We start from the raw sequence: 57218 nt of genomic DNA, 5'->3' as shown, positions 1-57218 counted from the left end.
GCCCAGACGCCCGGCGCGAGAAACCCCTCCCGGTACGCCAGCCGGATCGGGATCTTGGCGATCAGCCGCCCGGCCAGTTCCCCGGGGACCCCGGGCTCGACCAGCGCCGGGGCGGCGACCTCGCGCTCCCTGCCCGCGGTCTGGCGGAACACCAGCTCCGCGGGCGGTCCCCCGCTCGGCGGCACGTACGGCACGGGCACGACGACGAAGACGTGCCCGCGCTGCCTGATGACCGTCGTCCCCGGCGAGACCAGGACGATCGACTCGGGGAACGAGCGCGGCTCCACGCAGATGCCCAGCTCCCCCCGGTCGGACCACCAGGGGATGATCAGCCGCCTGGAGCAGTCGGCGACCATCCCGGTGCAGTTCAGCGGCGACCCGGTCACCCGGGTGCGGGCCTGCTGCGCCCCTCCGTACATGCGCACGTGCATCTCCCAGAGTCCCGGGTGCAGCGGGCCGCCCGCGGCCGCCGAGTCGACGTCCAGCCGGGCCGCGCCGGTGACCTGGAGCCTGACCCCGTCCCGGTGGCGGCTGCGGATCATCGAGCACTCCGTGGGCAGGAAGTGGACGGCCCCGGTGTCGTCGTGCCTGACGTAGACCTCGAACCGCGCCCTGGCGGCGGCCTGGCTGACGTCGGCCATCTCGGGCGGCAGGCGCAGCCCGTCGAGGGGCACCGGGGGCTGCCAGAGCAGGCCGTCGTTCCCGTACGGGACGAAGCGCGCCGGGGTGCCGTCGGCCTGTGTGATCTCCACGGTGAGCCCGACGGTGAGCGCGCCGTCGTCCCAGGTGAGCTCGTCGAGGTCGGCCTGGAGGCGGACGCCGCGCATCGCCCCGGCCAGGACGACGAGCTGGTCGAGCCTGCCCGCGCGGAGCAGCGCGGCGCGGGCCCGCAGCGGGACGGGCAGCAGGAGGTCGAGGCGCGGGGGGAAACGCTGGACGACCAGCTCGCGCAGGGTGGTGAAGGTGGCCGCCCGGCCCGCCGAGGAGGTGGCGAACCCGGCCCCGCCGAGCCGTCGCAGCACCGCGGTGCGGAACCACTGGGCGTACATCCGGTCGCGGCGGCGGCCCTCGGGCTCCTCGTCGTCGATGATGTCGAGCAGCTCGCGCAGCTCCGCCGCCCAGACGTAGGGGTCCTGCGGCGGTTCGGGCCGCTCGGTGACGTGGCAGCAGACCGGTCCGGCCATCACGACGACGTTCCCGGCCCGCAGGTAGGCGCGGAGCACGAAGGACTGCTCGGCCAGGCACCCGCCGGGGTCGGGGAAGTTCAGCGCCTCGGCGTCGAGGAAGGCCCTGCGGAAGAGCTTGTGCGGGGTGAGCAGCGTGAGCAGCCGGTCCCTGACGACGTCGGCGTGCTCGCGGTCGGCGTCGAAGACCGTGGAGGGCGGCCTCCGGTCGCTGATCAGCCGCCCGAGGAGGACGTCGGCCCCGGTCTCCACGGCGCGCAGGTACATCCGCTCCAGGGCGTCCCGCTCCAGGCGGTCGTTCTGGTCCAGCAGGTAGACGTACTCGCCCCGGGCGACCATGAGGGCGACGTTGCGCCCGCGCATCGGCGAGCCGGTCCGCTCCAGGTGGAGCACCCGGACGTTCGGCCGTACCGTCGCCAGGGTGTCGAGGCGCTGCTGGATCCCGTCGTCGGAGCCGTCGTCGGCGAAGACGACCTCGTAGTCCTCGGAGGCCATTGACTGCTCCAGCACCGACCGGATGCAGGCGTCGGCGCCATCACCGGGGTTGTGCACCGGCACCACCACGCTGACCTTCACGTCCATGCGGCCAAGGGTGCGGCGCCTGGCGCCGGGAGAGGATCAGACTTGCCGACTCCTGGTCTCTCAGTACCAGCCCTTGGCCTGGGAATGGGCCCAGGCGCCGCAGGGCGAGCCGTAGCGGCCCTTGATGTAGGTGAGCCCCCACTCGATCTGGGTGGCCGCGTTGGTCTGCCAGTCGCTTCCGGCGCTGGCCATCTTGTGGCCGGGGAGGGACTGCGGGATGCCGTAGGCGCCACTGGAGGTGTTCATGGCGCGCTCGTTCCAGCCGCTCTCCTTCATCCAGAGCTTCTCCAGGCAGCCCCACTCGCCCGCCCAGCCCCTGGACTCCAGCATCTGCTTGCCCAGCGCCCTGTTGCCGGTCGGGTTGGAGGTGCCCGGGGGGAGCTGCTGCGGGTTGAACCCGCCCCCGCCCGGCGCCTCGTCAACGATCTTGACCTGGTTCAGGGCCTTGCGGTTGTCGCGCTCGGCGGCGATCTTGTCGGCCTTGAGCGCCTGGGCGGCCTGGGCCTTCAGCATGTCGGACTCCAGGTCGGAGCCGAACGGGTCGGAGCCGAGCATCTGCGCCATCTCGTCCAGGGTGAGCGGCTTCGTCGGCGGCGCCGTGGCGTTCTGGTAGGCGGTGTAGGCGGTGAAGGCGCCCCCGCCCACCAGGACCACGAGCGCGGCGCCCAGGATCAGCACGCGCTTGGAGGTCATGCCGCGCTTCGAACTGGGCTCGCCGGGGGCCTTCCCCCTGCCCGCCCTGCGGTTCGCGCGGCGGGGGCGGGGCGCCGAGCGCTCCTGCAGTTGCTGTGATCCTGGACTCACGACCTATGAGCTTGCCGTGGGGAGGGGGGTGGTCCGCAACCGGAACGACGGAGTTGGTCCGCGCCGGGCCGGGTCCGCCGGGGTTTCCCACGTCCTAACCGCCAGGCCACGAGCACTTTCCCGGCAAGGAAAGCTTGGGAGTGATTTTGCTCACATTTTACCGTACGGTGCCGTACGGACCCCTTTGTCGATCATGGAAGTGCCCGAATCGTGGTCTGACCACCTCATTCAGGTACTGTTTGCGTTATGTCTGGGTTTTGTGACCCGGCAGATCCATCCGAGCCTTGGGAGAATGATTACCCGGTGGCAGGCATCCTCCTCGTCGAAGACGACCCCTCGGTCCGTACCGGGCTGGAGCTCGCGCTCACCCGGCAGGGCCACTCCGTCACCGCGTACGCCAGCGGTGAGGAGGCCCTTGAGCACATCCGGTCCCGCCGCCCCGAGATCGCCATCCTGGACGTCATGCTGCCCGGCATCGACGGCGTCGAGGTGTGCCGCCGCATCCGCAGGCTCGACCAGCTCCCGGTGATCCTCCTCACCGCCAGGGGCGACGACCTCGACGTCGTCGTGGGCCTGGAGGCGGGCGCCGACGACTACGTGGTCAAGCCCGTCGAGCCCCGCGTGCTGGACGCCCGCATCCGCGCCGTCCTGCGCCGGATGGAGTCGGTCGCCTCCGACCGCATCACCTTCGGCGACCTGGTCATCGACCGGGGCGCGCTCAAGGTGGCGCTGGGGGGCCGCGAGGTCCACCTCACCCCCACTGAGCTGCGCCTGCTGCTCGAACTCGTCCGCCACCCCGGCCAGGTGCTCAACCGCAGGTATCTGCTGCGGGCCGTCTGGGACCACACCCACGTCGCCGACTCCCGGCTGGTCGACGCCTGCGTCCAGCGGGTCCGCGCCAAGATCGAGGCGGTCCCCGCCGAGCCCGAGTTCATCCACACGGTACGGGGATTCGGCTACCGGTTCAGCCCGCCGTGAAGCGGATGTACACCGGGCTGCGCGGGCGCCTGGTGATCACCTTCACCCTGATCGCCATCACCGCCTCCACGCTCGTCGCGGTGATCGGCTACGAGTTCGTCAAGACCAGCATGATCAGGCGGGCCGAGCACGTGGCCGTGAGCGAGGTGCGCGACATCCTGGAGGGCAGCAGGGTGCCTGTCGGCGCGCTCTGGCCGGGAGACAGCCCGCCGACCGACGAGGAGATCAGCGCGCTGCAGAGAAGCCTGCGCCCCCAGGGCGGCAGGGTGGTGGTCCGCTACGAGGACTACCCCTACCCCGACGGCGACTTCGGCCCCAAGGACGTCCCCGCCGACCTCGCCGCCAGGGCCACCCAGCGGCTGGTCGCCAAGCGCATGACCATCGGCGGCGACATGTGGCTGCTCATCGGCACCCCCGTCTGGCGGATCGAGCCCATCCACACCGCCCAGCCCACCGGGATGACCGTCTTCGTCTTCGTCCCCCTCATCGAGGAGGAACGGCTGCTGAGCGGCCTGCGGCAGCCGCTCGCCGTCGCGGGCGCCGCCATGCTGATCATCGCGCTGTCCGTGGGCCTGGTGTCGGCCCGCCAGCTCCTGCTGCCGGTCAGGCGGCTCGGCTCGGCGGCCCGCGCGCTCGGCGCCGGCCACCTCGACACCCGCCTGCCCGTGCACGGCCAGGACGAGCTCGCCGAGCTCACCGCCACGTTCAACGACACCGCCGCCGCCCTGGAGCGGAGCGTCACCGAGCTGCGCGCGCTGGAGGCGATGTCCCGCCGCTTCGTCGCCGACGTCTCCCACGAGCTCAGGACCCCGCTGACCGCGATGACCGCGGTGACCGACATGCTCTCCGAGGAGGCCGACCGGCTGCCTCCCGAGCCCGCGGCGGCCGTACGGCTGGTGCTGCGCGAGATCGCGCGGCTGCGGACCCTGATCGAGCAGCTCATCGAGGCGAGCCGGTTCGACTCGGGGACGGCCACGCTGAACGTGGACACCGTGAACATCGTCGACGTGGTCTGCGACTGCCTGGAGATGCGCGGCTGGTCGGACCAGGTACGGGTGAACGTGCCGGAGGGGCTCGCCTTCTCCGTCGACCCCAGGCGCTTCGACGTCATCGTGGCCAACCTGGTGGGCAACGCCCTGCGCCACGGCGAGCTCCCGGTGATGGTGACCGCCCGCAGCACCCCGAACGGCCTGGAGGTGAAGGTGCGCGACCACGGCAAGGGCATCCCGGCGAAGGACCTGCCCTTCGTGTTCAACCGTTTCTACAAGGCCGGGGCCCGGGGCGACGGCAGCGGGCTCGGCCTGTCCATCGCGCGGGCCAACGCCCAGCTGCACGGCGGCACGATCTCGGTCCGCGCCCAGCGGCCGGGAACCCTCTTCACGGTCTGGCTCCCCCCGGCATGAGACGACTCCCCGGCACGCGACTCGTACGCGTGAGGCGGCCAGCGCGCGCGAGGTGGTTCGCCTGCCTGCTCGCCGCCGCGCTGGCGCTCTGCGGCTGCGGCATCTCCCCCACCGACGTCCAGGACTACGGCGGCCCGCCCGTGATCAGCTACAGCCCCACGTGGGTGACGGTCTACCTGCTGCGCGACGGACGGCTGGAGCCCGTCAAGGTCCCGGTGGTCTCCGACTCGGCCAAGAACATCATCGACACCCTCTTCCGGGCCGGCAAGCAGCCGCCGAAGGCCGGGCTGACCAGCGCGCTCAACGACTTCAGCCACTACGACACCAAGACCACCCGCTACTCGGACAACACCGACCAGCGCAACGAGCCGGACGACAACCTGGGCTACCGGCTGAACGTGATCATCACCGGCGAGGGCAAGGTCACCAAGGAGGCCCTCGCCCAGATCACCTGCACCATCCGGCAGAACAAGCAGGAGAGCATCTGGAGCGTCGAGGTCACCCGGCTCTTCCCCGGCACCCCGGAGACGATGGGCGACCGGGGCTGCTTCGAGTACCGCAACCTCGCGGCGCCCGGCGTCCGGCTGCCACCCTGAGAAACCCTGACGGGCCGGAGCCGTGAAGCCCGGAGCCCCGACGCAAGCGAAGCCTCAACGCGCGGAGCCGTGACGCCCGGAGCCATAACGCGCGAAGCCGTGACGTGCGGGGCGCCTTGACGCGCGGAGCCTCAACGCGCGGAACCGTGACGCCCGGAGCCTCAACGCGCGGAGCCATAACGCACGAAGCCTCAACGCGCGGAGCGCGGTCGCGGGGCTCTTTTACGAGCACCCGCGACCGCGCTCCGGCTGTGGCGTCGGCGTCGGGACGCCCCGTCACATCGTGATGTCCTCCAGCATCTCGGTGACCAGCGCCGCGATCGGCGAGCGCTCCGAGCGGGTCAGGGTGACGTGCGCGAACAGCGGGTGCCCCTTGAGCTTCTCCACCACCGCCACGACGCCGTCGTGGCGGCCCACCCGCAGGTTGTCGCGCTGGGCGATGTCGTGGGTGAGGACGACCCGGGAGTTGGCGCCGATCCGGCTCAGCACGGTGAGCAGCACCCCGCGCTCCAGCGACTGCGCCTCGTCCACGATGACGAAGGCGTCGTGGAGCGACCGGCCGCGGATGTGGGTGAGCGGGAGCACCTCAAGCATGCCCCGGTCCATGACCTCCTCGATCACCTCGGGCGTGGTGACCGCGCCCAGGGTGTCGTAGACCGCCTGCCCCCACGGGCCCATCTTCTCGTTCTCGGAACCGGGCAGGTAACCCAGCTCCTGGCCGCCCACGGCGTACAGGGGACGGAAGACGATGACCTTGCGGTGCTGGCGGCGCTCCAGGACCGCCTCCAGGCCCGCGCAGAGGGCGAGCGCGGACTTGCCGGTGCCCGCCCGGCCACCCAGCGAGACGATACCGACCTCGGGGTCCATCAGGAGGTCGAGCGCGATCCGCTGCTCGGCGGAGCGGCCGTGCAGTCCGAACACCTCGCGGTCACCGCGCACCAGCCGCACCGACTTGTCGGGCAGCACCCGGCCCAGCGCGGAGCCCCTGCTGGACAGCAGGCGCAGACCCGTGTGGGTGGGCAGGTCACGGGCGTCGTCCAGGTCGGCCGTACCGTGCTCGAAGAGGGTCTCGATGTCCTCCGAGGTCACCTGGAGCTCGTCCATGCCGGTCCAGCCGGACTCCACCACGAGTTCGGCGCGGTACTCGTCCGCGGCGAGCCCGATGGAGGCGGCCTTCACCCGCATCGGCAGGTCCTTGGAGACCAGCACCACGTCCGCGCCCTCCGCGGCGAGGGTCTTCGCCACGGTCAGGATGCGGGTGTCGTTGTCGCCGAGCCGGAACCCGACGGGCAGGATGGACGGGTCACTGTGGTTGAGCTCGACCCGGATCGTGCCCTCGCCGATCGGCATGGGCTCGTCCAGCCGTCCGTGCGTCACCCGGAGTTCGTCGAGGGACCTTAGCGCCTTGCGCGCGAAGTATCCGAGCTCTGGATGATGGCGTTTGCCCTCCAACTCGGTGATGACGACGATCGGGATGACGACCTCATGCTCGGCGAAACGGCTCATCGCCGTTGGATCCGCCAGGAGCACCGAGGTGTCCAGGACGTACGTGCGCCGCTGCACTGCCGGCGACGTGGGTGAGGACGAAGGGTTTGCCACGCGTTCTCCCCCGGGCGCCAAGGACGGCGCCCTGCCATGAGCTGGGATGCGGACCGGCCCCGGGCCCGCTCACGAGAACGTCGAGCAGGAGCCGTTGGCCGGCCCTCCTCAGCAGGTCGTGACGCAAAGGCGGGCCCTCTCCGGCGTAGGTGAGCTGTGCTCTCCTACTTCTTACGGTACGTCCTGAATGCCCGACTTCCAACTGCTTAAGACTGACCGAAAGGGGTCGTTCATGTGGAGTTTCAGGAACCGTACCGGCGATGCCGCGCGGCGTAGGAGCGGAGAGCCCGCAAGAAGTCGACCCTGCGGAAGTCAGGCCAGTAGGCCTCGCAGAAGTAGAATTCGGAGTGAGCGCTCTGCCAGAGCAGGAAGCCCGAGAGCCGCTGCTCCCCCGAGGTCCGGATGACCAGATCCGGGTCGGGCTGGCCGCGCGTGTAGAGATGCTCCGCGATGTGCTCGACATCGAGGACCTCGACAAGGTCCTCGATGCTAGCGCCCTTGCTCGCGTGTTCCTGGAGAAGGGAGCGCACCGCATCAGCGATCTCACGCCTTCCTCCATACCCAACAGCAACGTTCACAATCAAACCGGGACGATGTGATGTCGCTTCTTTTGCGTTTTTGAGGACACGGGCCGTGTGATCGGGCAAAAGATCGAGCGCGCCCATGGGCTTGATGTGCCACCCGTCGGCCACGAGCTCCTGGACGACGTCCTCGATGATCTTCATCAGGAGGTCCAGCTCGTCCTTGGACCGGTTGATGTTGTCGCTCGACAGCAACCAGACGGTGACGACCTCGACACCGGCCTCGCGGCACCAGCCGAGCAGCTCCGAGATCTTGTCGGCGCCCTTGCGGTGCCCGCGGCTCACGTCGTCGATGCCCATCGAACGCGCCCAGCGCCGGTTGCCGTCGACGATCACGCCGACGTGCCGGGGAGCCATCTCCCGCTGACGGGACAGCTTCGCCTCAAGCCTGCGTTCGTACAACCGGTAGACGAGATCGCGCACGCCCATCGAAGCCCTCCCTCGGCACCCGCCACGAATGAGCACTGACAGGCAATTATCGCCGCCCCGCGGACCCCTCCGCCCCCTCTACAGGGATCTGGCGGGCTTGCCCGGCTTGCGGGAACCCAGGCAGTCCTCGGCCTCCGCGACGAGTGCCTCCACGAAAACGCCCAGCTCGGAGGATGTCAGAACGGCGCGCATCCCCACCCCTCCGCCGCCCCAGGCCTCCAGGAAGGCCCTTCTGGTGAGCCGCCACTCCCCGCCGGGCCCCCGCGGCAGGGGAACCCACACCGGGATGGTCCGCAGCTGGCAGCGGAGTTCGCCCCCGCCGACGACGCCGTTCCTGGCCCGGTAACGAAAGGCGAACAGTTCCGTGTCGTCGGGAAAGCGGTCGTCGGGGTCGGGCCACCGGGCCTCGTGACCGGCACGCGCCTCGGCGACCCCTCGCGCCAGCCGGGTGAGGAACCAGCCGCACCGCTCGCCCACCGTCCCGTACAGCGCGCCGTCGCGGTGCAGCTGCAGGGTGATCTCGTACGGCGTGCCGACACTGTCACGGCACGCCACCGGCGTAACGGTCAGATAAGAACCATCAAGACAACGCAGTCCCCCCACCTCAGAGAGGGTATCCCCGGCTCAGTCCGCCAAAACGTGATCAACGCCATCCGTGTCCGCGCCAGCCGGGCGGCTGGTGCCACTCGGTCCAGCCGTACCCGGACCGGCCGTCCTCGGCCTCGAACCGGCACAGGGCGCGCGGGAAGCGGGCGACCTCCCCGTCGGGGGACGTCATGGCGACCGGGGCGAAGGCGACCGGGACGGCCGTCATCGGCAGGCCGGGCACCCCCAGCCGTGCCCCGGACGGGAAGCCGTCCTCGCCGAACTCGCTCGCCGCGGTGAAGCCCTCCCGCTCCTCGGTCTCGCCGCCCGGCGGGACCGTGAAGCACGGCCAGGGCATCTCGAAGCCGACGTTGGCGCGCATGCCGTGGAAGAACGTGCCGTCGTCGAGCCGCCCCGAGCTCCACAGCCAAGACAGCCGCCACCAGTCGCGCTCGCCCCAGCTGTGGTCGCGCTCGCCGTACCCGGAGAAGGCGATCTCCTCGTCCCCGCCCACCCGGATCGTCCCCGCGACCTCGCAGGGGATCTCGTAGCGGGACATGAAGCGGTAGGGGTACGGGTCGCCGCCGCTCCGCCACTCCAGGTCGAACGCGAGCGAGGTCGTCGCGGCGCCGTCCAGGTCCCCGTACGCCGTGGCGGGGTCGTCCAGGACGGCCGCCGCCCCGGCGTCGAGGGTCACCCGGAAGGACCGCATGGGGGCCGTCACGTCGTGGACGGCCCGGAACCCCCCGGAACCCTCGCCGCGCACCGCGAGGACGCCGGGACGCGTCTCCGCCCCGTCCTGCTCGGGAGGGCCGTGGACGGGCAGCGGGACGTGGTGGTCGGCCAGCAGCACCGCGGGCCGGTCCCTGCCGACCAGGCACGCCCAGTACCAGGCGCGGTTCCAGTTGGGGTAGAGGCCGATCCGGACGTAACCGGCGAGCGAGCCGTCCTCGGCCGCGAAGTCGAGATAGACGGACTCGCTCCACAGCGGCTCGGGGCCCGGCTGGTGCGGCCCCTCGTCCTCGGGCCGCAGCGGCCACGTCGCGTGATCGACGAACTTTCCCACGGTCACTCCGATGCAGGCGCCCGATCGGCATGTACTGGCATGTACTACGTGTGCCGGCCCAACCTAACCGAACGAGCTTCGGCCGGACAGATCCCTCAGGAACTGCCGCAGCCCCCGCCCCCGCAGCTGGAACCGGAACCGGAGTCGGAGCCGCCCCCGCCGTCACCACCACCCCCGCCGTAGTAGGCACCCGCCGAGGCGTCGGAGGAGCCGCTGCGGGAGGAACCACGGCGGGAGGAACCGCGGCGCGGCGCCGGGGGCGGGCCCTTCATGGACAGGACCGCCGCCAGCCGCCCCTCCTCCCACTGCTTCAGGCCGTACAGGGCGACGCCCAGGATGTTCAGCTCGTCATGGTCGACGTGGCCTCCGGCGCGGGGCGGCAGGGACCTGTCCTCGCGGTGGCGCAGGCGGTAGTGGGCCAGCGCGGTCTTCCCCGCGCGGTTGGGGTGGGTGGGGTCGGCCCGGCCGGAACCGGGCACGTCGATCAGCCCCAGGTCCCTCAGCCGCATGATCAGCATGGTCACCGCGGCCCCCTGGGCCACCCTGTCCCTGACCCCCCAGACCGCCACACCGTCCCACCGCCCCTTGAACTGGTCGAGGATCTCGGTCTGCACCGGCTGGGTGAGCACGCCGACCTGGTCCGACACCCGTGTCAGCCGCCCGTCGCGCCGCGCCCTGAGCACCCCTCCGGCGGTCAGCGCGGCCAGCGCGGTGTCGACCACCCGGGACCGGCCGCCCGCGAGCAGCGCCAGCTCGTACGGCGTCAGCTCGGGCCCCTCGTAAACGCGCGGGGGTCGGACGGCCAGGCGCAGCGCGATCAGCACGGCCACCGCCAGAAGCGAGACACCCACGATGACGACGATCTGCACGGTCTGCATGACGGCCTCCGGGAGAACGACCCTGCGTGACGTCTACTACCCAGTGGACGAACGGGAAGCACCGGAAGTTTCGACGACACCTGATTCGGTCCCGATCCGGCGGCATCCGATCCGACCCCGGTCCGGCGACACCCGTTTCGGTCCCGATCCGGCGGCATCCGATCCGACCCCGGTCCGGCGACACCCGTTTCGGCCCCGGTCCGGCGACACCCGATCCCGTGGCCCTCCGGTTCGATCTCACCCCGCCAGGTGGCTCCCGGGTCGAGGCCGGTCCGGCGGCATCCGGTTCAGCGCCGGCGGCCGAAGATCGACCACCGGCGGGGCGCGGGGCCCGGCTCGGGGCTCACGGGCTCCTCCGGCAGCCGTCCCGCCACGCGGAGGCGGTCGGCGAAGTCACGGGCGTCGGCGTGGGAGCCGCCCGGCGGCTTGGGACGGCCCCTCGCGTACGCGTCGAACTCCCCGGCGAAACCGTCGCCGAGCAGCGCGACCAGGTCGGGTCGCAGCCTGGCCACCGTCCTGCGCCGCTTGGAGATCAGACCGGCCTCCTGGATCCGCAACCGCTCCCGGTCGAACCCCTGGGGCGCCTCCCGCCCGGCCACCAGGGCCGCCACCAGAGCCTCCTGAGCCCTGGCCAGCGCCGCACGCGCCGCGTCCCCCTCGGGCGTCGCGTCGCGGGCCGCGTCGTCAGACACGGGCCATCGCGCCGCGGATGCGGCCGAGCTCCCCCTCCAGGGCGCCGTCGCTGGGATAGTCGTCGTCCCATTCGAGCAGCACACCGGGCGGATCGACCCGGGCGCACAGCTCGGAGAGGATGTCCAGCACGTCCTGCGGGACGTGGGCGGTATGGGTGTCGTGCCACACCCCCTGATGGGAGTGGCCTCCGGCGACGTGGACGTAGGCCAGCTCGGACAGCGGCAGGCCGTCCAGCGCGGCGGTGGCCGACAGGCCCAGGTTGATCTGGTTCGTGTAGAGGTTCGCCACGTCGACCAGGAGCCCGACGCCGGTCATCTCCACCAGCTCGCCGAGGAAGTCGGCCTCGGTCATCTCGTCCTCCGGCCAGCCGAACAGCGCCGCGACGTTCTCCAGGGCCAGCGGTACGGGAAGCGCCTCCTGGGCCCGCCGCACGTTCTCGGCGACGACGGAGAGCGCATCCCGGGTGCGCGGGACCGGAAGCAGGTGCCCGGCCTCCATCCCGCCCGCCCGTACGAAGGCGAGATGCTCGCTGACCAGCGGCGCGTCCAGGGCGCGGGCGCAGTCGGCCAGGTGCGCCAGCCGCCGCGGGTCGGGGGGCTCGGCGCCGCCGACGCCCAGCCCGACACCGTGCGGGATCACCGGGACCCCACGGCCGCGGAGCACCCGCAGCGACTCCGGGAGCCTGGCGGGGTTGACGTTCTCGGCGATGACCTCGACGAAGTCGACCCCGGGCAACCGCTCCACGGTCAGGTCGATCTCCGGCCGCCAGCCGATGCCGACCCCCAGCGCCGGGAGGTCGGCCGCCATCACAGGCTCCCCCGCCCGGCCACCACCACATCCCCGGCGTGTCCGGTCGCCGCCGGGCTCCGGTGCCGCTCAGCCACCGCAACCACCTCCGCCACCGCACCCGCCGCCACCGCAGCTGGATCCGCCGCCGCCGTCACCCGACCCGCCACCGTCGCTCGACCCGCCCCAGCCGCCGGAGCCGAAGTCACCGCCACCGCCGAAGGAGGCACCGTCCCCCGAGCTCGAACCGCCGCCGCAGGCGCCCGAGGCGCAGCCGCTCGAACCGCTGCCCTGCCGCTGCAGTTCCTCCTCCAGGCCCGGCTCGTTGAGCTCGCCCAGGCCGTACAGGGCGACGGGTATGCCGACGGCGAAGGCCAGGTCGGGCGCGAAGGGGCGGGCGCCCCGCACGTAGGTTCCGCGGGCGGAGGTGAGCACCTGGTGACCGGCGTGGCTCAGGGCGTCGCGCAGGGCCCGCTTCTGCCGCGTGTAGACGGAGAAACCGCCGATCGCCGAGACCATGCCCACCAGCAGCGCGAAGGTGCCGAACCCGCCGGTGGCTCCCGCGAGCAGGATGCCCGCCACGACGACCACCTCGACGAGCGAGGCGATCTGGAGCCTGCTCAGCAGCATCTGCGCGTGGTCGAGCGCCCCCTCGGGCACGAGCAGGCCGAGCCCCAGCAGCCGGTAGCGCAGGCCGTCGACGCTCTGCCCCTCGGCCACCGCGCGACGGACCTCGTCCACGGGGGCCGAGCCCCCGCGCTGGTGGAGCGACTCCATGACGGCGTACTCGATCGGGTCGGGGGACGGCCGGGACCCGGCGACCAGGCTGGCCTGGCCGCCGCGCGAGATCCGGATCGCCCCGGCCCTGGCCAGCACGCCGAGCGCGGTGTTGATCACCCGGCGCGGCCCGCCGGAGAGATAGGCGAGCTCGTACGGGTTCGGCGGCCCGCCGTAGTGGCCGACCATGGCCGAGCGGACCCGGCGGTGCTCGCGGCGCACCGTGAGGGCCGTGGAGAGGATGACCAGGCCGACGGCGAGGACGATGACGAACAGCGGGAACCCCATGTCCGCCTCCTTGGGGGGGAAGGTGAGTCACAGGAGTGAGGTCCCGTGTACCCAGGTAGACGCGCACAGCCTGGCAGAAGTTTTACCCGACTTCGACGGCGACCCGGTGAGATGTCGGTCACCAGGCGAAATGCGAGTCACCGCCCTCCGGCGCGGCGGAGGGCGGTGACTGGTGGATCTCGTACAGCGCGTCGGCGGGGCACCGCCTCCGGGCCTCCGGCGCGGCCGGGGGCGGTGCTCGATCCAGGACGCAGCGCTCAACCCATGACCCGGTGCTCGCCCCATGACCCGGTGCTCGATCCAGGGCACCGGTGCTCCCCGGGGCCCGGCACTCAGCCCAGGCGGGCGACGAGGGCCTCGTACTCCTCCCAGAGTTCCTTGGGCAGGTGGTCGCCGAAGGTCTCGAAGAAGGCGGGCATGAGCGAGGCCTCCTGCCGCCAGATGTCCTCGTCGACGCTCAGCAGCGTCCGCATGTCCTCGTCGGAGACGTCGAGGCCGTCGGTGTCGAGCTTGGCGGGGAGCAGGCCGATGGGGGTCCGTACCGCCTCAGCCTGGCCGTTGAGGCGGTCGACGATCCACTTGAGCACGCGGGTGTTCTCGCCGAAGCCGGGCCAGATGAACCTGCCCCGGTCGTCCTTGCGGAACCAGTTCACGTAGTAGATGCGCGGCAGCCGGGCGTTCTCGCGCCGGCCGATCCTGAGCCAGTGGGCGAAGTAGTCGCCCATGTTGTAGCCGCAGAAGGGCAGCATCGCGAACGGGTCCCGGCGCAGCTCGCCGACCTTGCCCTCGGCGGCGGCGGTCTTCTCCGAGGCGATGTTGGCCCCCACGAAGACGCCGTGCTGCCAGCTCGTCGACTCCGTCACCAGGGGGACCGCGCTGGCCCGGCGCCCGCCGAACAGGATCGCGGAGATCGGCACCCCCGCGGGGTCCTGCCACTCGGGGGCGATCGTCGGGCACTGCGCGGCCGGGACCGTGAAGCGGGCGTTGGGGTGCGCGGCGGGCTCGCCGGACTCCGGCGTCCAGTCGCGGCCCTTCCAGTCGGTCAGGTGCGCCGGGGGCTCGTCGGTGAGCCCCTCCCACCACACGTCGCCGTCGTCGGTGAGGGCGACGTTGGTGAAGATGCTGTTGCCCCAGAGCGTCCTGATCGCGTTGGCGTTGGTGGACTCGCCGGTTCCGGGGGCGACGCCGAAGAAACCCGCCTCGGGGTTGATGGCGCGCAGCCGCCCGTCGTCGCCGAAGCGCATCCAGGCGATGTCGTCGCCGATCGTCTCGACCTTCCATCCGGGAAGGGTCGGCTGGAGCATGGCGAGGTTCGTCTTCCCGCAGGCGCTCGGGAAGGCCGCCGCGACGTAGCGTGTCTCTCCGGCGGGCGGGGTGACCTTGAGGATGAGCATGTGCTCGGCCAGCCAGCCCTCGTCGCGGGCCATCGTGCCGGCGATGCGCAGGGCGTAGCACTTCTTGCCGAGCAGGGCGTTGCCGCCGTACCCGGAACCGTAGGACCAGATCTCGCGGGTCTCGGGGAAGTGGCTGATGTACTTGGTGGGGTTGCACGGCCACGGCACGTCGTCCTGGCCGGGCTCCAGCGGGGCGCCGACCGAGTGGACGGCCTTGACGTAGCCGCCGCGCTCCTCGATGAGCCGCAGGGCCTCGTCGCCCATGCGGGTCATGACGCGCATGGACACGACCACGTACGGCGAGTCGGTGATCTCCACGCCGAGCTGGGAGATCTCGCCGCCCAGGGGGCCCATGCAGAACGGCACCACGTACATCGTCCGGCCGCGCATGCTGCCCTCGAAGATCTCGCCGAAGGTACGGCGCATCTCGGCGGGGGCGATCCAGTTGTTGGTCGGTCCCGCGTCCTCCTCGCGCTCGGAACAGATGTAGGTCCGGTCCTCGACCCTGGCGACGTCGCTCGGGTCGGAGGTGGCGTGGAAGCTGTTCTGCCGCTTGGCCAGGCGCGTGAACGTGCCCTGCTCGACCAGCAGATTCGTCAGGCGGGTCCATTCGGCCTCGGAGCCGTCGCACCATTCGATCCGGTCCGGCCGGGTCAGCTCGGCGATCTCCTTGACCCACCCGGCGAGTTCCTCGTGGCTGGTCGGGCTGACGGCGGTGACATCTACGGTAACGGACACTACTGGGGCTCCTTTACACTTCTCCGGGCCAAAACATCATTGACGAACGAGCGGTGTCCAATCCAATTGGCGTAGACCAGTGAATTAGCACGATCGCGCGTCACGACGCTCCGGGCTCGACGTCCCCGACGGCGTATGGCCAGGCAGGAGACGCAAGGTTTTAAAACCCCTACCCAAAAGAAGTGAATCTAAAAAAGCCGTCCCGGCAGTGGTATAGGCCATCGAGAAAGGTCTAAACCAATCAGGAGACAGGTTCAGACCAATTTGTCGACCATTTCCGCCGCTCAGGCTCAGGAATTCATGTCCGGGCCCGCCGCCCGTACGCGGTCGACGTGCTGGAGCGCGTCCCGCAGATCCGCCAGCCAGGTGTCGGTGTGGTTGCCCACCAGACGCACGCACCAGGCGAGCGCGTCACTGCGGCTGCGGGCCACTCCCGCCGCGACGAGGGTGTCGAGCACCTGACGCTCCGACTGCTTGAGCCGGGTCATCACGGGCACCGAGAGTGTGGTGAACATCACTTTCTCGTCGCCGACGGCGACCCCCCAGGAGACCTTCCTGCGGAAGCGGCGCTCGGCCTCCAGCGCGATCTCGACGCGTCGCTCCCTGCTCTCCTCGCGGAACCTCAGGATGCCGCCCTCCATGGCGGCGGAACGCTCCACCTCCGAGACGTCGTCACCGAGCGCGGGAGCCCGGAGCCTGCCGACCACCGCGATCTCCTCGCGGTCCAGCACGATCTCGACCCCGCCCTCGAACCACTCCTCGGGCAGCCTCCCCGAGAACCATCCGCGCAGCTTCGCCACCGCTTCGTCGTTTTCCATGTAATTCAGATTACAACGCTTCATCTGACGAAGCCAGAGCATCGTACGGCGCAGGAGGGGTGCACGGGCACGAGAAGGCGAGGACCCGCCGGGCGCTTCGCCGGGCGGGACCACGAGGCGACGTCCGCCGAACGGGAAGGGACGCGGGCCGACACCCCGGGCCGACGGATCCGGACCGGCGGGCCAGGGCTGGCGGGCCCTGGCCGGCGGACCTGGGCTGACGTACCCGGGTTGGCGGGCCGGACTGCCGGACCCGGGCTGGCGGATCCTGGCCGGCGGACCTGGGCTGACGTACCCGGGTTGGCGGGCCGGACTGCCGGACCCGGGCTGGCGGACCCGGGCTAGCGGACCCGGGCTAGCGGACCCGGGCGGCGACCTGGGGGCTGATCCGCACGGCCCCGGCGAAGTTGCGGGTGGTGACGGGGACGAGCTTGACCACGTCTCCGGTCCTGGGGGCGTGCAGCATCTTGCCGTCCCCCCAGTAGATGGCCACGTGCGAGACGTAGCCGGGGTTGGTGGGGTCGTGCCGCCAGAACAGCAGGTCACCGGGCTGGGCCTGGGCGAGCGGGATCTGGGGGCCGGAGACGAACTGCTGGTGCGTCACCCGGGGCACCTTGATCCCCGCCTGCGCGTACGCCCACTGGACCAGGCCCGAGCAGTCGAAGCTGTCCGGCCCCTCGGCGCCCCACACGTACGGGCGGCCGAGCTTGCCGATCGCGGCGGTGAGCGCGGTCGTCACCTGGGGGGCGCTCATGAAGGAGCTCGCGGACCAGGTCACGGCCTTGGCGGGGGTCTGCGCGGCGGTCTTGCCCGGAGCCGTCAGCACCGGGTTGATCACCGCGACCTGCGCCCCCTTGGGCAGGGCGCGCAGGAGGGTGAGGCGCAGCCTCGCGGAGTCGGCCTTCGGCGCGCTCACCACGAGCGCGTTGTTCTCCGGGATGCCCAGCGCGCGGGCGGTCGGCCGGGAGACCACGGCGTCGATGGCGCCCATGCCCATCGTGGCGTAGGCGCCGACGCGCAGGTTGCGCCCGGCGGTGGTGAAGGTCTTGCCCAGGGGCATGCCCCCGTCGTTGCCCAGGACGAAGGAGACGGCGACCTCGCCCGCCGAGACGTTCCGCCAGAGCCTGTCGGAGCGGGCGGTCGGCTTGGGGGTGTACGCGCGGAACGTCGAGGGGTTCACCCCGAGCGTCTGCACCGGCTTGCCGTCCAGGACCACCTCCGCGGCGTCGGCGCGCTCCACCGCCCGTACCCCGGAGAGCTGGGCGATCCTGGCGACCACGGTCGCGCTGAGCGGCCGGTGCGCGACGACGAACAGGTGCGGCCGCCGCATCGAGGTGAGCGGCGCCACCGGCTCCGCCGCCGGCGCGCCCTGGGCGGGCTTCGCCACCTGGGTCGGCAGGGTGGCGACGGACCTGCGCATCGTGATCGTCTCCGGCTCGGCCTCCGGCATCTGGGTGAAGACCATCAGGCCGGTGGCCAGCAGGCCGACGAGCAGGACGGCCAGGATCGGGACGGCCCGCCTCATCAGGCGGGCGGTGCGGTGGCTGTAGCGGAGACGGGGGGTGTAGGCGAGGTCCTGCCGGGCCTCCCGGATCAGGTCGGAGACACGTGGCCGCCGATCGAACACGACATCTCCCCTTCCCCGTGGACTCCAGCCCTACGAGGGTGCCTCAGACCGCCCTCCAACGCACGCAAACCCATCGAAAAGCGCCCTATCTGCAACATGGTGCAACATGGCCACAAGACTTGCGAAACCCTATGAAATCTCCTGACACACGGCAATCCGCCGGGACACCCGTCCCGGCGGATCAGCGGATCGATCGGAGTCTGCGGAGGTCAGTTGCCGATGTACGGCACGGCCTCGAGGATCTCGACGGTGTTGGAGCGGCCGTTCGGCATCGTGTAGGTCGCCTTCTCACCGATCTTCTTGCCGTTGATCGCCGCGCCGAGCGGCGACTTGGGTGAGTAGACGTCGATCGGGGCGCCGCTCTCCTCGCGGGAGGCCAGCAGGAAGGCGACCTCCTCGTCGTCGCCCTCGAAACGGACGGTGACCGTCATTCCGGGGCCGACCACGCCCTCGGTGCGGGGCGCCTCGCCGACCTTGGCACTGTCCAGGATCTGGCGGAGGTGGAAGATGCGGGCCTCCATCTTGCCCTGCTCGTCCTTGGCGGCGTGGTAGCCGCCGTTCTCCTTCAGGTCGCCCTCTTCGCGTGCCGCCTCGATCTTCTTGGCGATGTCGACGCGCCCGGGCCCCGAGAGGTGCTCGAACTCAGCCTTAAGGCGGTCGTACGCCTCCTGAGTGAGCCAGGTGACGCTCTCGTTGTGGGAGTCGGCCACGGGTTCTCCTTGCTTCCTCGGGGGCTTCGTGCTTGGTGCCTGGGGGTAACGGTCGAACGAATCTCGAAAGGCTAACAAGTTAACCCCTCGATCGCCTCCCCAAATGTCTCACTATACGAGATAGCAGTACTGGACATCGCCGGAAGTGGATGGAGCACTGGTCTCTAGCCGTTCGGTAAGCCGAACATACCCCTCACCAGCCGGAATATTGACCTCCTTGCTACCGACCTCGACGTGGTTGACATCGGTGGCCCGCACGCGGCAGAGCGCCGCACGATCGGATGGTTTGACCACTTCGAAGGTGATCTGCAAAGAATCGCCGCGACTGGCATCGAACGCGACGACCTGGTCGATGACCTCCGTGTTGCCCTTGGACGCCCACATCACGTAGCCCCATCCCCCGGCGCAGACGGCGCAGAGGATCGCGATCACGACGTGCACGACGAAGCGCCCCCTGCGCTCCGGGCGGTCGGGAAAGTCGCCCGGGGTGCCGAGGACGGGACCGTCCTGACGGCCCTTCTCGGCTTCGCTGGTGGCCATGACGGAATCTCCCTGCACTACCTCGGTGTTATCCGAGACAATTGTCCCCTGCGGGGGCCTCGCCCTCGCGACCGCCCAAGAGAAACTAACCTCTCCCTAGAGTGACGTAAGCCGAGGGCGCGCGGGGAACCACGTCTGGCGGAGCGGAACACACGGCCGGGAAGGCCGTCCGCGAGGCGAGCGACGACGATCCGACGCGCGACCGACATAAGGAGACACCGAGCCCGTGAGTGCACCGCTCAGGCTGATGGCCGTTCACGCGCATCCCGACGACGAGTCGAGCAAGGGCGCCGCCACCATGGCGCGCTACGTGGCCGAGGGCGTGGACGTGCTGGTCTGTACGCTCACCGGAGGCGAGCGCGGGTCGATCCTGAACCCCAAGATGGAGCGCCCGGAGATCCTCGAGAACATCGGCGAGGTCCGGCGCCTGGAGATGGAGCGCGCCCGCGAGATCCTCGGCGTGGGGCAGCGCTTCATGGGATTCGTCGACTCCGGCCTGCCGGAGGACGAGAGCGAGCCGCTGCCCGAGGGCTGCTTCGCGCTGCAGCCGCTGGAGGTCGCCTCGGCGCCGCTGGTGGCGGCCGTCCGCGAGTTCAGGCCGCACGTGATCCTCACCTACGACGACGACGGCGGCTACCCCCACCCCGACCACATCATGACCAACCGCGTCTCGGTGGAGGCCTTCGAGGCGGCCGGAGACCCCGACCGCTACCCGGGCACCGGTGAGCCCTGGCAGCCCCTGAAGCTCTACTACCACATGGGTTTCACCAAGGACCGGTTCGAGGCGCTGCACGAGGCGATGAACGCCCGCGGCATCGGCTCCCCGTACGCCGACTGGATCTCCCGCTGGGAGGACCGCCCGCAGAAGTGGCCGGTGACCACCCGCGTCCCGTGCGGCGACTACTTCGAGCTCCGCGACGAGGCGCTGCTCGCGCACGCCACCCAGGTCGACCCGGACGGCTTCTGGTTCGTCTGCCCGCGCGACCTGCAGCGTGAGATCTGGCCGACCGAGGACTACCACCTGGCCCGCTCGCTCGTGGACGTCGAGCTTCCCGAGGACGACCTGTTCACGGGCGTCCACACGGAGGTCACCGCCGACACGGTCTCGCACGCCTGCCACTGACGCGACCATGGGGTGGCGGTGGCAAACTTGACGTGTGATTGCATTTGACACCGTCACCAAAGGTGACGTCAGCCCGGGTCTCATCGGCTTCCTCGTCGTGGCCGGTCTGGGGTTCGCCCTTTACCTGCTGGTCAAGTCGATGAGGAAGCAGATCTCCCGGATCGAGGTCCCCTCCGAGGCCGAGCTGAGGGAGCGGAACGACAACGGCGCCACCACCACGACGACGCCGACCGCTCCCTAGCCCCGAGCCCCTCCGGATCCGCCGATTCGCCGGATCCACGGTTCTGACCGGCCACCGCGCGACACGCGCGGGGGGCGGATCGGCCGGGCCGAAACCCCCGACAACGAGCGAGGACGAGCATGGCCGACGCCACCGAGGTTTCCGACAACCCCGAAGCCTTCCGCTTCGAGATCCTGCTGGACGGCGAGGTCGCCGGGTTCGCCGGGTACCGCCTGCGCGCCGGGAAGATCATTTTCACCCATACCGAGATCCTCCCCGAGCACGAGGGCAAGGGCCTGGGCGGCCGGCTGGTCTCCGCGGCTCTCGACGCGAGCCGCTCGTCCGGCCGGTCGGTCGTGCCGCTCTGCCCGTTCGTCGCCCGCTACATCCGGCGCCATCCCGAGTACCGGGACCTGGTGCCCGAGGGCTACCTCGACCTCCTCGAAGAGGAAGCCTGAGCGCACGGCTCCGCCTTCACAGGCTGGGAGCGTGACTCCGCCTTCACAGGCTCACCACACGGCTCCGCCTTCACAGGCTGACCGCGCTCATGGGCTGACCGCGCGGGCCTGCCCTTACGGACCGGCCCGTACGGGCCGGCCGCGCGGCCCCGCCTCACGGTGAGACCCGTGGTCAGTCGCCGAGGGTGTCCGTCGAGGACCAGGCGCGCTCCAGCGCCCTCGGCAGCCCCCAGCGGCCCAGCGAGGTGAGGACCTCGGTCCTGTCGACGATCCCGAGGCACGCCCAGAGCGGGGTGACCGAGCTGAAGAGCGTCTCGGCCGCCTCCAGGTCCTCCGGCTCGTCCAGATCGACGTCGATGTCCTCCGACTCGGCGATGAGCCTGGCGATCCGCTCGGGCGACGCCAGCACCCCGGGCCCCCGCCTGGCCAGGGCGGCGACCACGGCCAGCCAGTCGGCGTGGTGGATCGCGCACAGGGCGGCCAGCACCGAGTCCTCGTGGCTGAGCTCCCCGTCCAGGTCGGAGAAGACCTCCGGCCTGTCCTCCTCGTCGGGCAGGTCGGAGATCGGCCCCGCGATGCCCGCCGTGACGGTCAGCCAGAGCTCCTCGTCGTCGGCCGGCAGCGGCTCCCCCTCGTACCCGGCGCAGGCCCGCAGCACGTTGCCGGGATAGCCGGGCCTGCCCAGCACCTCGCGCAGCCGGGTGGCCGCGGCCCGCAGCTCCCTGACGGGCCGCTCGGGCTCGGGCAGCTCGGCCAGGATGCGCCGCAGCTCGGCCAGCGCGAACGCCTCCTCCTCGTCCCAGGCGGCGAACAGCTCCTGGTCCTGCTCGTCGGAGACCGCGGTCCCGGGGATCCGCCCGTCGGGCAGCGGGCCGGTGAGCCAGCGCTCCTGGAGGTCCGCGTAGGCCTCCCTGGCCCGCTCGTCGCCCCGGGCGAGCGCGTCCGGGTCGATCTCCCCGGTGGCGACCCGTTCCTCCAGGTAGGCGACGAGCCCGTGGTACATCTCCTCGCCGACCGGCCCTCGCTCGTCCTCCTCGGGCCAGACGAAGAAGCTCGGGGTGAGCAGGAGCGGCTCGGTGCCCGTGGACTCCATCCAGCGCTGCACGTCCCCCACGGTCGCGCCGCCGGACTCGATCGCGCTGAGCGTCGCCTTCGCGGAGTCCCAGAAGGGCACCGACAGCGGGTTGCCCGCTGCCAGCATCGCCCGCCTCAGATCGGGCAGCGCCACCAGCGCCACTCCTGACGGCACGGCGAGCAGCGCGCGGGCAACATCACGCCGGGTCAGCTCGGAAGCCGCCCTTCCGGCGTGCACACAGACGAAGTCGAGATCCACGCCCAGTGAGCCTACGCCGGAAGCGCGGTGAACACACCTTCCCGCCCGGTGTCACCTCACCCACCCGAGGCCCCGCGCGCGTCGCGGGGCGGTGGTCCTGACCGGGCGCCAGGTGCTCACCAGCGCGAAGGCCAGCAGCAGCTCGGCGATGTCGCCGCCGTAGTACATGATCTCCGCGGCCCCGCGCAGCTGGGCGACCGGCACCGGCACGTCGACGACGAGCCCGGCGTACATCAGCTGCGACAACGTGGCGTGTACGGCGATCGCCACCCCCAGCACGACCAGCCGGAGGGGTACCGGCGGGCGTCGCGGCGCCGGGTCAGGACCGGCGATCACCCAGGCGAACAGGCACCCGGCCAGCAGGAAGTGCACGTGCGTCAGGTGGTGCGGCAGCCCGCCGGTGGAGACGAGCCGGTACAGCGGGGTGCAGTACAGCGCCACCATGCCCCCCACGCTGAGCAGCAGCGCGACCCACGGATCGGCCAGGACGTGCACCGCCCGGGAGCGCAGCAGGGCGCCGACGCGCCGCCCGCGGGCCGGTGACAGCGAGCGCAGCAGCAACGTCACCGGGGCGCCCAGCACCAGGCCCAGCGGCGCCAGCATGCCGATCAGCAGGTGCTGCAGCATGTGCCCGCGAAAATCCGTCTCGGCGAACGCGGCGACGGGCCCGGTCACGGCGGCGGCGACCAGCGCGACGCCCGCGACGAAACCCGCCGTCCGCCACCGGCTCCAGCCCCTGGGCTCACGAGCGCGCCGCGCCGCCGCCAGCAGGTACGCCCCCGCGGCCACGGCCAGGACGACGAGCGGCAGCGCCCCCGCCGGGCCGGCGCCGTGCCGGTGGGCCTCGTGCGCCAGGGCGATCATGGCCTCGGCGCGGCGGGGGCGCGCTCGTTCTCGTCACACAGCTCGACCGGGCCGGGGCCGCCGCCGCGCTGCAGCAGCCACCCGCCGATCATCAGCAGCACGCCCAGGAGCAGGAATCCCAGGTCCCACCAGAGCTGGTACGGGCCGGTACGCACGTGGTGGACACCCAGCAGGTGATGATCGATGACGCCCTCCACCAGGTTGAACGCTCCCCACCCGACGAGGATCCAGCCCCACAGCTCCCGCGATCTCCACACCCGTCCGCGGGAGCGCAGGACCCGCGAGTACAGCAGGCCGAGGCCGATCAGCACCGCCAGCCAGGTGAACGCGTGGAACAGCCCGTCCCACAGCGTGTTCATCCGCAGCCCGGGGACGGTGTCCACCGGGTAGTACCTCACCCCGATGTTGTCGGTGTCGGTGCTGGACAGCATGTGGTGCCACTGCAGGATCTGGTGCAGCAGGATGCCGTCGACGAACCCTCCCAGCCCGATGCCCAGAACCGTGCCGGGCAGGGCGATCCGCCCGGCTCCGCCCCTCTCGGCCGACCTGTTCGTCATCACGGTCCCCTCCTGCCCGGCTCGCGCCCGGCCAGTCCTGTCCGCCTCACGTACGGGCGGGGCCGGTTCGAAGCCGCGTGCCGCCCGCCGAGGAAAGGGGCGCCCCACCGGCGGGGATCCCCAGCAAACCCCACCAGAGCCGTCGGCGGCCGTACGGGAGCGACGCACCCGCGTACGTCGTCCGTGGCTAAAATCTCGGCAACCACACCCCCTCTCGCCGCCGAATCTCCACCCGTCCGTCCGGTTTGTCCGGCCACCCGCCCGTGGACACGGCATCCTCCCTCCCTCGGTTTAGTGTGAGAAGGATCGGGCGGGAAGAATCACGACGCGCGACCTTCGCGCACCCCGCGAGGAGAGCCACGCGCCGCGTACGAGCGAAAGGGTCTTTATGAACCGCTTGAAGGACGCGACGAGCCCCTATCTGCTGCAGCACGCGGACAACCCCGTCGAATGGTTCGAATGGGGTGAGGCGGCGTTCGCCGAGGCCGTCCGGCGCAACGTGCCGCTGCTGATCAGCGTCGGCTACTCGGCGTGCCACTGGTGCCACGTGATGGCCCACGAGTCCTTCGAGGACCAGGCCACGGCCGCGTTGATGAACGAGCACTTCGTCAACGTGAAGGTCGACCGCGAGGAGCGGCCGGACGTCGACGCGGTGTACATGGCCGCCACCCAGGCCATGACCGGCCAGGGCGGGTGGCCGATGACGGTCTTCGCCACCCCGGAGGGCCACCCCTTCTACACCGGCACGTACTTCCCCAGGCAGCAGTTCCAGCGGCTGCTGGCCGGGGTGTCGGGCGCCTGGGCCGAGGAGCGGGAGGCCGTGCTGGAGCAGGGCTCGAAGATCGTGGAGGCGCTGAACGAACGGTCGGCGCTGCCGTCCGGGCCGTTGCCCACGCCGGACACGCTCACCCGGGCCGTACACACCCTGGCCAACTCCTTCGACCCGGTCCGCGGCGGCTTCGGCGGCGCGCCCAAGTTCCCGCCGTCGATGGCCCTGGAGTTCCTGCTGCGGTACGGCGCGGCGGCCCTCGGGACCACCCAGGACGAGGAGCGGCGGGCGACCGCCGAGGCGGCGACGGTCATGGCCGGGCGGACGCTGGAGGCCATGGCCCGGGGCGGCATCTACGACCAGCTCGGCGGGGGGTTCGCCCGCTACAGCGTGGACGCCGAGTGGGTGGTTCCGCACTTCGAGAAGATGCTCTACGACAACGCCCTGCTCCTGCGGGTCTACGCGCACTGGTGGCGCTCCACCGGCTCCGCCCTGGGCAGGAGGGTCGCGCTGGAGACGGCCGACTGGCTGCTGGCCGAGATGCGCACCCCCGAGGGTGGCTTCGCCTCCGCCCTGGACGCCGACAGCGAGGGCGTGGAGGGCAAGTTCTACGCCTGGACCCGTGAGGAGCTTCTCGAAGTCCTCGGCGAGGAGGACGGGCCCTGGGCGATCGAGCTGTTCGAGGTGACCGGGACGTTCGAGCACGGCACCTCGGTGCTGCAGCTCCTCGCCGACCCCGGTCCCGGCGACGCCGAGCGGTTCGCCCGGGTCCGCTCCGCGCTGCTGTCCGCGCGGGCCCGCCGGGTGCGCCCTGGACGGGACGACAAGGTGGTGGCCGCCTGGAACGGCCTGGCGATCGCCGCCCTCGCGGAGACCGGCGCCCTGTTCGAGCGGCCCGACCTCGTCGAGGCCGCGCGCGCGGCGGCCGTGCTGGTCGACGAGCTCCACGTGGACGGCGACCGGCTGCTGCGCACCTCCCGCGACGGCAGGGCGGGGACCAACGCCGGGGTCCTGGAGGACTACGGCGACCTCGCCGAGGGCCTGCTCGCCCTGTACGGGGTGACCGGGGAGGTCCGCTGGTTCCGGCGGGCCGAGGCGCTGCTCGACGCCGTCCTGGAGCGGTTCTCCGACGGCTCCGGCGGGTTCTACGACACCGCCGACGACGCCGAGCGGCTCTTCCAGCGCCCCCGGGACGCGACCGACAACGCCACCCCGTCCGGCCAGTTCGCCGCCGCGGGCGCGTTGCTCTCGTACGCCGCGCTGACCGGCTCGGCCCGGCACCGGGAGGCCGCCGAGGCGGCTCTGGGCACGGTCACCGTGCTGGCCGACAAGCACGCGCGGTTCGCCGGATGGGGGCTGGCCGCGGCCCAGGCCGCGCTGTCCGGCCCGATCGAGGTCGCGATCGTGGGCCCGGCGGGCGATCCGGCGACGGTGGCCCTGCACAGGGAGGCCCTGCTGTCACCCCTGCCCGGCCTGGTCCTGGCGCTCGGCGAGCCCGATTCCGCCGGTGCCGGTTCTGATGCCGGTGCCGGGGAGGTCCCGCTCCTGGCCGGCAGGGGCCTGGTGGGCGGCGAGCCCGCGGCCTACGTGTGCCGCGGCTTCACCTGCAGGATGCCCGTCACCACCCCGGCGGCCCTGCGCGCCGAACTCACGGGCGGCGCGTGACGAACCGGCCGGGGCCGTCACCCTCAACAGCGCCGCCCTCCTGAACACGGACCGGCCGGGAACCGCCATAACGGCCGAAGGACCGACGCCCCGAACAGCGTCGCCGAGCCTGGGGCCGCCGTCCGCGTGACCGCGCCCGTCCCCTGTCAGATGCCCCGGACGGGGGCGCCGAGAGTGCGGCCCAGGCCGTCGACGCCGAAGTCGCCGCCGTTCCTGCCGCCCCGGTCGCCGCCGTCCTCGCCCCCCTGGCCGCCCTGATCTCCCTGGCCGCCCTCGTCGCCGCGTCCGCCGGGGCCGTCGCCGGGACCGCCCGGTCCCTGGCCGGGGTCGTCGGGGGCCGGAGGCTGGTCGGGCCCCGGGGTCCCCGGCTCGGGAGTGGCGCTCTGGCCGGGGTCGGGGGTGCTCGTCTCCTCGGGGCCGGGCGTGCTCCTGTCCTGGCCGTCGCCCTGCGGGTCGCCGTACTCGTCGTCCTCGGGGCCGTAGCCGCCGTACGAGTCGGAGTAGCCGTAGTTGGACGGCTCCTTGAACTCCTTGACCGGCTTGCCCTCCATCGCCTCGGTCATGAAGGCCCGCCAGATCTGCGCGGGGTAGGAGCCGCCGTACAGGGCGCTGCCGTTCACCGTCACCGGCTTGTTGTCGTCGCGGAACATGTCGACCGCCACCGCCAGCTGCGGGGTGAACCCGGCGAACCACACGGCCGCCGACTCGTCGGTGGTGCCCGTCTTGCCCGCCACGGGACGGTCGTAGAGGCGGGCCCCGGAGCCGGTCCCCGCCTCGACGACCTGGGTCAGCGCGTACGTGGCGTCGATGGCGGCCTGCTCGCTGAAGGCGCGTTTGCCCTTGGTGGAGCTCTTGACGACCGTGCCCTCGGCGTCGGTGACCGAACGGATCACGTGGGCCTCGCGGTGGACGCCCTCGGCGGCGAAGGAGGCGAAGCCGGAGGCGTTCTGGACGGCGCTCACCGAGGCCACGCCGAGCGGGAGCGTGGCGGCGGCCCGGTGCGGGGCGAGCTGCTCCTCGGGGATCCCGGCCTCCTCGGCGAGCTTGACGACCTTGTTCAGGCCGACCTTCTGGGCGAGGTCGACGAACGCGGTGTTCACCGAGCTCTGGGTCGCCTTCACGAGGTTGACCTCGCCGTAGGAGTAGCCGCCCGAGTTGGGGATGTCGGCGGAGGCGATCCGGAGCGGCGAGTTGCCGTCGACCCTGGTGTCGAGGCCGAAGCCGTTGTCCAGGGCCGCGGCCAGCGTGTAGGCCTTGAACGTCGACCCGGCCTGCACCTTGGCCGAGAAGGAGTTGTCGAACTTGTTGGCGGTGTAGCTGCGGCCGCCGTAGAAGGCCACGACCTCGCCGGTGGCGGGGTCGACGGCGGCGAGCCCGGTGCGGACCTTCCTGGGGGTGCCCTCCGGCAGGACCGAGGTGACCGCCCGCTCGGCGGCGGCCATCAGGTTCTTGTCGAAGGTCGAGACGATCTTCAGCCCGCCCTGGTTGATGACCTCGTCGGTGTAGCCCCGCTGCTTGAGCTCGGCCGTCACCTGGTCGAGCATGTAGCCCTCCTGCCCCTTGGGCGCGAAGATCGCCTTGGGCTTGCGGAGGGTGGGGAAGGTCACCTCGGCGGCCTGCCGGGAGGTGATGGCCCCGGTGGCGACCATCCCGTCGATCACCGACCGCCAGCGGTCCCTGGCCGCGTAGAGGTCGGGGCCCTGCGGGTCGGCGAACCTGGAGGGCTGCTGGATCACCGCGGCGAGGTAGGCGCCCTGGGCGAGGGTGAGCTTGCTGACGTCCCTGCCGAAGTACGCCCCGGCGGCGGCCTGGACCCCGTCGGCCCCCCGGCCGAAGTAGATCGTGTTGAGATACTGCTCCAGCACCCAGTCCTTCGACTTCGACTGGTCCACCTTCAAGGAGATCATGACCTCCTTGAGCTTCCTGATTATGGACCGTTCCTGGCTGAGGCCGCTGTAGTAGTTGCGGACCATCTGCTGGGTGATCGTGGAGCCGCCCTGGAGCTGCTGGCCGCTGACCGTGGACCACATGGCGCGGAAGGTGCCCGAGAGGGAGACGCCCTGGTCCTCGTAGAAGGAGCGGTTCTCGGCGGCGATGACCGCGTTGCGCAGGCTCTGCGGCACCTTGTCGAGGGCCACGCTCTTGCGGTTGACGCCCTGCCTGGCCAGCACGGTCTTGCCGTCGCGGTAGTAGATCACCGACCCCTGCGCGGTGGCCCTCGGCTGCGTGCTGTCGGGAATGGGGGTGATCGCCCACACCACCCCGAGCAGGACGATCGCCAGGAACAGCCCGGCGCCGAAGACGACGAGGGTGATCCTCAGGAGCTTTCTTCCAGGACTGCCCGTCCCGCCTTTCAACACGCGTGACCCCCCGATAGGACCCGCCGCCGACCCCCGACGGTTGCGGACCGTTAAGGGTAAACGATGGATAACGGTGTCTGGCCCCTGCTTGGCATGGTACGGCTAGCCCTTCCCCTTGCGCGGGACATCGGCCACCAAAGGCAGAACACGGTATGGCACAGGGGTGTCCAAGGCGATCACCGACGAGGTCCTGACCACGCCCCGGACGTCGACGATCAGGTCAATTACCCGCTGCAGGTCGGCATTGCTGCGCGCCACCACCCGGCAGTGCATGTCGTCGCCGCCGGTGATCGTGTGCACCTCCAGCACCTCGGGGATGGCGGCGAGCTGGTCGGAGACCGGGTCGTGCCCGCTGACCTGGCGGATCTGCAGGGTCACGAACGCGGTCACGTCGTAGCCGAGCGCCGCCGGGGCGATGTCCGGGCCGAACCCGGTGACCACCCCCCGGGCGACCAGCCGGTCGAGGCGCGCCTGCACGGTCCCCCTGGCCACTCCGAGCCGCCGTGAGCACTCCAGCACCCCCAGCCGGGGCTCCGCCGCCAGCAGGGCAATGAGCCGGGCGTCGAGCTGGTCGATCGTCATGATGTACAGATACTCCGCGGTAACCGGTGAGTAGGTGTGCATATTGCGCAGTCTTCAAAGACAGTGTTGCACAAACAGTCCAGAAAAACAGACAGTATGCGCATGAGCGACATTTTTCCTGTGAACGGTATGGACTGCGTGGTCTTCGCGGTGGGCAACGCCAAGCAGGCCGCCCACTACTACTCCAGCGCGTTCGGCATGCGGCTCGTGGCCTACCGGGGCCCGGAGAACGGCAGTCGCGACGAGGTGGCGTACGTCCTCACCTCGGGCTCGGCCAGGTTCGAGTTCCGGGGGGCGGTGCGTCCCGGCACCGGGGTGGCCCGCCACGTGGCCGAGCACGGTGACGGCGTGATCGACCTCGCCATCGAGGTCCCCGACGTGGAGGCGGCCTACGCCCACGCGCTCGCCCAGGGCGCGCGGGGGCTGGTGGAGCCGCACGTGACCGAGGACGACCACGGCAAGGTGGTGTCGGCGGCGATCGCGACCTACGGCGAGACCCGGCACACCCTGGTCGACAGGTCCAACTACAGCGGCCCGTACCTGCCCGGCTACGTCGCGGCCGAGCCCCTGGTGGCGGCCCCCGACGTGCGCAACGGCCGCCTGTTCCAGGCCGTCGACCACTGCGTCGGCAACGTGGAGCTCGGCAAGATGGACGAGTGGGTGGAGTTCTACAAGCGGGTCATGGGCTTCACCAACATGGCGGAGTTCATCGGCGACGACATCGCCACCGAGTACTCGGCGCTGATGTCCAAGGTGGTCGCGGACGGCACCCGCAAGGTGAAGTTCCCGCTCAACGAGCCGGCGATCTCCAGGAAGAAGTCGCAGATCGACGAGTACCTGGAGTTCTACGGCGGCCCCGGCGTGCAGCACATCGCGCTGGCCACCAACGACATCCTCAGCACCGTCGACCACATGCGCGCGGCCGGTGTCAGCTTCCTGACCACCCCCGACTCCTACTATGACGACCCCGAGCTGCGCGCCCGCATCGGCGAGGTCCGCGCGCCGATCGAGGAGCTGAAGAAGCGCGGGATCCTGGTCGACAGGGACGAGGACGGCTACCTGCTGCAGATCTTCACCAAGCCGGTGCAGGACCGCCCGACGGTGTTCTTCGAGCTGATCGAGCGGCACGGCTCGCTCGGCTTCGGCAAGGGCAACTTCAAGGCGCTCTTCGAGGCGATCGAGCGCGAGCAGGACCTGCGGGGCAACCTGTAGCCGGGGCGACCTGCAGCCGGAGCGACCTGCAACCAGGCGACCTGCAGCCGGGTGACCTGCAGCCGGGGCGACCCGTGGCACCGGGACCGGCCGGGCCGACCCCCCTGCGGCCCGGATCGGCCCCGGGAACCCGGAAGCCCGGGAGCCCGGAAGCCCGGAAGCCTCCCCGGCCGGGACGTGAGGAAGGACGGCGGCCTCCGTCCCGGAAGCGATCACGCCCGGAAGCCACCGAGCCCCGGCCTTCCCCTTCCCCTGCCCCGGCCGGGGCCGGGGCCGGGGCCGGGGCCGGGGAAGGGGACGGGGCCGGGGCCGGGGCCGGGGAGCAACCCATAACCGTCCTTGGCTTTGCTGTGGCGGCCTTGTGGCGATCACCCTTGGATGGGATCAGTACCGCCACCGCCGGAGGATCGGGGATCGGACCCGTGGTCCGACCCCACGCCGCCCGGCCCGGGTCACGACGGCCCGGGTCCCGGCCACGGTCACGAGCCTGACCCCGGCCCCGACTCGGGTCACAGACCGGCCCACGGCCCTTCCTTCGCCCCCGGTCGCGATCCCCTCACCGGCCATGGCCACAGCCACGGGCCGGGCCCCGATCCCGTCTTCGGTTACCCGTCCGCCGGGGAGCCGTCCAGCGGATTTCCCCGGCAGGGCGCCATCAGGCTGGGCGGACGCTGGCGCCGCCTCTTCGCCGGAATCCTCGACCTTCTCGTCATCGGATTCCTCTCCTCGCCCTTCACCTACCGGACCGTCACCACCGTCACGGGGGCGGAGAGCGGTCTGTCGGTGCAGGTACCCTTCGCGGAGACTCTCCTGGTGGCGGTGATCGGCTTCCTCTACTCGTGGTTGCTGACCTCCTTCTGGAACGGTCAGACGCTCGGCAAGAAGATCTTTCGGCTGCGCGTGGCGGACATCGGCGGGCACAGGGCCGGTGTCAAGCAGACGGCGCTCCGTCAGCTGGTCTCCTGGCTGATGTACTCCACCTGCTGCCTGGGCTGGATAGATGTGGCTTTCATCCTTTTCCACTCGCGCAAGCAGGCCGTACACGACCTCGCGGCCGGAACGCTTGTCATAGACGCCTGATCGGCGCAGGTCAGTCGCGTAGTGTGCCATTCCACGGGCTCGGCCGTCCGGCCGGGAAAGGGGCTTTAACGTATGGCGTCCAAACGGCTGGCCACCACGGCGACCGCCGCTCTTCTCAGCACGCTCGGGACCATCGGCACCGTCGCCTGCTCGGCGTCGAACGGGGCGGGCGTCCCCCCGGCGAGCTCCGCGAGACCGGGCACCTCCGCCGTGAGCCCCGCGAGCCCCGCGAGCCCCGCGAGGCCGGACGCCTCGGCCGTGAGCCCCCTGACGCCGGTCGCCTCCGCCTCCGACATCGCCGCCGGTCGCGAGGCCGTGCCCGGCTCCCCCGGGATCGGCGACCCCGACTTCCCCACCGACGGCAACGGCGGCTACGACGTCGGCCACTACGGGCTCAAGCTGGGCTACAACCCCGCCTCCAGGCATCTGTCGGGCGTGGCCCGGATCTCGGCGCGGGCCACCCAGAACCTGGCGAGCTTCAACCTCGACCTCTCCGGCCTCACCGTCAGCCGGATCACCGTGAACGGCAGGAGCGCGAGGTTCGACAGGACCGGGACCGAGCTCAGCGTCACCCCGGCCGCGTCCATCCCGAACGCCTCGGCGTTCACCGTCGAGGTCGCGTACGCCGGCCGGCCCGAGCCGGTCCGGGGCTCCTCCAACCTGGGCACGTACGGCTTCATCCCGACCGAGGACGGCGCGTTCGTCACCTGCCAGCCCAACGGCGCCAAGACCTGGTTCCCCGGCAACGACCACCCCTCCGACAAGGCGAGCTACGACTTCGAGATCACCGTGCCCGCCGGGCTGACCGCGCTGGCCAACGGCGAGCTCGTCGGCACGCCGAGGACCTCCGGGGGCAAGACGACCTTCCGGTGGCGGGAGAGCCACCCGATGGCCAGCTATCTCGCCACCATGACGCTGGGCAAGTTCGAGATGCTCCAGGGCAGGACCGCCGGAGGCCTGAAGAACATCGCGGCCGTCGACCCGAAGTTCCGCGGCTCGCTGCGGAAGGTGTACGACGTGTCGGGAAGGGTCACCGACTACTGGAGCACGATCTTCGGCCCCTACCCCTTCTCCTCCACCGGGGGCGTGGTCGACGACTTCCCCGCCGGGTACGCGCTGGAGAACCAGACCAAACCCATGTACGGCGGGTTCGCCCCCGACGACGCCATCATCGCCCACGAGCTGGCCCACCAGTGGTTCGGCGACAGCCTCAGCATCACCCGCTGGAAGGACCTGTGGCTCAACGAGGGCTTCGCGACCTACGCCGAGTGGCTCTGGTCGGAGCACGACGGCCAGGCCACCGCCGAGCAGCTCTTCCGCAGGCACTACAGCGCCGGGGCCGACGACCCGATCTGGAGCTACGCCCCCGGCCAGGCCAGGCCGGAGGACCTGTTCAACAACTCCGTCTACACCCGGGGCGGCATGACGCTCCACGCGCTCAGGCAGCGGATCGGCGACCCGGCGTTCTTCAGGCTCCTGAAGGAGTGGAGCACCACGCACAAGTACGGGAACGTCACGACCCCGGAATTCGTCGCGATGGCCGAGAAGATCTCCGGGAAGAAGCTCGGCGCCCTCTTCGACGCCTGGCTGTTCACCACGAAGAAGCCGACCACCTGGTGACGAGGCCGTCCCCCCGCTGACAAGGCCGTCCAGCCACCGACGCGCCCGGACCCCGACGACGCGGCGGACCCCCCGCCACCGCGTCGGCCCACCGGTCTCTCCTTCGGCTCACGCGACGACGATCTTGTACCCCTCGACGCGCAGGGAGCCCAGCACCTCCTCGGAGTGCACCGGCCCCTTGGTCTCCAGCTGCAGCTGGACCTCGACCTCCCCCACGTGCATGCCCAGCCGCTCGTGCACGATGTCGAGCACGTTCGCGCCGAGTTCCGCCAGCCGCGACAGCAGCTCCGCCAGCGCGCCCGGCCGGTCGGAGAGCGGGACCCGCACGGTGAGATAGCGCCCGGCGGCGGCCAGGCCGTGCCGGAGGACCTTCGCCAGCAGCAGCGGGTCGATGTTGCCCCCGGAGAGCACGGCCACCACGGGAGGTTCGAAGACGTGCGGGTGGGCCAGGATCGCGGCCACCCCGGCCACGCCCGCGGGCTCGACGACCTGCTTGGCGCGTTCGAGGCAGAGCACCAGCGCCTGGGAGATCTGGCTCTCGGTGACGGTGACGACGCTGTCGACCAGATAGTGGATCAGCTCGAAGGGCAGCTCGCCCGGACGGCCCACCGCGATGCCGTCGGCCATCGTCGAGGCGGGCCTCACCTCCACCGGGTGCCCGAGGGCCAGCGACGCCGGGTAGGCGGCGGCCCTCTCCGCCTGGACCCCGACGATCCGCACGCCCGGCCGCAGCGACTTGGCCGCGAGCGCCACCCCGGCCGCCAGCCCGCCCCCGCCCAGCGACATCACGATCGTGCCGACCTCGGGCAGCTGCTCCACGATCTCCAGCCCGATCGTGCCCTGCCCGGCGACGACGTCGGGATGGTCGAAGGGGTGGATGAACACGGCCCCGGTCCGGTTCGCGTGCTCCCTCGCCCGCTCCAGCGCGACGTCCACGGTCTCACCCGCGAAGAGCACCTCGGCGCCGTACGACCGGGTCGCGGCCACCTTGGGCAGCGGCGCCCCCTGGGGCATGTAGACCGTCGCCCCGGCGCCGACCAGCCCGGCCCCGAGCGCGACCCCCTGCGCGTGGTTGCCCGCGCTGGCCGCCACCACCCCCCGCCGCCGCTCGTCCTCGGTCAGCCCGGCGATCCTGACGTACGCCCCCCGGATCTTGAACGACCCCGAGCGCTGCAGGTTCTCGCACTTGAGGTGGACGGGCCCGCCGATGATCTCGGAGAGCACGTGGGAGTGCAGCATCGGGGTGCGCAGCGCGACGTCGGCCAGCAGCTCACGCGCGGCGACCACGTCGTCGTAGGTCACCTGGGGGTCTGACATACAGATCATCGTACGACCCGCTCGTCGACACCCCGGACCGGCCCGGTCCGGGGTGCGCGAACATCCGGCGGGGCCTTCCCGGAACGGCCGAGCAGCGAAGCCGTGTCGGGAAACGCGGATCCGCCCGGGTCAGATACGTGCTCCGACGTCGGCGCCGTTGGACGGGCGCAGGAAGGAGGATGACGGGATCGAGCCGTCCGCCGCGCGGGGTCCGGTGATCGTGCCGGGGTCGGTACTGGCGAAGGTCCAGGTGCCGCCGAGGTTCCAGGAGTTGCCCGAGCCCGAGGACGAGGAGCCGAGCGAGACCTGCGTCGCGTTCGCCACCGACAGGTTCCCGGTGAGGGTGGAGTCGGAGTCCGCGAAGTCGAAGCCGGTGCCGCCGTTGCGCCACGCGGTGTTGCGGTCGGCGATCAGCCGGCCGGGGTTGCCGTTGTCGATGAAGCCGCCGACCGCGTTGTCGAACGCGATGGAGTTGCGGATCACGTGGTCGGCCGCCGGGTCGGGGTCACCGCCGCCGAGCTTGAAGCCGTTGCCGTCCCCGGTGTAGTCGGGCAGGTTCCACCGGTCGAACCCGTTGCCCCACGCCACCGACGACTCCACGGTGACCGGGGACAGGAACATCCAGAAGTCCAGGCCGTCGTCGGAGTTGTTCCACAGCCGGGCACCGCGCACCACGTTGCCGCCGCCCGAGCCCTCCTTGATGGCCAGGCCGTCGGCGCTCTCGCCGTTCTTGCGCGGGTCGCGGTTGCCGTAGGCGTCCAGGTCGATGATCTGGTTGTCGCCGGAGGCGCCCTGAAGGTGCAGGCCCGACTCGTAGTTGTCCCGGGTGACCAGGCGGTCGAAGACGGTGTTGTTGACGTCCAGGCCGAAGACGCCGTACGGGCCATGGATGATCTCCAGGCCGGTCAGGCGCCACCAGTCGCCCTCGATGTGGACGGCGCCCCGCTCGGGGCGGGGGATGCTGGAGCCGACCGCGCCGGGCGTGTGGGGCATGTTCTCACCGTCGATGACGACCCGCTCGCCCTCCTGGTTGCGCATCGTGATGGGCTGGCCCGGCGTGCCGTTCTTGAGGATCTGGATGTTGGTGCTCGGCGCGTAGGTGCCGCCGCGGATGACGATCGTGTGCCCCGGCTGCGCCAGGTCCACGGCCCGCTGTATCGTCCGCAGCGGCGAGGCCTGCGTGCCCGGGGCGGCGTCGTCGCCGTTGGTCGCGACGTACAACGTGTTCGCCGGCGGCGGCTGGCCGCCGGTCTCGACGTCGAGGTGGTCGAGGTTGGGCAGGCCGACGGCGGTGGTCGGGTTCAGCCGGATGGTGTTGGCGCCGGCGTTCAGCGAGACGGTGATGGTCTTGGTGGCCCAGGCCGACCACGCGCCGGTGCCCTCGAACGAGGGGGTCTGCACGACGGCACCGTTGACGATCAGGCCGGCCGGGCGGGCCGCGGTGCCGTTGGCGAACCGGACGCCCAGGGTCGCCGTGCCGGCGGTGGCGGCGGTGACGGTGAACTGGACGTGGGCGCCCACGGCGTTGGTGCCGTTGCAGAAGCCGCTGCCGGAGTAGCCGGCCCAGTTGGAGTCGATGGTGCCGGTGCAGACCGCGGGCGAGGTCTCGGCCTCGTATCGGGTGGTCGCGGCGTGCGCCCCGCTCACGGGCAGCGCGGCGAGCACGCCGGCCAACAGAGTGGCGCACGCGAGGAAAGGCGTCAGGCGCATCGCTGGTCTCCAGGATTGTCGGGTCGCGGGACGACGGGTGATCGTCGTCGGACGACGGGTAGGGGTCGTCGGACGACGGGTGGAGGAGGGACCGCTGTGGGTTGACCTTTCCGGCGTCTGGGCCGGCTCCGGCGAGGGGCAGGGCACGGGAGGCCGCCGCTGTCGCGCGTCCCGGCGCTCGACGCGGTCTCGCCGTTCCGGCCGGGGACGCCGTTCGGGAGTGCCGGGCAGGCGGGCGGGGGTGGCCCGCCTGCCCGGAGCTCTAGCGGCGGGTGATGTCGGATTCGGAGTACAGGCAGTGCGTGCCGTCGGGGCCCTCACCGATCTTGCTGGGCTCACTGCCCTTGGGCACGCCCTTGTAGCGCTCGCAGATGGTGGCGCTGCCGTAAACGGTGATCCGGCTGAAGCGCGCGGTGTCGCCCCAGTTGGAGTTGATCCCGGCCAGCACCTTGGTGGAGCGGGCGGTGATGCCGTCCAGCACGACGTGGCGCTGGTAGGAGGTGGAGCAGTTGCCGCAGGCCCGGTACAGCTTGCCGGCGTTGTGCACCTGGAAGTTGCGGATGGTCAGCTTGCCGGCTCCGTTGTGCTGGAAGACCTTGTCGGAGGCGGACCTGGCGCCTCCGCCGTCCACCAGGTAGGTGGCCGAGGAGCTGGAGCTGCGGAAGGTGGCGGCGTCCTCGCCGACGTCGTTCCACCAGACGTTGCGGATGGTGCACGAGCCCTCGCAGTGGATGCCGTCGCCGGCCGGGGCGTCGAGGATGACGTTCTGGATGGTGCCGCCGTTGGCCACGACGAACATCGGGTCCTGGCTCTCGCCCTGGCCGCCGTCGCCGATGCCGTAGTAGCGCTTCATGCCGCCGTCGAAGAACGTGCCGGCGTTGCGGGTGGTGGTCTGGTGGACGCTGCCGGTGTCCGAGGGCCACGAACCGCTGCCGTCACCGCCGCCGGGGGGCGGCGTCACCGTGGGTGTCGGCGTGGGGGTGGGGGTGGGGTCGGGCGTGCCGCCCCCGCCCGCGGGCCGCAGCGTCCACTGCTTGGTGGCCGCCGAGTCGCAGGAGTTCTGCTGCAGCAGGGCGCCGGAGGAGGTGGAGTTGTCCTTGACGTTGAGGCACTTGCCGCCGTTGCCGTTGACCACCCGGTAGTTGGAGCCCGAGGCGGTGAGCTGCCAGGTCTGCGAGGCGGCCGAGGTGCAGGACTCCTGCTGGACCGCCTTGCCCGCGCTGGTGGAGGCGTCCCGCACCCCGAGGCACCTGCCGCTGTGCACCGCCTTGATCTGGTAGCCGCCGCCCGAGGAGGTGAGCGTGAAGACCTGCCCGGCGGCGTCGGCGCAGGCGCTCTGGGCCAGCTGGACGCCATCGCCGGTGCTCTGCCCGGGTACGGCGGCGCACAGGCCGCTGCCCGCGTTGGCCAGCGTGTAGTTGCCGTTGGAGGGGGCCGCCGAGGCGGGCGTGTTGAAGGTGACCACCAGCCCGCCGGCGGTGAGGAGGCCGGCGGACAGGACGACCGCCAGTCTCCTGGCGAGATGTTCTTTCTTACGCACTTCCAGCTCCGTTTCTGCGATCTGTGTGGATTCAGGGCATGGCACAGCAGAGGTTGCGAGCCGCGGAGGCCCGGGAGGGGTTGCGTGAAATCGAGTCGGAGGAGCCCGGCGCCCTCAGGTGGTGACGCACGCCGTCGTCGGCCCCGCCACCTCGACACAGCGGTCACGCGGGCCACTCAGAGATCAGGTTTGTGAACAACCGGTTGCAGACACAGTCGCGTTACATAGAGGAAACGTCAATACGTTCAGGTAAAACTGCAAACGGATCCGGAGGTTCCGCCTGGTCGTCTCCCGATTTCTGCAACAACCGTTTGCAAAAACGCAGGCGAGGGGGCCCGCATGGTCACACCATCCGATTCACATTCGCCACACCGTCCTTGAAACTTTCACGACCGCCCGACCGGTACGCCTCCCTTTTTCGCCCCCGAGACCCCGGTCAGCTCGCCACCCGCCGGTGAGGACGGGATGCCGCGAGCGGTCTCGTTCATGTCCGGGCCTTCCCATCGCCCGCCGGCACGTGGTTGGCTTCACCCGGCACGGGAAAGCGCTTACCGAACCTGTGGAGACGAAGGATGCGCCTCGAAGCCGTCATCGGCCGCCAGGACGTCGATCATCGACCCGAACGCGGGCGGCGACACGATCAGGTTCGCCCTCACCGGCGACACCGGCCCGCCGAGCGTCGGCCCGTCGGCGGTCCGGGTCATGACGTCCCCGGTCCCAGCGGGCGTTACGAGCTCCCGGCCGGCTGGTGGGAGGAGAAGACCAGGACCGAGGCGGTGAAGCCGTGGACGTGGTTGTGGCCGCCCACCGGGCCCACCTCCCCGGCGGCGAAGAACCCGGCCACCCCGATGGGGCCCAGGGTGTCGCGGACGGCGACGGCGTCGTGGTCGGCGCTGCCGAACATGGCCGAGCCCCGGCCGTTGCAGGAGAACAGCAGGGCGCCGTCCACCCGGCCGAACTCCTCTCGGTGCGCGTCCAGCAGCTCGTACAGGTCCTCGTCGGCGGTGGCGGCGTCACGGACCTGGAAGCGGACCGTACGGCCGACCTCGACGACGTCCCCGATGGCCACGGCCTCCCGCTCGGGGTCGATGCCGAGCACGCCCCGGATCAGGAAGTCGCCGTGCTCGTGCTTCTCGGCGTACTCGTCCATGGCGATGCCGATCTGCAGCCCCGAGGCGACCAGGTCGCGGTCGTCCTCGTCCAGGGCGCTGACGATCTCCTCCAGCCGCGCCAGGGCGGGCTGACCGGCGAGTTCGAGCAGAAGATTGTCCTCGGCGGAGGTGACGGCCATCGTCGGGCCGATCGGACGGCAGCCCTGGCTGACGACGGTGCTGACGTTGAGGGCGCCGCTGAGCAGCACCCCGACGGCTCCCTCGGTGTGGATCTCCCCGTTGGCGAACAGCCGGACCGCGCCGCGCCCCTGTACGGCGTTGGCCAGGCCGCCGATCAGGGGGAGGTTTCCCATGACCTCCTCGGAGCGCTCGACGAAACCGTCGGTGGGGAAGCTGTAGGGGTCGGCGAGCAGGATGGCCGCGTGGTCGTCCGGGGCGCGGTCGGGCAGGCCGACCACGACGAAGCGGTCGTCGGTCCTCAGCGTGTCGAGCGCGAAGGTCGTCAGCCGGGCCCCGCCGAGGGAGGCGGCCCAGGCGCTCACCGCGGGGGTCACCTCGACCCCCTGGCCGTCGCCGATGACCCCGGTGGCGCTGCACCCGAGGACGGCGGCACCGGGTGCCATGCTCATCGCGCGCAGGCCGGCGCGGGAGACGTCGTCGGGATCGTCCCCGCAGATGAAGAAGCAGAGCAGGTCGGCCGGTCCGGAGAGGCCGGACAGGGCTTGGCGCACCGCGGTCTCGGCCGCGGAGACCAGATCGGACCCCACCGCGAGGCCGTCGGCGAAACGGCTCGTCATCAGCGCCACTCGTCTCGCCTCTCCTTCTTGATCCCTTGTCCGGCGGCCCGCCGGAGAGTGCCGGCAGGCTCGCCGGGAAGCCGTGGGTCCCTGCTGTGAACTGCCTGAACCATCTGAACTGCCGTGAAATTCTGTCATGAACCGTCGTGGAGCCGTGAGGTCCCTCGGTGCCGTGGAAGCGTGAACACCGGAGATCTCACGTCGCGGTCCCTTCCGAGTCGCCCGGCCCCCGACCGGAAAGCCGGGGCGACGCCTTGTCGTGGAGCGATGTCTTGGAGCGATTCTCCCCACTGGGGGCACAAGCACTCCCGTTCCCTCCCACGCAATCGTCAAGATCCGAGAGAGGGATGAGAGTGCCGGATCGGGCGTTGTGGACGTAGGCTCGATCCCGTGCCTCAAATCCCAGAGCCACGTACTCTGCGCGAGCTGCGCGCGAGCGGCCATATTCACCGTACGGTAAAGGCCGAGATCCGTGAGAATCTCCTGACCCGCCTGCGGGCAGGAGAGCCGCGGTTCCCCGGCATCGTGGGCTTCGACGACACCGTCCTGCCATACCTGGAGCGAGCGCTGCTCGCCGGGCACGACCTGGTCCTGCTCGGTGAGCGGGGTCAGGGCAAGACCCGGCTGATCCGCACCGTGACCGGGCTCCTCGACGAGTGGACCCCCGTCGTCGAGGGCTGTGAGATCAACGACCATCCCTACGAGCCCTCCTGCGTCCGCTGCCGCCGCCTGGCCGGCGAGACGGGCGAGGAGCTGCCGATCTCCTGGAAGCACCGGGACGAGCGGTACGGCGAGAAGCTCGCCACCCCCGACACCTCCGTCGGCGACCTGATCGGCGACATCGACCCGATCAAGATCGCCGAGGGGCGCACGCTCGGCGACCCGGAGACCGTCCACTACGGCCTGGTCCCCAGGAGCAACCGCGGGGTGTTCTCCGTCAACGAGCTGCCCGACCTGGCCGAGCGCATCCAGGTGTCGCTGCTCAACGTGCTGGAGGAGCGCGACATCCAGGTCAGGGGCTACAACCTGCGCCTGCCCCTGGACATCCTGCTGATCGCGAGCGCCAACCCCGAGGACTACACCAACCGCGGCCGGATCATCACCCCGCTGAAGGACCGTTTCGGCGCGGAGATCCGCACCCACTACCCGCTGTCGATCGAGACCGAGCTGGTCCTGATCCGCCAGGAGGCCGCGCTCGGCCAGGTGGGCGCCGACCTGCCCGACCACCTGATCGAGGTGATCGCCCGGTTCACCCGGCTGGTCCGCGAGTCCACCGCGGTGGACGCCCGCTCGGGGGTCTCGGCCCGCTTCTCCATCGCCGCCGCCGAGACCGCGGCCGCCTCCGCCGTACGACGGGCGGCGCTGACCGGCGAGGACCACGCGGTGGCCAGGGTCGCCGACCTGCCGGGGATCGTGCACACGCTGCGCGGCAAGGTGGAGTTCGAGGTCAGCGAGGAGGGCCGGGAGACCGAGGTGCTCTCGCACCTGCTGCGCAGGGCGACGGCCGAGACGTTCCGCGGCACGCTCGGCGGCACCGACCTGAACCCGCTGCTGGAGAAGTTCTCCGAGGGCATCCAGGTGGAGTCGGGGGTGACGGTCCCCGCGGCCGAGCTGCTGCGCAGGATCGGCCCGGTATCCGGTCTGGCAAAGATCATGTCCCAGCTCGGCATCGGCGACGAGTCCCCCGGACACGCCGCCGCCGCGCTGGAATTCGCCATGGAGGGCCTGTACCTCCTGCGTCGGCTGTCCAAGGACGAGGTGGACGGCACGACGGTTTACCGCACCTGAGGTGTCTGCATGAGCTACCGCTATGGCGAATACCGGGACGGGCCCGACCCGCTCGCCCCGCCGTACGACGTCCGTTCGGCGCTGGACCGGATGGGCGACGCGATCCTGTCCGGTTCCAACCCCGCCCACGCCCTGCGCGACCTGCTCAAGGAGGGCCTGCCGGGCGCGCAGGACCGTCGCGGCCTTGAGGACCTGCTCCGCGAGGTGCGCCGGCGCCGGCGCGAGCTGCGCGAGCGGGGCCGTCTCGACGGCACGCTGGAGCGGGCCAGGGCGCTGCTGGACAAGGCGATCGGCCAGGAGCGGGCCGAGCTGTTTCCCGACCCCTCCGACGAGGCCCGGCTGCGCGAGGCGGAGCTGGCCGCCCTTCCCGACGACACGGCGAGCGCCATCCGGGAGCTGGGCAATTACCGGTGGCGCTCGGCGGCCGCTCAGCGGACGTTCGAGGAGCTGCGCGACCTGCTGCGCAGGGAGGTGCTCGACAGCCAGTTCCGCGGCATGCGGCAGTCCCTGGCCAACCCCGACCCGGCCGCCATGGAGCGGGTCAGGGAGATGATGTCCGATCTGAACGACATGCTCGACCGGGATGCCCGGGGCGAGCACACCCAGGCGGACTTCGAGCAGTTCATGTCGAAATATGGGGACATGTTCCCGGAGGCGCCCCGGAACCTGGAGGAGCTGGTCGACACCCTGGCCCGGCGGGCCGCGGCCACCCAGCGCCTGCTCGCCTCCCTCACCCCGGCCCAGCGCGAGGAGCTCGACCAGTTGATCGAGCAGACCCTCCGCCAGGCCGGGCTGGACGAGCAGATGCGCCGCCTGGGCGAGTCCCTGCACGCCCGCCGCCCCGACCTGGCCTGGAACACCCCGGAGCGGCTGAGCGGCGACGAGCCGATGGGCATGTCCGACGCCGTGAGCGCGCTGGACGAGCTCGCCGACCTGACCCAGCTGGAGGCCGCGCTCCGCCAGGACTACCCCGGCGCCCGCATGGACGACATCGACGAGGCGGCGATCCGGCGCGCCCTGGGCCGGTCGGCCGTCGACGACCTTGAGGCGCTCAAGCAGATCGAGCGCGAGCTGGAGCAGCAGGGCTACCTCCTGCGCCGGCGCGGCAAGCTGGAGCTCACCCCCAAGGCCGTGCGCCGGCTGGGGGAGACCGCGCTGCGCCGCGTCTTCGCCTCCCTGGAGAGCGGGCGCCGCGGCGACCACGACCAGGTGGACGCGGGCTCGGCCGGTGAGCTCACCGGCTCCTCACGGCCCTGGCGGTTCGGCGACGAGCAGCCGATCGACGTGGTCCGTACGGTGGTCAACGGCGTCCGGCGCGGCGGGAGCGGCGGCACGGTGACCCTGTCGGTCGACGACTTCGAGGTGGCCGAGACCGAGCGGCGCACGGCGGCCGCGGTGTGCCTGCTGGTCGACCTGTCCTACTCGATGGCGCTGCGCGGCACCTGGGCCGCCGCCAAGCAGACGGCGATGGCGCTGCAGGCCCTGGTGGCCTCGAAGTTCCCCCAGGACTCGGTGCAGATCATCGGCTTCTCCAACTACGCCCGCGTGCTGCAGCCCGACGAGCTGGCGGGCCTGGAGTGGGACATGGTCCAGGGGACGAACCTGCACCATGCCCTGCTGATCGCCGGACGCCACCTGGACCGCCACCCCGACTTCGAGCCGGTGGTGCTCGTGGTCACCGACGGCGAGCCCACCGCCCACCTGCGGCGCAACGGCTCGGCGGCCTTCGAGTGGCCGCCCACCCAGGAGACGCTGGAGCTGACCCTCGCCGAGGTCGACAAGATGACCCGGCGCCGGGCGACGCTCAACGTCTTCATGCTCGCCGACGACGAGCGCCTGAAGGAGTTCGTGAACGAGGTCGGGCGGCGCAACGGGGGCCGGGTCTTCTCCCCCGGCGCCGACCGCCTGGGCGAGTACGTCGTCAGCGACTTCCTGCGCACCCGCCGCACCCGCTGAGCCCCTGGCAGGGGGTCAGGCGCCGGCGTAGGCGACGTAGCGGTCGAGGGCCAGGTCGAAGCCGTCGCGGTGGTGGCGGTGGGAGCGGTAGCAGGGCCGCCACGCCGTGCTGTTGCCGACGCCCGCGCGGGCGTCGGCGATCGCGGAGGGGACCCGCTCGGGGGAGAGCAGGAGGCCGCCACCGAGATAGCGATCGTCGGCGAGGACCGTGGGGGTGGCGGGGTCGCCGCTCACGTAGCGGCCACGGCGCCAGCCACTCTCCTCGTCCCAGACCAGGGCGTCGCCGCCGGCCAGGCGGACGGTGACGGCGCGCGGGTCGCAGGGCCCCTGCCACCAGCCCTCGACTTGATCACCCAGTGCCTCGACGACGAGGCCGGCGTAGTGGCACGGCTGGTCGCGCCACTCGTCGGTGTACGGCTCGACATGTTTGAAACCCACGGCGGGCACTCCCTTGTGCCGTCTTGCTCTGTCCGATGGAACGCCCGCCCGGCACGACCACGACTTCACCGCCGCCGGTCTCATCACACGGAACGAGCTCGCCCACGATCCTACTGACCTCGCGGGTGTGCTCCGCGCGGAATGCGAAGATCGACAATCCCGTACGCGGGCCGTCGCCCCCGCCTCAACCGTGACCCTTCCGTAACAACCACCCTGAAACAAACGCCGTCTACCCAGTAAATGAGAGAACGCGGTTCCTGGAAGGGGAGGAAGTGAGTCCGATGCTCGCGGGAATTCTCGTGGCGCTGATGCTCATCGTCTGCGTCTGTTTCGAGTTGTGCATGGTCCCGCAAACGCGCGACAGGCACGACGGCGTCGAGGGCAAGTGACCCGGCCCCGTCCCGGACGAACGATCGTCGAGAAGATCCCGCCGGGTGGCGGGGCCTCGCGAGACGTACCCAGACGAGATCACCGGATACTAATGTCTGGCGCATGACAGACCTGCTGCTCTGGCTGCACATCGGTTTTGCGATCTTCGCTCTGGGGCCGATCACCGCCGCCACGATGTCCACCCCCAGATTCATCCGCGCCAAGAACGTCGGCGTCCTGCGCTATCTGCACAGGACCACGCGAATCTACGGTTTCGCGTCCATCGGGGTCTTCCTGTTCGGGCTGCTGCTGGGCCGCGAATTTCTCGGAAAGCCGTACCTGTCGGTGTCCATGACGCTTTTCGTCGTCGCCGCGGTGCTACTGATCATGGTGGACCGGGACCAGAGCACCGCCATCCGGGTCCTCGCCAGCGAGAACCCGGACGACGACGCCAAGGTGCAGGTGGGCCGGATCGCCGCGTTCTCCGGCGTGATCGTGCTGATCTGGATGGTCATCCTGGTGCTGATGGTCTGGGGCGACCCGGTCTGAACCCGCCGGCGGTCCGCGCCGCCCTCCCCGCGCCCGTTCCTACCCCAGCGCCTGGGTGAGGTCGGCCAGCAGGTCGTCGATCGACTCGATGCCGACCGACAGGCGCACCAGGTCACCGGGGACCTCCAGCGGCGAGCCCGCCACGGAGGCGTGGGTCATCCGGCCCGGGTGCTCGATCAGCGACTCCACGCCGCCGAGCGACTCGCCCAGGGTGAACAACCTGGTCCTGTCGCACACCGCGACCGCCTCGTCCTCGCCTCCGGCCATCCGGAAGGAGACCATGCCGCCGAAACGCCTCATCTGCTTGGCCGCCACCTCGTGACCGGGGTGCTCGGCCAGACCCGGGTAGAGCACCGAGGTCACCCGCGGATGGGCGAGCAGCAGGTCGACCACCCGCTCGGCGTTGTCGCAGTGGCGGTCCATCCTCACCCCGAGCGTCTTGAGACCGCGCAGGGTCAGCCAGGCGTCGAACGGCCCGGCCACCGCGCCCATCGCGTTCTGGTGGTAGGCGAGCTCCTCGCCCAGCCCGGCGTCCCGCGCCACGAGCGCGCCGCCGACCACGTCGGAGTGGCCGCCCACGTACTTGGTGGTCGAGTGGACCACGACGTCCGCGCCCAGCGCCAGCGGCTGCTGCAGGTACGGGGAGGCGAAGGTGTTGTCCACCACCAGCAGCGCGCCGCACTCGGTCGCGAGCTGGGCCAGGGCCGCGATGTCCGCGATGCCGAGCAGCGGGTTGGTGGGCGTCTCCACCCAAATGATCTTGGTCTTCTGGGTCACGGCGGCGGCCACCGCGGCCAGGTCGCCCAGCGGCACCGGGTCGTAGTGCAGCCCCCAGCGCTCGTGGACCTTCGCGAACAGGCGGTAGGTGCCGCCGTAGGCGTCGTTCGGGATGATCACGTGGTCACCCGGCCTGCAGATCGCGCGGAGCACCGCGTCCTCGGCCGCCAGCCCCGAGGCGAAGGCCAGGCCGCGGCTGCCGCCCTCGACGGCGGCCACGGCCTCCTCCAGCGCGGTCCTGGTCGGGTTGGCCGACCGGCTGTACTCATATCCGGCGCGCAACCCGCCCACGCCGTCCTGCTTGTAGGTGGACACCGCGTAGATCGGCGGCACCACGGCCCCGGTGTGAGGGTCGGGCTCCTGACCTGCGTGGATGGCCAGTGTCTCGAATCCATGGTTCATGGGGTCAACGCTACTCGCAGCAGCGGGGGCCCCAGGGCCGCAGGAGGCGGCCCCCAGGGCCGTAGGGGCGCCCCCCACGCCCCCGCGCCACCTACTCCACGCGCTCCCCGCTGATCCGCGAGAGCAGGAGCGGATCGGCGAGCGTCAGGGCCGCGCCGACCACGAGCCCCGCGACCAGCAGCACAATCCCGATGACGGTCATCTCTTCCCCCTTCGGCCTTCAAGGATCGCCTCGACCTTTCGAGGGCCTCTCCGACCTTTCAAGGATCGGCGACGGCCCCCTGCGCCGCCTCCGCTGAAGGGCCGGTTCCGGTGGGGGCGGTTCGGCCGAACGGCCGATACGACATGTCCTCCCCGAGGCTTAGGCTCGGGGACCGTGGGAGAAACGAGCCGACTAGTTTACTGGATCAAACGCCTCAGCGAGATCGCGTTGATCGGCTGGCTGCTCCTGCTCCTGCTGATCGACGTGGTGTCGGCCGTGCACAGTCTCAACCCGGCGATACTGCTGAGCCCGGTGTGCGGCCTGGTGGGCGTCGTGGCGGTGGTACGACGCCGCCGCTGGCGGGTCGGCGGGCTCGTCACCCTGCTGACGGTGTCGTTCCTGTCCTCCCTGGCCATCGGGATCACCGGTGGCGACGGCAGTCCCGGCGCGGCCGAGATCGGCTCGCTGCTCGTCCTCACCGTCGGCGGCCTGCGCGCGATCGAGCCGGTACGGCGGGCCGCGCTGCTCTCCCTGGCCACGATGGTCGTGCTCGAAGCCTCCCCCTCCCGCCTGAACTCCGGGAACCCGGAACCGGCGATAGCGGTCGGCTTCCTGCTCTTCGTCTGCTGGTCCTTCGCCGCCGGCATCGGCGCCTACCTCCGCTTCCAGCTGGAGCGCCGCAGGGAGGCCGTCGACACGGTACGGCGCTCCGAGCGCCTGGAGCTGGCCAGGGAGCTGCACGACCTGGTCGCCCACCACATCACCGGGATCGTGGTGCAGGCGCAGGCCGCCAAGGTCGTCGCCGAGCAGAAACCGGAGGCCGTGGTCCCCTCCCTGGAGGCGATCGCCAACGCCGGGGCCGACGCGCTGACCTCGATGCGCCGCCTGGTCAGCGTGCTGCGCTCGGAGGACGAGGCCGCCCGCTCACCGGGCAGCACCCTCATGGACATGCGCACCATGGTCGAACGCTTCTCCGCCTCGGGCCCCCAGGTCACCTTCGACATCGGCCAGGGCATCGCCGACGGCACCGTGGCCCAGGAGGTGATGACCACCCTGCACCGGGTCCTCCAGGAGTCGCTGACCAACGTCCGCAGGCACGCCCCGGGCACCGGCTGGGTCGAGGCGGACCTCAAGCTCACCGACGGCTCCGACCTGCGCGCGTGGGCGGAGCACGTGCGCGCGAGGAACGGCCAGGACCCGCGGGCCCGGCGGGCCGCGTACGCCTCGGGCGCCTCGGGCGCCTCGGCCGGTGAGGGCATCGGCGGCACCTCGGCCACCGGAGGCGCCGTACGGCTGCGGGTGCGCAACTACGGCTCGATGGCCGACATCAGGATCTCCCGCCTCGGTGGCGGCTTCGGCCTGGTGGGCATGGCCGAGCGCGTCGAGGCACTCGGCGGCCGTCTCATGGCCGGGCCCACCCCCTCGGGGGCCTGGGAGGTGATGGCGGAGTTCCCCCTCTGACCCCGGAGATCCCCGCCCCCGGAGCCTCTCGACGCCGAAAACCGGAAAGAGAAGGGCCGGGGGACCCCCGGCCCTGGGCGTGGTCAGTGGTTGGCGAGGAAGGCCAGCAGGTCCTGGCGGGTGATCAGGCCGACGGGCTTGCCGTCGTCGAGGACGACCGCGGCGTCGGCCTTCTCCAGCGCCTCGACGGCGATGGAGACCGGCTCCCCCGCGCCGATCGTCGGCAGCGGCTGCGACATGTGGGCGGCCAGCGGGTCGGTCGGCCGCACCCGGCCCCGGTAGAGGGCGTCGAGCAGGTCGCGCTCCAGGATCGAGCCGACCACCTCGGCGGCCATGACCGGCGGCTCCTCCTTCATCACCGGAAGCTGCGACACGCCGTACTCACGCATGATCGAGATGGCCGTGTCGACCGACTCGTGCGGGTGGGTGTGCACGAACTCCGGCATGCCCGAGCTCTTGCGCGTCAGGACGTCCTTGACCAGGCCCTCCTCGCTGGAGGTGGTCAGGAAGCCGTAGTCGGCCATCCACTCGTCGTTGAAGATCTTCGACAGGTAGCCCCGGCCGCCGTCGGGCAGCAGCACCACGATCACGTCGTCCGGCCCGGCCCGCTCGGCCACGCGCAGCGCCGCGACCGTCGCCATGCCGCAGGAGCCGCCCACCAGCAGCGCCTCCTCGCGGGCCAGGCGGCGGGTCATGATGAAGGAGTCACGGTCGGAGATCGCGATGACCTCGTCGCAGATCGTGGTGTCGTAGTTGGCCGGCCAGATGTCCTCGCCGACCCCCTCCACCAGGTACGGCCGCCCGGTGCCGCCGGAGTAGACCGAGCCCTCCGGGTCGGCCCCGATGACCTTGACCCTGCCGCCGGAGACCTCCTTGAGGTAGCGGCCGGTGCCGCTGATCGTGCCCCCGGTGCCGACGCCCGCCACGAAGTGGGTGATCCTGCCCTCGGTCTGCTCCCAGATCTCCGGGCCCGTGGAGTGGTAGTGGCTCTCGGTGTTGTGGGGGTTGGAGTACTGGTCCGGCTTCCAGGCGTTCGGCGTCTCCTTGGCCAGCCGGTCGGAGACGGAGTAGTAGGAGTCGGGGTGGTCGGGAGAGACCGCCGTCGGGCAGACCACGACCTCGGCGCCGTAGGCGCGCAGCACCGAGATCTTGTCCTGGGCCACCTTGTCGGGCACCACGAACAGGCAGCGGTATCCCCGCTGCTGGGCCACGATGGCCAGGCCGATGCCGGTGTTGCCCGAGGTGGGCTCCACGATCGTGCCCCCCGGGCGCAGCTCCCCCGACCGCTCGGCGGCGTCGATCATCCGGACCGCGATGCGGTCCTTCACCGATCCTCCGGGGTTGAAGTACTCCACCTTCGCGAGCACCTGGGCGGAGATGCCCTCCGTCACCTTGTGCAGCCGGACGAGAGGGGTGTTGCCCATCAGCTCGACGAGCGAGTCATGTACGCGCACCGGGATATCACCTCGAAATACCAAAGCTCGGTCGGCTTGTTGTTGTGGTCACCGTGATCCCAAGAGGGTGGTGGGGACCCGGCTGTGTCACCAGAGGCAACGCTACCGCCCCGTACGGAGGGAGCGACGCCTTGTGATCTGGACACCGGGAGTGGCGCGGGCCGCCCGCCGCATCGCCGCGGCGGCCGCGCTGGGCGGAGGGGGTCTCACCGCGCTCGGCGCGGCGACCTACGGACTGCTGCTGGCCGAGGCGCTGGTGGCCCGTCGCGCCGTCGGCCGCCCGCACGGCATGGAGGGACCGCCCTCGGACGGTTCGTACGGAGCGTTCGGCGGCGAGCCGCTCAGGATGGTCATGCTCGGCGACTCCACCTCCGTCGGCCTGGGCACCTCCGATCCGGCGGAGACGCCCGCCGTGCTGATCGCCAACGGGCTGGCCGTGATCGCCGAGCGGCCGGTGCGGCTGACCGTGGCGGGCATGTCGGGAGCGACCTCCGCGCAGCTGGGCGAGCAGGTGGACAGGGCGCTGAAGGCCCGTCCGGAGATCGCGGTCATCTTCATCGGGGCCAACGACGTCACCTCGCAGAGCAGGCCCGCCCATGCCGTACGCCACCTGCAGAAGGCGGTCAGGAGGCTGCGGGAGGCGGGGGCGGAGGTGGTCGTGGGCACCTGTCCGGACCTCGGCACGGTCCGGCCGATCGCGCAGCCGCTGCGCTGGGTGACGCGGCGGTGGAGCCGCCAGCTGGCCGCCGCGCAGACCGTCGCGGTGGTCGAGGCGGGCGGGCGGACGGTGGCCTTCGCCGACCTGCTGGGGCCGGAGTTCGACACGAACCCGGCGGAGATGTTCGGCCTTGATCGTTATCACCCATCTGCTCAAGGCTATCTCCAGATCGCTTACGCGGTGCTACCTTCCGTATGCAGTGCGTTGGAACTCTGGCCCGAGCCCCGGGCCCGGCGCACTGAGTCGATCTACCTCGCGGCGGCCAAGGCCGCGGAGGAGCCCGGCGCCGAGGTCTCCGCGACCCGGGTCGCCGGACGAGCGACCGGACCTCACGGACGGTGGGTGACCATACTCGGCCGCAGGCCGTGGATGCGGCCCAACGACGCCTGAACACGGTCACCCTCCGCTGCGAAGCCGTAACGCCTCGCCCGCATTGGAGTGCGATACCCATGATCCGGCCCCTCGCGAAACCGGCCCTGGTGCTCGCCGGAGCTCTGGCCCTGGGCGGCTGCTCCGGCACCGAAGCGGCCACCCCGGACCATCCCACCTGGCACAACACCGAGATGAACGCGGTCAGCCGCACCACCGTCGCAGGCGGTGTCGCCACGACGACCTCCATGAAGCCCGACGGCACGCTGGAGACGGTGGCCCTCGACCTCGCCACGGGCAGAAAGCTGTGGGCCCACCCCTCGACCATGGCGGGCCGCCTGCCGGGGATGGGGGTGCCCGCCCCCGCGATCGTCGAGACCTCCGCGGGGCAGGCCGTCGCGGTGACGATCGACCCCGCCAGGCGGGGCCGCTGGAAGGCCACGCTCGTCGGTCTCGACGCCAGGACCGGGACGCGGAAGTGGAGCCGCCCGGTGCACTCCACCTTCGGCCCGCAGCGGTGCGGGGCCTTCGTATGCGTGTCCGAGAACACCGCGCTCGCGAGCGCCCGCGTCGTCGTCCTCGACCCGGCTACCGGCAGGGCGATGTGGAAGATCCCCGGTATCGCCGAGGCCGAGTGGTCCGACGCCTCGCGCGTGGTGTTCCTGCGGCTGGCCCGCCACCCGGTCCTGGAGGCGCACGACCTGAGGACCGGCAGGACCATCTGGCGGACCCCCGTCGAGCAGCCCCTCGGCGCCGGGGTGGACCTGTCGGGAGGCTGGTCCTTCGGCGCCACGGCGGGAAACCTCGTCGGGTACGTCGCCCCCTACACCAATCCGAAGACGAGCAAGGTCTCCGCCTTCGGCCTGTTCTCCGTCAAGCTCACCGACGGCACGGTCAACTGGATGCGCCCGTCGGTGGTCCGCGTCTACCCCAGCGGCAGCCCCGGTTTCGCGCCGGTGGTCCGCCCGGTCGACCAGGAGGGCCGCTACGGCGGGTTCGCCCGGCTGGAGGCCGACAGCGGCCGGGTGCTCGGCCAGATCTCCGCCGAGCAGGTCCCCGAGTCGGGCTGGTGGCTCGCCTTCCCGCCCCGGATGGAGAAGATCGGCTTCCTGCGGCACGGCAAGCCGGGCAACGCCTTCGACCTGCCCACCGCCCGCACCGCCGACGTCAAGGACGAGCGGGCCTGGTCCTTCTGCGTGACCGACCCCAAGCCGCTCGCGCTCAAGGGCCAGAACTCCGGCTTCTACTCGGTGGCCTCGCTGTGCCAGTTCAGGCTGGCCGACGGCACGCGGGTGTCCGGCTCGGGCGCCCCGCCCCTGTGGTTCACCGGCAGCCAGAACGGCTGGCGGATGTGGCGCGACGAGAAGGGCGGCCTCCACGGGATCAAGGACGGCGACGGCACCTCCCCCGGCATGTACGGCTGACCCCCACACCCGGCTGCTCCCGGAGTTCCATCCCGGGCCGGACGGGGCCTTGTGCTTACCGTACAAAGTTCTGTTACATCGCCCCCCGGGCGTGGCTTCCGGCATACCGCGCGGTACGCTCCGCTGGAGGAGCAGACACGAACCCAGGAGAGCCACATGCCCGAGGCAGTCATCGTCGCGACCGCGCGCTCGCCCATCGGACGCGCCTTCAAGGGGTCCCTCACGGACATCCGCCCCGACGACCTGACCGTACAGATCATCCAGGCCGCGCTTGCCAAGGTCCCGCAGCTCGACCCGTCCACGATCGACGACCTCATGCTGGGCTGTGGCCTGCCGGGCGGCGAGCAGGGCTTCAACATGGGCCGGGTGGTCGCCACCCTGCTCGGCCTGGACGGCGTGCCGGGCACCACCGTGACCCGCTACTGCTCGTCCTCGCTGCAGACCACCCGGATGGCCCTGCACGCGATCAGGGCCGGCGAGGGCGACGTGTTCGTCTCGGCGGGCGTGGAGTGCGTCTCCCGCCTCAAGAAGGGCAGCTCCGACCAGGGGTCCGACACGATGAACCCGCTGTTCGGCGACGCCCATGCCCGCTCGGTCAGTGCCGCCGAGGGCGGCAAGGGGGTCTGGCACGACCCGCGTGAGGACGGCCAGTTGCCCGACGTCTATGTGGCGATGGGCCAGACGGCGGAGAACCTCGCCGGCCTGAAGGGCGTCTCCCGGCAGGAGCAGGACGAGTTCGGCGTCCGCTCCCAGAACCTGGCGGAGAAGGCCCTCGCCAACGGCTTCTGGGAGAAGGACATCACCCCGGTGACCCTGCCCGACGGAACCGTGGTGAGCAAGGACGACGGCCCCCGCGCCGGGACCACCTACGAGGCGGTCTCCCAGCTCAAGCCGGTCTTCCGGCCCGACGGTACGGTCACCGCGGGCAACTGCTGCCCGCTGAACGACGGCGCCGCCGCCGTGATCGTGATGAGCGACACCCGGGCCGCCGAACTCGGCATCACCCCGCTCGCCCGGATCGTCTCCACCGGCGTGACCGGCCTGTCCCCCGAGATCATGGGCCTGGGCCCGGTCGAGGCCTCCAAGCAGGCCCTGGCCAGGGCGGGCATGGCCATCGGCGACGTGGACCTCGTCGAGATCAACGAGGCGTTCGCCGCCCAGGTCATCCCGTCCTACCAGGAGCTCGGGATCGACATCGACCGGCTCAACGTCAACGGCGGCGCCATCGCGGTCGGCCACCCCTTCGGGATGACCGGTGCCCGCATCACCTCCACGCTGATCAACAGCCTCGCCTTCCACGACAGGTCGATCGGCCTGGAGACCATGTGCGTCGGCGGCGGCCAGGGCATGGCCCTGGTGCTGGAGCGCCTCAGCTGAGACGGCCGGCCCCGCCGAACCCGGCCGGGCGATCGGAGCCACGATCGCCCGGCCGCGGTGTCTCCCTCCGGGGTCGGCGGGTCAGCCGTGCACGTCGGGGCCGGCCCGGGTGATCGCGATCCTCAGGATCACCCGCCGCTCCCGTTCCATCGCGGCCCGGTAGTCGTCCCAGTCGGGGTGCTCGCCGGAGATGTCGCGGTAGTAGTCGACCAGGAGATCCATCGCCTCGGGCAGCGGAACGATCTCCGCGACCCCGTCGATCTGGATCCACTGGCCGAAGAAGGCGTCGGTCGTCACGCAGAGCGAGACCTGCGGGTTCCTGCGGAGATTGCGTACCTTCGCCGCGGTCTCCCGGGTGCTGACGATCGCGTTTCCCGTCGCGTCGAGCCCCACGGTGACCGGGGAGAGCTGCGGACGTCCGTCCGCGTGTGAGGTCAGCATGACCGCGCGGTGGTTGGCGCGGATGAACTCGCGCGCCTTGTCATGATCCATGACACCATCATGCGCGCACGACAAAGCCCGCACCACCGGAGTGGCGCGGGCTTCACGGAGATAGGCGACTTACAGGTAACGGGTACGGCGATGCCTCTCGTGCTCGTGCACGATGGCGGCGGCGTAGCCGTGGGTCAGCCCGTGCTCGTCGGCGAGCCAGGTGGCGCGCTCATCACAGCGAAGGAACGACGGGCCGTTGTCGATTGCTTGGAACCACTCTGGGAGTGCGCGTCCCGTGATGTCCGGGACCCTTGCGATCAGCTTGCTCTGCGTCTCCAGTGAGTGGTTCAACGACATGGGCACCTCCACGGATAGGCTCCTTTGCTCGACAGTGCATCACGAAAGCCCAGATAGCAAGCCCCGAGATGCTCTCTTCCGTCGCGGTTCGTCTATCCCCCGTTGCCTTCCGTTCACTCATGCGCCGCCCAGAAAAACGACAGACCCCGCCGGAGCGCGCTCCGGCGGGGTCTGTCGGCGTCACCGTCAGTCGCTACTCGAGAAGTAGCTCAGCAGGCGCAGGATCTCCAGGTAGATCCAGACCAGGGTCATGGTGAGGCCGAAGGCCATCAGCCAGGAGTACTTCTCCGGGGCGCCGCTCTTGACCCCGCGCTCGACCTCGTCGAAGTCGAGGAGCAGGAAGAAGCAGCCGACGAGGATCGCGGCGATGCTGAACACGTAGGCCAGCGGGCCGCCGGAGCGGATGCCGATGCCGTCCTCGATGAAGAACCCGGCGACCAGGTTGATGAGCACGAGACCCATCAGGCCCAGCCCCGCCGCCACGACGAACTTGGTGAACTTCGGCGTCACGCGGATGATGCGCAGCGAGTAAACGGTCAGCATGGCGGCGAACGCCAGGGCCGTACCGACCACCGCCTGGAAGACGATGCCGCTGTACAGATCGTTGTAGACGTGGCTGATCACACCGACGGCGACGCCGTAGGCGACCGAGTAGCCGAGGATCAGCACGGGGTTGGTGCTGGACTTGAACGAGATGATCAGTGCGAGCACCAGGCCGACGATGACACCGGCGATCGCCGCGACCATGCCGAGGTTGAGCACCCAGGCGACCGCCGCCGAGACGACAAGCGTGCCAAGCGTGATGAAACCACGCACGACCACGTCGTCGATCGTCATCGTCCGCTGTGCGGGCGGCGCGTACGACGGCGTGTTGTACATGCCCTGAAGCTGTTCAGGGGTGGGGGTCGGCGCGCCCCAGCCTTGCTGCTGGTTCTTGCCCTGCCGACTGAATACGGGGTTCTTGCTCTCCATCGCTGCCTCCACGCTGCGACCTACGCGATCAGCGTATTAGATCGGTTGTCACACGGCCGTATCGTGCTGATATCTATGTTGTCCAAGTGGCCGTACGGCTACCGCCGACATTGCCAACGAACGGGTGGTGCGTCCGGTTCCCGGGCTTCACATCTGTTTCGCCGCTCGCTCGTCGAAAAGCCGCTGCGACGCCTCGACCTCGTCGAGGTTGCGGCGCGCCCACTCGCAGATGCCGGTCACGGCCACCGACAGGTCCCGCCCCATCCGGGTGAGCACGTATTCCACCGTAGGCGGCGAGGTCGGATGGACGTTGCGCTCGACGATGCCGTCGCGCTCCAGGGCTCGCAGCGTCCGGGTCAGCATGCGCTGGTTGATCCCCTCGATCCGCGTCTTGAGCCGGGAGAACCGCTGGGCTCCGTGCCCCAGCGCCGCGATCACCAGCAGGGACCACTTGTCCCCGATGTGCGCGATCACCTGCCGGGCGATCCCGTTGGCCCGAAGTATGGGCTCCAGGTTCGCTTCGTCCCTCATGGTTACTATTTTATACCGGGGACCCATCGAATCCCAGAGGCGGGGCGAATCGCATCGCGACCGCGTTCACGCTGGTCACCGGCCTGCTAACCGAACGGGTGACGCGATCACCCCGTGGGAGTCCGAACCCTTCCGAGTCCGCCGGTCAGGCCAGGTCCTTCAACTCCGGCCGGTCCCGGTGCCGGCGAGCCTGCCCAGGGCCTCGAAGGCGCGTTCGGAGGCGGGGTGCGGCTCGGGCTGGCCGACGACGAGCTGCTGGCCGGCGGCGGCGCCGACGAGGAGCACCTCGATGTGCAGGGTCATCTCACCGACCTCGCCATGACGGTACGAAACGGACCTGTAGGTCCTGGCCCGGACGTCGTGGCGGGCCCACAGCCGCCGGAAGTCCTCGCTCTTCAGCGAGAGCTCCTCGACCAGTTCCAGCACGAGCGGGTCCACGGGACCCACTCCCCCGACGGCGCGGAAGTGGGCCACCATGGCCTGGGCATGCTGCTCCCAGTCCACGTAGAACTCGCGCGCGACGGGATTGAGGAAGGTCAGCCGCAACGTGTTGTCACAACCGTCCAGTCCCTGGAAAAGAGCCGTGGCCAGCGGATTCATGGCGAGGACGTCAAGCCGGCGGTTCAGCGCGAACACCACCGCGTGATCACAGCCCTCCAGGAACCGCCGCACGGCCGGGCGCAACTGGTTGGGGCAACCGTCCGGCTCGTGGCAGAACGTCCGGGGTTGCACGAGAGCGTGAAGGTGCGCGGTCGCCTCGGGGCCGAGCCGGAAGGCCCGCGCCAGCGCTTCGAGCACCCGGGCCGATGGATTGCGCTCCCTTCCCTGTTCCAGCCGGATGTAGTAGTCGGTGCTCACGTTGGCCAGCATCGCGACCTCGTCCCGGCGCAGTCCGGGTGTCCGGCGACGGGTCCTCGGCAGCCCCACCTGGTCGACGGTCGTGACCTGGCGGCGAGCACGGAGAAACTCCCCTAGGGGATTCTTACCGTCCATATTGCTAAGTTACGGTCTGCCCCTCAGAAGGAGAAGCGCGCCCCGGCGCCGGGCGGGTGGGCGCGGCGTGGTCGTACCGCCCCGTCCACGCGAAGGGCGCCGGGAGGCGGGAGTCCTCGTCCGGCGGCGAATCCCGAGCCCCAAAGAAAATGATCACATTTGGGTAACCCCGAAAGTTTCGCGGGCGCATTTGGGATGGGTGCCCCGCAACCGTTCGGCACCGGCCGTGGAGGGCCGGATAACACAAAAGGCCCACGACCGCGTTTTTACTGGTCATGGGCCTTGTTCGGCAGATCGCCATGAGTGCCCCCGGAGGGACTCGAACCCTCACTCGAACCCTTTTAAGGGGTTTGCCTCTGCCATTGGGCTACGGGGGCGCCGTAATCATACGTAACGGGCCACTCATGCGTAACTGCTCAAGGCAACCGTCGCATCACTTCCATTGGGAACCCGCGGATCGCCCCGGCTTCGGAGGGACCCGGTCAAGAAATAGCACACCGCGGGGAACGGCGAACTCGGAGGTGGGCGCCGTCGCCCACCTCCGGGTCCGGGAACCGGGTCCGCTCTCGGTACGGAAGTTCAGTTCGCCGCCGCGGCACGGAACTCCGTGCGCGGTTCCTCGATCTCCCCGAGGGAGACGGTCTCGCGCTTGAAGAAGAGCGCCAGGGTCCAGTCGGCCGTCACGCGGACCTTGCGGTTGACGGTGGGCACCCGCGACAGGTGGTAGGTGCGGTGCATGAACCACGCGGCGAGCCCGCGGAGCTTGATCCCGTAGACGTTGGCGACACCCTTGTGGAGGCCGAGCCCGGCCACGGAGCCGACGTACTTGTGCCGGTAGTCGGCGAGCTCCCGCCCGTGCAGGCTCCGGGTGATGTTGTCGGCGAGGACCTTGGCCTGCCGTACGGCGTGCTGGGCGTTGGGCGCGCAGTACTGGCCGGGGTTGGTCAGGTCGGGCACCCCCGCCACGTCTCCGGCCGAGTAGGCGTCCTGGACGCCGGCCACGGTCAGGCGGGAGGTGGTCTTGATCCGGCCGCGCTCGTCGAGCGGCAGGTCCCCGGCGTTGACGACCGGGCTGGGCTTCACCCCCGCGGTCCACACGATGGTGGCGGCCTCGAACTCCTCGCCGTCGGAGAGCTTGACCAGGCCGCCCTCGCAGGATTCGAGGCGGGTGTTCATCCTGACCTCGATGCCGCGCTCGCGCAGCTGCTCGGCGGTCCACGCGCCCATCTCGGGGCCGACCTCGGGGAGGATGCGGTCGGTGGCCTCGACGAGGA

51 protein-coding genes and 1 tRNA gene (2 of these 52 cut by a window edge) are annotated in these 57218 nt (G+C 70.9%); 17 read left to right on the top strand and 35 right to left on the bottom strand.

Annotated features, from left to right (window positions below):
* A protein-coding gene (locus tag ACFYWM_RS07000; RefSeq protein ID WP_389909807.1) for a glycosyltransferase family 2 protein crosses the window boundary here: on the bottom strand, nt 1–1766 show its 5' portion. 211 nt of this gene lie to the left of the window's left edge; 1766 of the gene's 1977 nt are visible here — the first part of the coding sequence; the start codon lies at nt 1764–1766; its stop codon lies beyond the left edge, outside the window.
* Nucleotides 1767–1826: 60 nt separating this feature from the next.
* Nucleotides 1827–2570, bottom strand: a complete 744-nt coding sequence (locus tag ACFYWM_RS06995) for a lytic transglycosylase domain-containing protein (protein WP_389909804.1) — start codon at nt 2568–2570, stop codon at nt 1827–1829.
* A 303-nt stretch (nt 2571–2873) separates the two neighbouring features.
* On the opposite strand from ACFYWM_RS06995, the gene ACFYWM_RS06990 reads away from it, so the two are divergent.
* Genes ACFYWM_RS06990 through ACFYWM_RS06980 form a run of 3 tightly spaced genes read left to right on the top strand, consistent with a single transcriptional unit; the run spans nt 2874 to nt 5547 of the window.
* Nucleotides 2874–3548 carry a response regulator transcription factor gene (locus ACFYWM_RS06990; RefSeq protein WP_344921373.1) on the top strand — a complete coding sequence of 225 codons (675 nt, stop codon included), beginning with the start codon at nt 2874–2876 and terminating at the stop codon, nt 3546–3548.
* 5 nt (nt 3549–3553) lie between these two features.
* Nucleotides 3554–4951, top strand: coding sequence for an ATP-binding protein (locus ACFYWM_RS06985; protein ID WP_389910269.1), 1398 nt, complete (start codon nt 3554–3556; stop codon nt 4949–4951).
* 29 nt (nt 4952–4980) lie between these two features.
* Nucleotides 4981–5547, top strand: a complete 567-nt coding sequence (locus ACFYWM_RS06980; protein WP_389909800.1) for a hypothetical protein — start codon at nt 4981–4983, stop codon at nt 5545–5547.
* Between the two features lie 276 nt (nt 5548–5823).
* On the opposite strand, the gene ACFYWM_RS06975 is transcribed toward ACFYWM_RS06980, so the two are convergent.
* From ACFYWM_RS06975 to ACFYWM_RS06915, 13 genes are all read right to left on the bottom strand, one after another.
* Nucleotides 5824–7110 carry a PhoH family protein gene (locus tag ACFYWM_RS06975; protein WP_389909797.1) on the bottom strand — a complete coding sequence of 429 codons (1287 nt, stop codon included), beginning with the start codon at nt 7108–7110 and terminating at the stop codon, nt 5824–5826.
* A 278-nt stretch (nt 7111–7388) separates the two neighbouring features.
* Entirely contained in the window at nt 7389–8156 is a 768-nt protein-coding gene (locus tag ACFYWM_RS06970) for an isoprenyl transferase (protein ID WP_389909795.1), read from the bottom strand.
* A gap of 78 nt (nt 8157–8234) precedes the next feature.
* The gene (locus ACFYWM_RS06965; protein WP_389909792.1) at nt 8235–8711 is read right to left on the bottom strand and encodes a hypothetical protein; all 477 of its coding nucleotides are present in this window, start codon (nt 8709–8711) and stop codon (nt 8235–8237) included.
* Between the two features lie 88 nt (nt 8712–8799).
* The gene (locus tag ACFYWM_RS06960; RefSeq protein ID WP_389909789.1) at nt 8800–9807 is read right to left on the bottom strand and encodes a hypothetical protein; all 1008 of its coding nucleotides are present in this window, start codon (nt 9805–9807) and stop codon (nt 8800–8802) included.
* Between the two features lie 95 nt (nt 9808–9902).
* Nucleotides 9903–10685 (bottom strand): TIGR04222 domain-containing membrane protein, encoded by a 783-nt coding sequence (locus ACFYWM_RS06955; protein WP_389909787.1) that lies wholly within the window; start codon nt 10683–10685, stop codon nt 9903–9905.
* 287 nt (nt 10686–10972) lie between these two features.
* Complete coding sequence (locus ACFYWM_RS06950; RefSeq protein WP_389909784.1) at nt 10973–11377, bottom strand: hypothetical protein; 405 nt, start codon at nt 11375–11377, stop codon at nt 10973–10975.
* Nucleotides 11370–12185 (bottom strand): DUF692 family multinuclear iron-containing protein, encoded by an 816-nt coding sequence (locus tag ACFYWM_RS06945; RefSeq protein WP_389909781.1) that lies wholly within the window; start codon nt 12183–12185, stop codon nt 11370–11372. The genes ACFYWM_RS06950 and ACFYWM_RS06945 overlap by 8 nt, the downstream gene beginning before the upstream one ends.
* A gap of 69 nt (nt 12186–12254) precedes the next feature.
* Nucleotides 12255–13229 (bottom strand): TIGR04222 domain-containing membrane protein, encoded by a 975-nt coding sequence (locus ACFYWM_RS06940; RefSeq protein WP_389909778.1) that lies wholly within the window; start codon nt 13227–13229, stop codon nt 12255–12257.
* A gap of 332 nt (nt 13230–13561) precedes the next feature.
* Nucleotides 13562–15361: a phosphoenolpyruvate carboxykinase (GTP) gene (locus tag ACFYWM_RS06935; protein WP_389909775.1), complete on the bottom strand. Its 1800-nt coding sequence runs from the start codon at nt 15359–15361 to the stop codon at nt 13562–13564.
* A gap of 290 nt (nt 15362–15651) precedes the next feature.
* Complete coding sequence (locus ACFYWM_RS06930; RefSeq protein WP_389909773.1) at nt 15652–16179, bottom strand: hypothetical protein; 528 nt, start codon at nt 16177–16179, stop codon at nt 15652–15654.
* Nucleotides 16180–16534: 355 nt separating this feature from the next.
* The gene (locus ACFYWM_RS06925; protein WP_389909771.1) at nt 16535–17806 is read right to left on the bottom strand and encodes a C40 family peptidase; all 1272 of its coding nucleotides are present in this window, start codon (nt 17804–17806) and stop codon (nt 16535–16537) included.
* A 209-nt stretch (nt 17807–18015) separates the two neighbouring features.
* Nucleotides 18016–18516: a transcription elongation factor GreA gene (gene greA, locus ACFYWM_RS06920; RefSeq protein ID WP_389909768.1), complete on the bottom strand. Its 501-nt coding sequence runs from the start codon at nt 18514–18516 to the stop codon at nt 18016–18018.
* Between the two features lie 111 nt (nt 18517–18627).
* Nucleotides 18628–19056: a DUF4307 domain-containing protein gene (locus ACFYWM_RS06915; RefSeq protein ID WP_389909766.1), complete on the bottom strand. Its 429-nt coding sequence runs from the start codon at nt 19054–19056 to the stop codon at nt 18628–18630.
* 226 nt (nt 19057–19282) lie between these two features.
* On the opposite strand from ACFYWM_RS06915, the gene mca reads away from it, so the two are divergent.
* The 3 genes from mca to ACFYWM_RS06900 all read left to right on the top strand — a co-directional run bounded on the left by mca (nt 19283) and on the right by ACFYWM_RS06900 (nt 20857).
* The gene (gene mca, locus ACFYWM_RS06910) at nt 19283–20179 is read left to right on the top strand and encodes a mycothiol conjugate amidase Mca (RefSeq protein ID WP_389909763.1); all 897 of its coding nucleotides are present in this window, start codon (nt 19283–19285) and stop codon (nt 20177–20179) included.
* A gap of 34 nt (nt 20180–20213) precedes the next feature.
* A complete protein-coding gene (locus ACFYWM_RS06905; protein WP_389909760.1) occupies nt 20214–20420 on the top strand; it encodes a hypothetical protein in 207 nt (68 codons plus the stop codon).
* Nucleotides 20421–20539: 119 nt separating this feature from the next.
* Nucleotides 20540–20857 carry a GNAT family N-acetyltransferase gene (locus tag ACFYWM_RS06900; RefSeq protein ID WP_389909757.1) on the top strand — a complete coding sequence of 106 codons (318 nt, stop codon included), beginning with the start codon at nt 20540–20542 and terminating at the stop codon, nt 20855–20857.
* A 172-nt stretch (nt 20858–21029) separates the two neighbouring features.
* Here ACFYWM_RS06900 and ACFYWM_RS06895 read toward each other — a convergent pair whose 3' ends face one another.
* From ACFYWM_RS06895 to ACFYWM_RS06885, 3 genes are read right to left on the bottom strand one after another with little or no spacing between them, the layout of a single operon-like run.
* On the bottom strand, nt 21030–22190 hold the full coding sequence (locus ACFYWM_RS06895; RefSeq protein WP_389909754.1) for a hypothetical protein: 1161 nt from the start codon (nt 22188–22190) through the stop codon (nt 21030–21032).
* A gap of 51 nt (nt 22191–22241) precedes the next feature.
* Nucleotides 22242–23054, bottom strand: a complete 813-nt coding sequence (locus ACFYWM_RS06890; RefSeq protein ID WP_389909751.1) for a cytochrome c oxidase assembly protein — start codon at nt 23052–23054, stop codon at nt 22242–22244.
* The gene (locus tag ACFYWM_RS06885; RefSeq protein WP_389909749.1) at nt 23051–23611 is read right to left on the bottom strand and encodes a DUF2243 domain-containing protein; all 561 of its coding nucleotides are present in this window, start codon (nt 23609–23611) and stop codon (nt 23051–23053) included. Before ACFYWM_RS06885 ends, ACFYWM_RS06890 begins: the two co-directional genes overlap by 4 nt.
* A gap of 388 nt (nt 23612–23999) precedes the next feature.
* Here ACFYWM_RS06885 and ACFYWM_RS06880 point away from each other — a divergent pair, with 388 nt between their 5' ends.
* Nucleotides 24000–26045 carry a thioredoxin domain-containing protein gene (locus ACFYWM_RS06880; protein ID WP_389909746.1) on the top strand — a complete coding sequence of 682 codons (2046 nt, stop codon included), beginning with the start codon at nt 24000–24002 and terminating at the stop codon, nt 26043–26045.
* 146 nt (nt 26046–26191) lie between these two features.
* Here ACFYWM_RS06880 and ACFYWM_RS06875 read toward each other — a convergent pair whose 3' ends face one another.
* Both ACFYWM_RS06875 and ACFYWM_RS06870 read right to left on the bottom strand, forming a co-directional pair.
* Complete coding sequence (locus tag ACFYWM_RS06875) at nt 26192–28405, bottom strand: transglycosylase domain-containing protein (RefSeq protein ID WP_389909743.1); 2214 nt, start codon at nt 28403–28405, stop codon at nt 26192–26194.
* Between the two features lie 102 nt (nt 28406–28507).
* Nucleotides 28508–28987: an Lrp/AsnC family transcriptional regulator gene (locus ACFYWM_RS06870; RefSeq protein WP_389909740.1), complete on the bottom strand. Its 480-nt coding sequence runs from the start codon at nt 28985–28987 to the stop codon at nt 28508–28510.
* A gap of 102 nt (nt 28988–29089) precedes the next feature.
* Between ACFYWM_RS06870 and hppD the strand changes: the two genes are divergently transcribed.
* From hppD to ACFYWM_RS06855, 3 genes are all read left to right on the top strand, one after another.
* Complete coding sequence (gene hppD, locus ACFYWM_RS06865; RefSeq protein WP_389909737.1) at nt 29090–30199, top strand: 4-hydroxyphenylpyruvate dioxygenase; 1110 nt, start codon at nt 29090–29092, stop codon at nt 30197–30199.
* A gap of 378 nt (nt 30200–30577) precedes the next feature.
* A complete protein-coding gene (locus tag ACFYWM_RS06860; protein ID WP_389909734.1) occupies nt 30578–31279 on the top strand; it encodes an RDD family protein in 702 nt (233 codons plus the stop codon).
* Between the two features lie 72 nt (nt 31280–31351).
* Nucleotides 31352–32899 (top strand): M1 family aminopeptidase, encoded by a 1548-nt coding sequence (locus tag ACFYWM_RS06855; RefSeq protein WP_389909730.1) that lies wholly within the window; start codon nt 31352–31354, stop codon nt 32897–32899.
* Nucleotides 32900–33007: 108 nt separating this feature from the next.
* On the opposite strand, the gene ilvA is transcribed toward ACFYWM_RS06855, so the two are convergent.
* The 5 genes from ilvA to ACFYWM_RS06830 all read right to left on the bottom strand — a co-directional run bounded on the left by ilvA (nt 33008) and on the right by ACFYWM_RS06830 (nt 39375).
* Nucleotides 33008–34216 (bottom strand): threonine ammonia-lyase, encoded by a 1209-nt coding sequence (ilvA, locus tag ACFYWM_RS06850; RefSeq protein WP_389909727.1) that lies wholly within the window; start codon nt 34214–34216, stop codon nt 33008–33010.
* A gap of 129 nt (nt 34217–34345) precedes the next feature.
* Complete coding sequence (locus tag ACFYWM_RS06845; RefSeq protein WP_389909723.1) at nt 34346–35926, bottom strand: CBM35 domain-containing protein; 1581 nt, start codon at nt 35924–35926, stop codon at nt 34346–34348.
* Nucleotides 35927–36188: 262 nt separating this feature from the next.
* The gene (locus ACFYWM_RS06840) at nt 36189–37466 is read right to left on the bottom strand and encodes a pectate lyase (protein ID WP_389909720.1); all 1278 of its coding nucleotides are present in this window, start codon (nt 37464–37466) and stop codon (nt 36189–36191) included.
* Nucleotides 37467–38014: 548 nt separating this feature from the next.
* The gene (locus ACFYWM_RS06835) at nt 38015–38170 is read right to left on the bottom strand and encodes a hypothetical protein (protein WP_389909717.1); all 156 of its coding nucleotides are present in this window, start codon (nt 38168–38170) and stop codon (nt 38015–38017) included.
* 23 nt (nt 38171–38193) lie between these two features.
* The gene (locus tag ACFYWM_RS06830) at nt 38194–39375 is read right to left on the bottom strand and encodes an FIST N-terminal domain-containing protein (RefSeq protein ID WP_389910266.1); all 1182 of its coding nucleotides are present in this window, start codon (nt 39373–39375) and stop codon (nt 38194–38196) included.
* 390 nt (nt 39376–39765) lie between these two features.
* On the opposite strand from ACFYWM_RS06830, the gene ACFYWM_RS06825 reads away from it, so the two are divergent.
* Both ACFYWM_RS06825 and ACFYWM_RS06820 read left to right on the top strand, forming a co-directional pair.
* Complete coding sequence (locus tag ACFYWM_RS06825) at nt 39766–41163, top strand: sigma 54-interacting transcriptional regulator (protein ID WP_389909714.1); 1398 nt, start codon at nt 39766–39768, stop codon at nt 41161–41163.
* A gap of 9 nt (nt 41164–41172) precedes the next feature.
* The gene (locus ACFYWM_RS06820) at nt 41173–43119 is read left to right on the top strand and encodes a VWA domain-containing protein (RefSeq protein WP_389909711.1); all 1947 of its coding nucleotides are present in this window, start codon (nt 41173–41175) and stop codon (nt 43117–43119) included.
* 15 nt (nt 43120–43134) lie between these two features.
* Here the strand turns inward: ACFYWM_RS06820 and ACFYWM_RS06815 are convergent, their stop codons facing one another.
* Nucleotides 43135–43557 carry a DUF6292 family protein gene (locus ACFYWM_RS06815; protein WP_389909708.1) on the bottom strand — a complete coding sequence of 141 codons (423 nt, stop codon included), beginning with the start codon at nt 43555–43557 and terminating at the stop codon, nt 43135–43137.
* Between the two features lie 492 nt (nt 43558–44049).
* On the opposite strand from ACFYWM_RS06815, the gene ACFYWM_RS06810 reads away from it, so the two are divergent.
* Nucleotides 44050–44475: a hypothetical protein gene (locus ACFYWM_RS06810; protein WP_389909705.1), complete on the top strand. Its 426-nt coding sequence runs from the start codon at nt 44050–44052 to the stop codon at nt 44473–44475.
* A gap of 39 nt (nt 44476–44514) precedes the next feature.
* Here ACFYWM_RS06810 and ACFYWM_RS06805 read toward each other — a convergent pair whose 3' ends face one another.
* On the bottom strand, nt 44515–45654 hold the full coding sequence (locus ACFYWM_RS06805; RefSeq protein WP_389909702.1) for a cystathionine gamma-synthase: 1140 nt from the start codon (nt 45652–45654) through the stop codon (nt 44515–44517).
* Between the two features lie 376 nt (nt 45655–46030).
* On the opposite strand from ACFYWM_RS06805, the gene ACFYWM_RS06800 reads away from it, so the two are divergent.
* Nucleotides 46031–47317: a sensor histidine kinase gene (locus ACFYWM_RS06800; protein WP_389909699.1), complete on the top strand. Its 1287-nt coding sequence runs from the start codon at nt 46031–46033 to the stop codon at nt 47315–47317.
* Between the two features lie 83 nt (nt 47318–47400).
* On the opposite strand, the gene ACFYWM_RS06795 is transcribed toward ACFYWM_RS06800, so the two are convergent.
* The gene (locus ACFYWM_RS06795; protein WP_389909696.1) at nt 47401–48771 is read right to left on the bottom strand and encodes a cystathionine beta-synthase; all 1371 of its coding nucleotides are present in this window, start codon (nt 48769–48771) and stop codon (nt 47401–47403) included.
* A gap of 133 nt (nt 48772–48904) precedes the next feature.
* Between ACFYWM_RS06795 and ACFYWM_RS06790 the strand changes: the two genes are divergently transcribed.
* From ACFYWM_RS06790 to ACFYWM_RS06780, 3 genes are all read left to right on the top strand, one after another.
* A complete protein-coding gene (locus ACFYWM_RS06790) occupies nt 48905–49879 on the top strand; it encodes an SGNH/GDSL hydrolase family protein (RefSeq protein WP_389909694.1) in 975 nt (324 codons plus the stop codon).
* Nucleotides 49880–49938: 59 nt separating this feature from the next.
* Nucleotides 49939–51282, top strand: a complete 1344-nt coding sequence (locus ACFYWM_RS06785; RefSeq protein WP_389909691.1) for a PQQ-binding-like beta-propeller repeat protein — start codon at nt 49939–49941, stop codon at nt 51280–51282.
* A gap of 156 nt (nt 51283–51438) precedes the next feature.
* Nucleotides 51439–52659 carry an acetyl-CoA C-acetyltransferase gene (locus ACFYWM_RS06780; RefSeq protein WP_389909688.1) on the top strand — a complete coding sequence of 407 codons (1221 nt, stop codon included), beginning with the start codon at nt 51439–51441 and terminating at the stop codon, nt 52657–52659.
* An 81-nt stretch (nt 52660–52740) separates the two neighbouring features.
* Here the strand turns inward: ACFYWM_RS06780 and ACFYWM_RS06775 are convergent, their stop codons facing one another.
* From ACFYWM_RS06775 to ACFYWM_RS06745, 7 genes are all read right to left on the bottom strand, one after another.
* Entirely contained in the window at nt 52741–53151 is a 411-nt protein-coding gene (locus tag ACFYWM_RS06775) for a PPOX class F420-dependent oxidoreductase (protein ID WP_389909685.1), read from the bottom strand.
* Between the two features lie 69 nt (nt 53152–53220).
* Complete coding sequence (locus tag ACFYWM_RS06770; RefSeq protein WP_329093696.1) at nt 53221–53448, bottom strand: DUF4287 domain-containing protein; 228 nt, start codon at nt 53446–53448, stop codon at nt 53221–53223.
* Nucleotides 53449–53634: 186 nt separating this feature from the next.
* Entirely contained in the window at nt 53635–54420 is a 786-nt protein-coding gene (locus tag ACFYWM_RS06765) for a Bax inhibitor-1/YccA family protein (RefSeq protein WP_389909681.1), read from the bottom strand.
* A gap of 147 nt (nt 54421–54567) precedes the next feature.
* Nucleotides 54568–54951 carry a winged helix-turn-helix transcriptional regulator gene (locus tag ACFYWM_RS06760; protein ID WP_389909678.1) on the bottom strand — a complete coding sequence of 128 codons (384 nt, stop codon included), beginning with the start codon at nt 54949–54951 and terminating at the stop codon, nt 54568–54570.
* A gap of 159 nt (nt 54952–55110) precedes the next feature.
* Nucleotides 55111–55944 (bottom strand): helix-turn-helix domain-containing protein, encoded by an 834-nt coding sequence (locus ACFYWM_RS06755; protein WP_389909675.1) that lies wholly within the window; start codon nt 55942–55944, stop codon nt 55111–55113.
* Nucleotides 55945–56248: 304 nt separating this feature from the next.
* Nucleotides 56249–56321 (bottom strand) — tRNA-Leu (locus ACFYWM_RS06750).
* A gap of 202 nt (nt 56322–56523) precedes the next feature.
* Nucleotides 56524–57218: the 3' portion of an NAD(P)/FAD-dependent oxidoreductase gene (locus tag ACFYWM_RS06745; RefSeq protein WP_389909672.1), read on the bottom strand. The gene runs 646 nt beyond the window's last position; only the last 695 of its 1341 coding nucleotides appear in the window; its start codon lies beyond the right edge, outside the window; it ends in the stop codon at nt 56524–56526.

Origin of the sequence: Streptosporangium sp. NPDC002721, assembly GCF_042888905.1 — a bacterium.
Taxonomy (GTDB): Bacteria; Actinomycetota; Actinomycetes; order Streptosporangiales; family Streptosporangiaceae; genus Streptosporangium.
This window is presented reverse-complemented; position numbering and strand designations above follow the sequence as displayed.

Bases quoted from the DNA above. Each gene is read 5' to 3' on its own strand.
- ACFYWM_RS06845 (WP_389909723.1), bottom strand. From the start codon at position 35,926: ATGCGCCTGACGCCTTTCCTCGCGTGCGCCACTCTGTTGGCCGGCGTG.
- ACFYWM_RS06940 (WP_389909778.1), bottom strand. From the start codon at position 13,229: ATGGGGTTCCCGCTGTTCGTCATCGTCCTCGCCGTCGGCCTGGTCATC.
- ACFYWM_RS06985 (WP_389910269.1), top strand. From the start codon at position 3,554: ATGTACACCGGGCTGCGCGGGCGCCTGGTGATCACCTTCACCCTGATC.
- ACFYWM_RS06805 (WP_389909702.1), bottom strand. From the start codon at position 45,654: ATGAACCATGGATTCGAGACACTGGCCATCCACGCAGGTCAGGAGCCC.
- hppD (WP_389909737.1), top strand. From the start codon at position 29,090: ATGAGCGACATTTTTCCTGTGAACGGTATGGACTGCGTGGTCTTCGCG.
- ACFYWM_RS06855 (WP_389909730.1), top strand. From the start codon at position 31,352: ATGGCGTCCAAACGGCTGGCCACCACGGCGACCGCCGCTCTTCTCAGC.
- ACFYWM_RS06890 (WP_389909751.1), bottom strand. From the start codon at position 23,054: ATGATCGCCCTGGCGCACGAGGCCCACCGGCACGGCGCCGGCCCGGCG.
- ACFYWM_RS06835 (WP_389909717.1), bottom strand. From the start codon at position 38,170: ATGACCCGGACCGCCGACGGGCCGACGCTCGGCGGGCCGGTGTCGCCG.
- ACFYWM_RS06785 (WP_389909691.1), top strand. From the start codon at position 49,939: ATGATCCGGCCCCTCGCGAAACCGGCCCTGGTGCTCGCCGGAGCTCTG.
- ACFYWM_RS06820 (WP_389909711.1), top strand. From the start codon at position 41,173: ATGAGCTACCGCTATGGCGAATACCGGGACGGGCCCGACCCGCTCGCC.
- ACFYWM_RS06775 (WP_389909685.1), bottom strand. From the start codon at position 53,151: ATGGATCATGACAAGGCGCGCGAGTTCATCCGCGCCAACCACCGCGCG.
- ACFYWM_RS06885 (WP_389909749.1), bottom strand. From the start codon at position 23,611: ATGACGAACAGGTCGGCCGAGAGGGGCGGAGCCGGGCGGATCGCCCTG.
- ilvA (WP_389909727.1), bottom strand. From the start codon at position 34,216: ATGTCAGACCCCCAGGTGACCTACGACGACGTGGTCGCCGCGCGTGAG.
- ACFYWM_RS06900 (WP_389909757.1), top strand. From the start codon at position 20,540: ATGGCCGACGCCACCGAGGTTTCCGACAACCCCGAAGCCTTCCGCTTC.
- ACFYWM_RS06880 (WP_389909746.1), top strand. From the start codon at position 24,000: ATGAACCGCTTGAAGGACGCGACGAGCCCCTATCTGCTGCAGCACGCG.
- ACFYWM_RS06770 (WP_329093696.1), bottom strand. From the start codon at position 53,448: ATGTCGTTGAACCACTCACTGGAGACGCAGAGCAAGCTGATCGCAAGG.
- ACFYWM_RS06760 (WP_389909678.1), bottom strand. From the start codon at position 54,951: ATGAGGGACGAAGCGAACCTGGAGCCCATACTTCGGGCCAACGGGATC.
- ACFYWM_RS06830 (WP_389910266.1), bottom strand. From the start codon at position 39,375: ATGACGAGCCGTTTCGCCGACGGCCTCGCGGTGGGGTCCGATCTGGTC.
- ACFYWM_RS06970 (WP_389909795.1), bottom strand. From the start codon at position 8,156: ATGGGCGTGCGCGATCTCGTCTACCGGTTGTACGAACGCAGGCTTGAG.
- ACFYWM_RS06765 (WP_389909681.1), bottom strand. From the start codon at position 54,420: ATGGAGAGCAAGAACCCCGTATTCAGTCGGCAGGGCAAGAACCAGCAG.
- ACFYWM_RS06860 (WP_389909734.1), top strand. From the start codon at position 30,578: ATGGGATCAGTACCGCCACCGCCGGAGGATCGGGGATCGGACCCGTGG.
- ACFYWM_RS06870 (WP_389909740.1), bottom strand. From the start codon at position 28,987: ATGACGATCGACCAGCTCGACGCCCGGCTCATTGCCCTGCTGGCGGCG.
- ACFYWM_RS06810 (WP_389909705.1), top strand. From the start codon at position 44,050: ATGACAGACCTGCTGCTCTGGCTGCACATCGGTTTTGCGATCTTCGCT.
- ACFYWM_RS06915 (WP_389909766.1), bottom strand. From the start codon at position 19,056: ATGGCCACCAGCGAAGCCGAGAAGGGCCGTCAGGACGGTCCCGTCCTC.
- ACFYWM_RS06945 (WP_389909781.1), bottom strand. From the start codon at position 12,185: ATGGCGGCCGACCTCCCGGCGCTGGGGGTCGGCATCGGCTGGCGGCCG.
- ACFYWM_RS06780 (WP_389909688.1), top strand. From the start codon at position 51,439: ATGCCCGAGGCAGTCATCGTCGCGACCGCGCGCTCGCCCATCGGACGC.
- ACFYWM_RS06755 (WP_389909675.1), bottom strand. From the start codon at position 55,944: ATGGACGGTAAGAATCCCCTAGGGGAGTTTCTCCGTGCTCGCCGCCAG.
- ACFYWM_RS06955 (WP_389909787.1), bottom strand. From the start codon at position 10,685: ATGCAGACCGTGCAGATCGTCGTCATCGTGGGTGTCTCGCTTCTGGCG.
- ACFYWM_RS06930 (WP_389909773.1), bottom strand. From the start codon at position 16,179: ATGGAAAACGACGAAGCGGTGGCGAAGCTGCGCGGATGGTTCTCGGGG.